This window comes from Nocardia sp. NPDC055050 (assembly GCF_053608345.1).
Genome location: NZ_JBSGVG010000004.1, coordinates 115412 through 173082, shown reverse-complemented (window position 1 = coordinate 173082; position 57671 = coordinate 115412). Strand labels below are relative to the sequence as shown.

Annotated in this window: 26 protein-coding genes; 6 read left to right on the top strand and 20 right to left on the bottom strand. The window is 69.6% G+C overall.

What is annotated here, in order from left to right; translation table 11 throughout:
* Positions 1–122 precede the first annotated feature (122 nt).
* Positions 123–2234 carry a hypothetical protein gene (locus ACWGCN_RS06665; RefSeq protein WP_452458817.1) on the top strand — a complete coding sequence of 704 codons (2112 nt, stop codon included), beginning with the start codon at positions 123–125 and terminating at the stop codon, positions 2232–2234.
* Between the two features lie 149 nt (positions 2235–2383).
* Here ACWGCN_RS06665 and rpsQ read toward each other — a convergent pair whose 3' ends face one another.
* The 11 genes from rpsQ to rpsJ are packed head-to-tail and all read right to left on the bottom strand — an operon-like array spanning position 2384 to position 7625.
* Positions 2384–2653: a 30S ribosomal protein S17 gene (rpsQ, locus tag ACWGCN_RS06660; RefSeq protein WP_056818470.1), complete on the bottom strand. Its 270-nt coding sequence runs from the start codon at positions 2651–2653 to the stop codon at positions 2384–2386.
* On the bottom strand, positions 2650–2889 hold the full coding sequence (rpmC, locus tag ACWGCN_RS06655; protein ID WP_056818473.1) for a 50S ribosomal protein L29: 240 nt from the start codon (positions 2887–2889) through the stop codon (positions 2650–2652). Before rpmC ends, rpsQ begins: the two co-directional genes overlap by 4 nt.
* Positions 2889–3305 (bottom strand): 50S ribosomal protein L16, encoded by a 417-nt coding sequence (rplP, locus tag ACWGCN_RS06650; RefSeq protein WP_266296839.1) that lies wholly within the window; start codon positions 3303–3305, stop codon positions 2889–2891. Before rplP ends, rpmC begins: the two co-directional genes overlap by 1 nt.
* A 3-nt stretch (positions 3306–3308) precedes the next feature.
* A complete protein-coding gene (rpsC, locus tag ACWGCN_RS06645) occupies positions 3309–4103 on the bottom strand; it encodes a 30S ribosomal protein S3 (protein ID WP_452458399.1) in 795 nt (264 codons plus the stop codon).
* A complete protein-coding gene (gene rplV, locus ACWGCN_RS06640) occupies positions 4104–4505 on the bottom strand; it encodes a 50S ribosomal protein L22 (protein ID WP_067448312.1) in 402 nt (133 codons plus the stop codon).
* Positions 4502–4783, bottom strand: a complete 282-nt coding sequence (gene rpsS, locus ACWGCN_RS06635) for a 30S ribosomal protein S19 (protein ID WP_056818481.1) — start codon at positions 4781–4783, stop codon at positions 4502–4504. The genes rplV and rpsS overlap by 4 nt, the downstream gene beginning before the upstream one ends.
* A gap of 14 nt (positions 4784–4797) precedes the next feature.
* Positions 4798–5634 (bottom strand): 50S ribosomal protein L2, encoded by an 837-nt coding sequence (gene rplB / locus ACWGCN_RS06630; RefSeq protein WP_056818484.1) that lies wholly within the window; start codon positions 5632–5634, stop codon positions 4798–4800.
* A 32-nt stretch (positions 5635–5666) separates the two neighbouring features.
* Positions 5667–5972 carry a 50S ribosomal protein L23 gene (rplW, locus tag ACWGCN_RS06625; protein ID WP_067448314.1) on the bottom strand — a complete coding sequence of 102 codons (306 nt, stop codon included), beginning with the start codon at positions 5970–5972 and terminating at the stop codon, positions 5667–5669.
* Positions 5969–6643, bottom strand: coding sequence for a 50S ribosomal protein L4 (rplD, locus tag ACWGCN_RS06620; protein WP_452458400.1), 675 nt, complete (start codon positions 6641–6643; stop codon positions 5969–5971). Before rplD ends, rplW begins: the two co-directional genes overlap by 4 nt.
* Entirely contained in the window at positions 6640–7305 is a 666-nt protein-coding gene (gene rplC, locus ACWGCN_RS06615) for a 50S ribosomal protein L3 (RefSeq protein ID WP_071926407.1), read from the bottom strand. Before rplC ends, rplD begins: the two co-directional genes overlap by 4 nt.
* Before the next feature lie 14 nt (positions 7306–7319).
* Positions 7320–7625 (bottom strand): 30S ribosomal protein S10, encoded by a 306-nt coding sequence (rpsJ, locus tag ACWGCN_RS06610; protein WP_040804197.1) that lies wholly within the window; start codon positions 7623–7625, stop codon positions 7320–7322.
* 559 nt (positions 7626–8184) lie between these two features.
* On the opposite strand from rpsJ, the gene ACWGCN_RS06605 reads away from it, so the two are divergent.
* From ACWGCN_RS06605 to ACWGCN_RS06590, 4 genes are all read left to right on the top strand, one after another.
* Positions 8185–8661 carry a hotdog fold domain-containing protein gene (locus tag ACWGCN_RS06605; RefSeq protein WP_378993695.1) on the top strand — a complete coding sequence of 159 codons (477 nt, stop codon included), beginning with the start codon at positions 8185–8187 and terminating at the stop codon, positions 8659–8661.
* Between the two features lie 65 nt (positions 8662–8726).
* The gene (locus tag ACWGCN_RS06600; protein ID WP_452458401.1) at positions 8727–9605 is read left to right on the top strand and encodes an ABC transporter ATP-binding protein; all 879 of its coding nucleotides are present in this window, start codon (positions 8727–8729) and stop codon (positions 9603–9605) included.
* Positions 9606–9657: 52 nt separating this feature from the next.
* Positions 9658–10842 carry an ABC transporter permease gene (locus tag ACWGCN_RS06595; protein ID WP_452458402.1) on the top strand — a complete coding sequence of 395 codons (1185 nt, stop codon included), beginning with the start codon at positions 9658–9660 and terminating at the stop codon, positions 10840–10842.
* Positions 10843–10921: 79 nt separating this feature from the next.
* Positions 10922–12106: a lycopene cyclase family protein gene (locus ACWGCN_RS06590; RefSeq protein ID WP_452458403.1), complete on the top strand. Its 1185-nt coding sequence runs from the start codon at positions 10922–10924 to the stop codon at positions 12104–12106.
* A 57-nt stretch (positions 12107–12163) separates the two neighbouring features.
* Here the strand turns inward: ACWGCN_RS06590 and ACWGCN_RS06585 are convergent, their stop codons facing one another.
* The 3 genes from ACWGCN_RS06585 to ACWGCN_RS06575 are packed head-to-tail and all read right to left on the bottom strand — an operon-like array spanning position 12164 to position 14816.
* Complete coding sequence (locus ACWGCN_RS06585) at positions 12164–13009, bottom strand: ABC transporter permease (protein ID WP_378993703.1); 846 nt, start codon at positions 13007–13009, stop codon at positions 12164–12166.
* Positions 13006–13815: an ABC transporter permease gene (locus tag ACWGCN_RS06580; protein ID WP_449969409.1), complete on the bottom strand. Its 810-nt coding sequence runs from the start codon at positions 13813–13815 to the stop codon at positions 13006–13008. Before ACWGCN_RS06580 ends, ACWGCN_RS06585 begins: the two co-directional genes overlap by 4 nt.
* The gene (locus ACWGCN_RS06575; protein WP_378993707.1) at positions 13815–14816 is read right to left on the bottom strand and encodes an ATP-binding cassette domain-containing protein; all 1002 of its coding nucleotides are present in this window, start codon (positions 14814–14816) and stop codon (positions 13815–13817) included. Before ACWGCN_RS06575 ends, ACWGCN_RS06580 begins: the two co-directional genes overlap by 1 nt.
* Positions 14817–15127: 311 nt before the next feature.
* Between ACWGCN_RS06575 and ACWGCN_RS06570 the strand changes: the two genes are divergently transcribed.
* Positions 15128–16639, top strand: a complete 1512-nt coding sequence (locus ACWGCN_RS06570; RefSeq protein ID WP_378993723.1) for an aldehyde dehydrogenase family protein — start codon at positions 15128–15130, stop codon at positions 16637–16639.
* A gap of 4 nt (positions 16640–16643) precedes the next feature.
* On the opposite strand, the gene ACWGCN_RS06565 is transcribed toward ACWGCN_RS06570, so the two are convergent.
* The 6 genes from ACWGCN_RS06565 to ACWGCN_RS06540 form a co-directional block, all read right to left on the bottom strand.
* Entirely contained in the window at positions 16644–17882 is a 1239-nt protein-coding gene (locus ACWGCN_RS06565) for a TetR/AcrR family transcriptional regulator (RefSeq protein ID WP_452458404.1), read from the bottom strand.
* A 146-nt stretch (positions 17883–18028) separates the two neighbouring features.
* Positions 18029–19051 carry an alpha/beta hydrolase gene (locus ACWGCN_RS06560; protein WP_378993725.1) on the bottom strand — a complete coding sequence of 341 codons (1023 nt, stop codon included), beginning with the start codon at positions 19049–19051 and terminating at the stop codon, positions 18029–18031.
* 246 nt (positions 19052–19297) lie between these two features.
* A complete protein-coding gene (locus tag ACWGCN_RS06555) occupies positions 19298–36244 on the bottom strand; it encodes an amino acid adenylation domain-containing protein (protein ID WP_452458405.1) in 16947 nt (5648 codons plus the stop codon).
* A 122-nt stretch (positions 36245–36366) separates the two neighbouring features.
* On the bottom strand, positions 36367–43890 hold the full coding sequence (locus ACWGCN_RS06550; protein WP_452458406.1) for an amino acid adenylation domain-containing protein: 7524 nt from the start codon (positions 43888–43890) through the stop codon (positions 36367–36369).
* A gap of 141 nt (positions 43891–44031) precedes the next feature.
* Positions 44032–49935, bottom strand: coding sequence for an amino acid adenylation domain-containing protein (locus ACWGCN_RS06545; protein ID WP_452528979.1), 5904 nt, complete (start codon positions 49933–49935; stop codon positions 44032–44034).
* Positions 49936–50004: 69 nt separating this feature from the next.
* Positions 50005–57297, bottom strand: coding sequence for an amino acid adenylation domain-containing protein (locus ACWGCN_RS06540; RefSeq protein ID WP_452458407.1), 7293 nt, complete (start codon positions 57295–57297; stop codon positions 50005–50007).
* Between the last annotated feature and the right edge of the window lie 374 nt (positions 57298–57671).

Here is a 57671-nt window from a genome sequence, read left to right as displayed (position 1 = left end):
GCCGCCGGGGATTCGGCGGAATCGACTCGTTGTCGTTGACCGGGGCACGGTCGGCGTTTACGCTCTCTGGCAATCACACATATGTTCGATAGTCCATATGTTCGAGTGGCGGAAGGCGCGACATGTCCGACGATCGGTTGAGCGAGAATGCCGCGATCGCGCCGAACACCGAGATCACGGCGCTCGCCCAGCAGGTCGCCACAGCCCGCGACAAGCTCCCCCTCCAACACGACACGGCCCTCTACGACGCGCTCTCCGACGACGAGATCCGCGCCGAACGGGAACTGGCCGAATGGATTCGCACGCAGCGGCGCACACAGCGTCGGCGCGCCGTGGGCGACGAGCTCGCCGCCGAACAACGCGACCGCCGCACCAGCGCCCTCATCCGCCGCACCGACGAAGCCGACGCGCGCTGGCATCGCAAGGCGCTGGCCGCACGACGACGGGTGTCGAGCGCCGACGCGCGCCTGGCCCAGCTGTACCGGCGGTCGGAATGGTCATCGCGCGCGCTGATCGGGGTCGTCGTTCTCGGCATGGTGTGGGCCGGGGTCAACGTGCAACGCAATCTCGTGCCGAGCGGCGACATGAGCGACCCGCTGTACTGGCTCAGCTACGGCATCGAGGCGATGATCTCGATCCCGATCATCGTCATCATGGTCACCGCGACCACCGCGGCCCGCTGGGGGCGTGAGTTGGAACGCGGCAAGGTAATCGTGTTCGAACTCGCCCTGCTCGGCACCACCATCGCCTTGAACGCGGGCCCCCACCTGGCCGCCGGATCCTTCGGTCGCGCAGCCGAATTCGCCATCGCCCCGGTGATGGTGGGTGTGGTGATCTGGTTGCACGCGTGGGTCTCCGCTCGGTACGCGATGTTGATCGAGAGTGCCTCCGTCGAATTGCCAGGGGACGCCGGGTATTCCGCATCCGAACGGATGGCTTCTCATGCGTTCCCGCAGCAGGCGGCCGACTCCCTCGCCGCCGACAGGCAGGCGCTCGGGCACACTCTGAGGATCGCAGTCGCGCCCGAACTCCGATCACCGCTGATCGACCCGGCTGTCGTCAGCTCGACCGCTCCGCATTCGGCGGCGAAACACGACCTCCGTGCAACCGCGACCCCCACCGACGTCGCGACTGCCGCGACATTCGGCGGGCACGAGGCCGCGACCGAGGCGACCGAGGCGACCGAGGCGACCGAGGATCTCGAGTTCGCCGCCGTGAAAACAGCGTCCGCCGCAGGCACCGACGAATTGATCTCCACCACAACCGGAACGGCTTTCGAGACCGCCGCGGCTTCCGAGCAGGCGAACCCCGCCGACAGCCTCGACCAGCCGATCGTCTCGGAGCCGGTGGTTCGCGATACCTCGGCGCCGCTGGTCGCAGCGGCCGAGGGCATCGCAGCGCCGTCGGCCGAACGCACCTACCCGCACGGCCTGCGCCGCCCGTCCGCCGACAAGCCGAGCGCCCCCGGCACCCTCGAACTCATCCACAAGGCGGCCGCCGACCATCGCCGTAACGGCACCGAGCACGTCGGCCGGACCACTGGGGTCGCCGCGACCTTGCGGCGAATACCGGTCACCGCCGCCGCGCACTCCCCTGCGGGCGAAGCAACCGGTACCGACCCGGTTCCCGAGGCGACGATGCACGCCGGCACCGTCGCCCGTGACCCTGATGGCGACACTCCACCGATCACCGATCCGGTAACGGTGCACAACGATCCCCAGCCCCCCGCCGCGGAGCCGGAGCAACTGACCCTCACCGCCGAACCCGGCGAGCAACTGGCCTTGCAGCCGGCGCCCGCACCACACACCGAGCCCACCCCAGAGCCGGCCGAATCCACCGCCCCAGTCCCCGAGCGGACAGACACCACCGCCTCGACCTCAGCGCCGACGGCAGCCGTCTCGCACCCGACAACAATCCCCGCTGCCGATCTCGACGAGCCCGCGGTACCGGACCCGGTCGACCTGGACGTCCCCGACGAAGACGACGACGATCTCCCGGCCCCCGACGACTTCGACTTCGACGAAGACACCGAGGTCCGCGCCCTGGCCCGCCGCATCGCCCACCGCAGCCCCCTGCGCCTGACCCTCGACCAGATCGAAGAGATCCTCGAACTCACCGACCAGTCCTGGTCGGCTCGCAGCATCGGCAGCGAAGTCGGCGTCCCCAGCAGCACGGTCACCAACATCGTCGAATTCGCCCACAAGATCCGCCAGCCCTACGCCTTCACCGGCTGACCCGGCCCACACCGCAAAAGGCCCGCCCCCTAACACCGGGTGCGGGCCTTTGTCATGTGACGGCATCGGGTCGTCGAACGACGATGGCCCGCTTCCCCAGAGGGAAACGGGCCATCGTACAAACGATCTCGATGGATCGAGGAGGGACCTTACTTGGCCTTCTCCAGGACCTCGACCAGACGCCAGCGCTTGGTGGCCGACAGCGGACGGGTCTCCATCAGCTGAACGTGGTCGCCGACGTGGGCGATCTCGTTCTCGTCATGCGCCTTCACCTTGGAGGTGGTGCGAATGATCTTGCCGTAGAGCTTGTGCCGGTGACGATCTTCCAGCTCGACGACGATCGTCTTGTTCATCTTGTCGGAGACAACGTAGCCGCTGCGTACCTTGCGGCTGTTGCGCTCTTCGGTGTTCTCGCTCATGCCGCATCTCCCTTGCCAGCGGGCGCCGTGGCCAGGCCGAGCTCGCGCTCACGCATGACCGTGTAAATGCGCGCGATCTCGTGGCGGACGACGCGCAGTCGACGGTTGTTGTCGAGCTGACCCGTCGCCATCTGGAAGCGCAGGTTGAACAGCTCTTCCTTCGACTCGCGCAGGCGTGCCACGAGCTCTTCTTCGTTGAGCTCACGGAGCTCTGCGGCCGGTGTTTCGGTAGCCATCAGAACTGCTCCTCCCTGGTCACGATCCTGCATTTCATCGGGAGCTTGTGCATCGCGCGGCGCAGGGCCTCACGAGCGGTCTCCTCGTTGGGGTAAGACATCTCGAACATGACCCGACCGGGCTTCACGTTCGCGACCCACCACTCCGGCGAACCCTTACCGGAACCCATGCGGGTTTCGGCCGGCTTCTTCGTGAGCGGGCGGTCGGGGTAGATGTTGATCCAGATCTTGCCGCCACGCTTGATGTGGCGGGTCATTGCGATACGCGCCGACTCGATCTGACGGTTGGTGACGTAGGCGGGCTCGAGAGCCTGGATGCCGTACTCACCGAAGGCCACCGCGGTGCCGCCCTTGGACATGCCCGAGCGACCGGGGTGGTGCTGCTTGCGGTGCTTGACGCGACGGGGCATCAGCATGCGTCAGCCCTCCTTGTTCTCTGCCGGAGCCTCCGCCACTGCAGTGGCGGCGCGACCGACCTCGGTGCTGGTCGCGGTGGTGCCAGTGGCGCCGGACCGACGAGGGCGGCTCGGACGCTCGCGACGCGGGCGCTCCGGAGCGGCGGCGGCGGCGTTCAGTTCACGACGACCACCGACGATGTCACCCTTGTAGATCCAGACCTTCACACCGATGCGACCGAAGGTGGTCTTGGCCTCGTAGAGGCCGTAGTCGATGTCCGCACGCAGCGTGTGCAGCGGAACACGACCTTCACGGTAGAACTCCGAGCGCGACATTTCGGCGCCACCGAGGCGGCCCGAGCACTGCACACGGATGCCCTTGACGTTCGGCGAACGCATGGCCGACTGAATGGCCTTACGCATCGCACGACGGAACGCCACACGGTTGGACAGCTGCTCGGCCACACCCTGAGCAACCAGCTGCGCATCCGACTCGGGGTTCTTGACCTCGAGGATGTTCAGCTGAACCTGCTTCTTGGTGAGCTTCTCCAGCTCGGCGCGGATGCGGTCGGCTTCCGCGCCACGACGACCGATCACGATGCCGGGACGCGCGGTGTGGATATCCACACGGACGCGATCACGGGTGCGCTCGATCTCGACCTTCGAGATGCCTGCCCGCTCCATGCCAGTGGCGAGGAGCTTGCGGATCTGAACGTCTTCCTTCACGTATTCCGCGTACTGCTTGTCCGCGTACCAACGCGACTTCCAGTCGGTGGTGATACCGAGGCGGAAGCCATGGGGGTTAATTTTCTGTCCCATTTACTTTGCCCCTCCCTTCCGGCGGCTACGAGTGGCAGCGCCGGTGGTGGGCACGCTCTCGACCTCGATGGTGATGTGGCTGGTGCGCTTACGAATCCGGAACGCACGGCCCTGGGCCCGCGGCTGGAAACGCTTCATGGTGGCGCCCTCGTCGACAAAAGCAGTCGAGATGACCAGGGTGGCCGGGTTGAGGCCGAGGTTGTTCTCGGCGTTCGCCGCGGCCGAAGCCACGACCTTGGCCACGGGCTCGCTGGCAGCCTGCGGTGCGAACCGCAGGATCGCCAGCGCGTCCTCGACGCTCTTGCCGCGGACCAGGTCCACGACTCGACGGGCCTTCATCGGGGTGACCCGAACGTGCTTGGCGGTTGCGCGTGCAGTCGGGTTCTGAATGGTTTCAGTCATCGCCGCTTGCTCTTCCGGTCGTCCTTGACGTGGCTCTTGAACGTCCTGGTCGGCGCGAACTCACCGAGCTTGTGGCCGACCATGTTGTCCGAGATGAACACCGGCACGTGCTTGCGACCGTCGTGGACGGCGAAAGTGTGCCCGATGAAATCGGGGATGATGGTCGAGCGACGCGACCAGGTCTTGATGACCTGCTTCGTGCCCTTTTCGTTCTGCACGTCCACCTTCGCGAGGAGGTGGTCGTCGACGAACGGGCCCTTCTTGAGGCTGCGTGGCATTTCTTACCTCCTCCTTAGCGCTTCTTGCCGGTCTTACGACGGCGAACGATGAGCTTGTCGCTCGGGCGGTTGGGCTTGCGGGTGCGGCCCTCAGGCTGACCCCACGGGGAGACCGGGTGGCGACCACCGGAGGTCTTACCCTCACCACCACCGTGCGGGTGGTCGACCGGGTTCATGACGACACCACGGACGGTAGGACGACGGCCCTTCCAGCGCATACGGCCGGCCTTGCCCCAGTTGATGTTCGACTGCTCGGCGTTGCCGACCTCGCCGACGGTGGCGCGGCAGCGCACGTCGACACGGCGGATTTCACCCGAAGGCATACGAAGGGTCGCGTACGGCCCTTCCTTGCCCAGCAGCTGAATGCTCATTCCGGCGGAACGAGCCATCTTGGCGCCGCCGCCCGGACGCAGCTCCACGTTGTGGATCGTGGTACCGGTCGGGATGTTGCGCAGCGGCAGGTTGTTACCCGGCTTGATGTCGGCCGTGGGGCCGGACTCGATCGGGCTGCCCTGCTTGATGCCCTTCGGCGCGATGATGTAGCGCTTCTCGCCGTCGGCAAAGTGCAGCAGTGCGATGTTGGCGGTGCGGTTGGGGTCGTACTCGATGTGAGCGACCTTGGCCGGGATGCCGTCCTTGTCCAGCCGACGGAAGTCGATCAGACGGTAGGCACGCTTGTGACCGCCACCGCGGTGACGCGTGGTGATGCGACCGTGCGCGTTACGACCACCGGACTTGGTGAGCGGGCGCAGCAGCGACTTCTCCGGCGTCGACCGGGTGATCTCGGCGAAGTCCGAGACGCTGGAGCCACGACGGCCCGGCGTTGTCGGCTTGTATTTACGGATTGCCATGAGTTCTTCTCGCTTTCTGGAGTCCCAGGCGCTTACGCGACCGGTCCTCCGAAGATCTCGATGGGCTTGCTATCGGCCGAGAGGGTCACGAGTGCGCGCTTGGTGTCCTTGCGCTTTCCGTAACCGAATTTGGTCCGCTTGCGCTTGCCCTGACGGTTGGCGGTATTGACGCTGGTGACCTTGACGCCGAAAACCTTCTCGACGGCGATCTTGATCTGCGTCTTGTTCGAATCCGGGTGCACCAGGAAGGTGTAGGTGCCTTCCTCGATCAGCCCATAGGACTTCTCCGAGATGACCGGTGCGAGCAGGATGTCGCGGGGGTCGGCGATGGTGCTCACTTGCTCTCCTCCTGGGCCGCCTCGGCGGGACCGTGAACGAAAGCGTTCAGGGCCTCGACGCTGAACACCACGTCGTCGCTGTTGAGCACGTCGTAGGTGTTGAGCTGATCCGGGGCGATCGGCAGCACGTTCTGCAGGTTCGCCACGCTCTTCCACGCGGCGACGTCCTCGCGGCCGACGACGACCAGGAACTTCTTGCGGCCCGAGAGCTCGGCCAGGAAGTCCTTGGCAATCTTGGTCGACGGGTTCTGACCCGCGACCAGTTCGGTGATCACGTGGATGCGCTCGTTGCGGGCCCGGTCGGAGAGGGCACCGCGCAGGGCGGCGGCCTTCATCTTCTTGGGGGTCCGCTGGCTGTAGTCACGCGGCTGCGGGCCGTGGACGGTGCCACCGCCGGCGAACTGCGGCGCACGGGTCGAGCCCTGACGGGCGCGGCCGGTGCCCTTCTGGCGGTACGGCTTCTTGCCACCACCGGAGACCTCGCCACGAGTCTTCGTGGAGTGGGTGCCCTGGCGAGCGGCGGCCAGCTGAGCGATGACGACCTGGTGCATCAGCGCGACGTTGGCGGTCACGTCGAAGATCTCCGAGGGGAGTTCGACGGTGCCTTCGGTCTTGCCGCCTGCGGCCTTAACGGTCAGCGTCAGGTTGGCCTTCTTGTCGAGGCTGGTCATGCGTGCGCACCACCCTTCACGGCGCTCTTGACGATCACGACGTTGCCCTTGCGGCCAGGGATAGCACCCTTGACCAGGAGCAGGCCGTTCTCGGCGTCGACCTTGTGAACCGAGAGGTTCTGCGTGGTGACGCGGTCGTTACCCATACGACCCGACATGCGCATGCCCTTGAACACGCGGCCGGGAGTGGCACAGCCACCGATGGAACCCGGGCGACGGTGCACAGCCTGCGCACCGTGCGAGGCGCCCTGGCCCTTGAAGCCGTGACGCTTCATGGTGCCGGCGAAGCCCTTGCCCTTGCTGATTCCGGTCACGTCGACGTAGGTGCCCTCTTCGAAGACATCAGCCGAGAGTTCCTGGCCGATCTCGAAGGTGGAGGCATCCGCGACGCGGATCTCGGTGACGTGGCGGCGCGGGGTGACACCGGCCTTGGCGAACTGGCCGGAAGTCGGCTTGTTCACCTTGCGCGGGTCGATGGCGCCGAAAGCGATCTGCACGGCCGAATAGCCGTCGCGCTCCACGGTACGAATCTGGGTGACCACGTTCGGGCCCGCCTTGATGACGGTGACCGGGACGACGCGGTTCTTCTCGTCGAAGACCTGGGTCATGCCGAGCTTGGTGCCCAGGATGCCGGCTGCGGGCCGGTTCTTGTTGTCAGTCATGTCTCGAGTCCCCGTCACTGAATGTTGACGTCGACGCTGGCCGGGAGGTCGATGCGCATGAGCGCGTCCACCGTCTTCGGCGTCGGGTCGAGGATGTCGATGAGGCGTTTGTGCGTGCGCATCTCGAAGTGTTCGCGCGAGTCCTTGTACTTGTGCGGCGAACGGATGACGCAGTAGATGTTCTTCTCGGTCGGCAACGGCACAGGCCCGACCACACGGGCGCCGGTGCGGGTCACCGTTTCCACGATCTTGCGCGCTGACGCGTCGATCGCCTCGTGGTCATAGGCCTTGAGCCTGATGCGGATCTTTTGTCCCGCCACGCTAAGTGTCCTTTTCTCCGCTTTCCTTCGTGGTCACAGGAGCTGAACTCCCGCACCACCCTCAATTTGCACAGCCCGAACACAAGAAAGACGCCTCAGCGTGGTTTCCCACTGAAAGACCCGCAACCAGGGCGCACCAAAAGGCACTACCTAGTCCTCGCCGCTGTTCATCTGTCATGGTTCTCCGGCCCACGCGGTCGGGCGTGTCGCCCTAACGCTTATTCTCCGACCCCGGTCATCTGCTCACCATCGGTCGGAAGTGCGTGGTACCGAACGTATCCACACCGGTGAACCGGCGAGATACAAACTACTGCTCCCCCTGCCCGGACCATCCGCTCCGAGGAGTCGGTCGATCCTGCGCAAGGCAACCCGAACAGTATGCACCATGCCGACGACGTCCTTCAAATCGGGGGTCATGAGGTATCGATCACGCCCACAGGGGGCTTCCACCTCGACCGCACCGCCGGCTGGGCTGTACCGATGAATGGTAGCTGGCTTGTCGCCCCGCCTGACCACCGGAGGGTTACCACAGAACTTACTTTTGAGTAAGATAGTGCTCATGACACAGGAAACCGCGACCTACCGCGGCTGGAAGAAGCTGCCCGACAATCGCATCGGGCACGCGCTGTTCTCGCTCGGCATGGTCGCCCGGGTCCCCTACTTCGGCACCGTGCTCCCCCAGGTGATCCGCCTCGAGCCCGGCGTCTGCGAGGTGACCTCCCCGAAGTGGTTCGGCATCCACAACCACCTCGGCACCTTCCACGCGATCGCGGCCTGCAATCTCGCCGAGGTGGCGATGGGCATGCTCAGCGAGGCCACCGTCCCCACCACCCACCGCTGGATCCCCAAGTCGATGAACGTCCAGTACCTGGCCAAGGCGGAATCCGGGCTGCGTGCCGTGGCGAAGCTCGACGAGATCCCCGACTTCGCCGCGATCACCAAGGGCCAGGAACTGACGGTCCCCGTCTCGATCTACGACAAGGACGGCATCGAGGTCGTGCACGCCGACATCACCACCTGGGTGTCGCCACGCTGATCACGGCCACGTGAACCGCGGCACCGGTACGGTTGTGGGCCAGGCAACAAAGGACGGGGAGTTCGATGTTGGAAGTCGCCCATGTGACGCGGCGGTTCGGGGAGAACGTGGCGGTCGACGACGTGTCGTTCGCCGTCCTGCCCGGTGCGCTGACCGGGTTCGTCGGGGGTAACGGGGCGGGCAAGACCACCACCATGCGAATGATCATGGGCGTCTTGGCCGTTCAGTCCGGCGAGATGCGGTGGGACGGACGGACGGTGACCGAGCTGGACCGGCGCTCGTTCGGCTATATGCCCGAGGAGCGGGGGCTCTATCCCAAGCAGCCGGTGCTCGACCAGCTCGTGTACCTGGCGCGCTTGCGTGGACTGCCCGCCGACAAGGCCAAGGCGCGTACCGAAAGCCTGCTGGAGCGGTTCGATCTGGGCACGCGCGGCAAGGACAAGCTCGAATCGTTGTCGCTGGGCAATCAGCAACGCGTCCAGATCGCGGCGGCGGTGATCGCGCAGCCGTCGGCGCTGATCCTGGACGAACCGTTCTCCGGGCTCGACCCCATGGCCGTGGATTCGATGGTGGAGTTGCTGCGCGAGTACGCCGATCAGGGCGTGCCGGTGCTGTTCTCGTCGCATCAACTGGATCTGGTGGAGCGGCTGTGCGATCAGCTGGTCGTGCTCGCCGCGGGCCGGGTGGTCGGGCAGGGCTCGGTCGAGGAGCTGCGGTCCACCGGTGGCTCGCGGTATCGGCTGGTGCTCGAAGACGATGCGGGGTGGTTGTGGGGGTATCCGGGGGTTCGGGTGGTCGAGAGTACCGGGCGGGGTGTGTTGTTCGAGGTCGACGGCGGCGGCACCGACGGGGTGCTGAAGGAGGCGCTGTCGCGGGGTTCGGTGCGCGAGTTCACCGAGGTGCGGCCGACGGTCGCCGAGATCTACCGGGAGGTGACGGCATGAGAGTTCAGCGCCTGGCGGCGGTAGCTCAGGTGACCACGGAGGGCGCCCGATCATGCCGAGCAGACGCGTGAACGGCGTGTGGCGGATCGTCGCCGCGCGGGAGATCGCGGTGAAACTGCGTGACCGCAACTTCGTCATCTCGACGGTGGTGACGCTCGTGGTGATCGTCGCGTCGCTGATTCTCACCGGGTTCCTCAGCAGCAGACCCGACAAGATCGATGTGGCGATCGCCGGTTCGGACACCTCTGTCGTGCTCGAAACGGCGAACACCCTGGCCTCCGGCGCCGGTACCGACACCAGCTTCACCGCACGGCCCGTCGCCGACCGGGCCGCGGTCGAGCAGCTGGTGCGCGAGGACGCGGTCGACGTGGGCCTGGTCCCCGCCGAACCCAGCGGGTGGCAGCTGATCGGCAAGACCGCCGAGGACGACGCCGCGGCCACCTACATCACCGCCGCCGCCCAGCAGCTCGCGTTGCAGCGCAATGCCGCCGCCGCGGGCGTTTCGCTCGACGAATTGGGGCGCGGTGCCACCGTGACCTACGGCTTGCTCGAGCAGGGCGCGATCGATCCCGGGCTCGCCAAGAGCATCTCGTTCGTCTTCGCGTTCCTCTTCTACATGGCGTCGGTGTTGTTCGGCATGTCCATCGCGCAGAGCGTGGTCGAGGAGAAGCAGAACCGGATCGTGGAGATCCTGGCGAGTGCGATTCCGTTGCGGCAGTTGCTGATCGGCAAGGTCGTGGGCAACGCGGCGCTGGCCTTCGCGCAGTTGGCCGTGTTCGTCGGTGCCGGGCTGATCGGGTTGGCCGTCACCGGCAAGGGTGCTCAGCTGGGCCAGATCGCCGGGGCCGCGGGCTGGTTCATCGTCTTCTTCCTCGTCGGCTTCCTCGCCTTGGCGAGCCTGTGGGCTGTCGCGGGCGCGCTCGCCACTCGCAGCGAAGACCTCCAGTCCACCTCGACTCCGCTCGGGTTGCTCATCATGATCGTGCTGTTCGCGGGCATCTTCCTCACCGGCACCGCCCGTGTCATCGGCTCCTATGTCCCGATCATGTCCATCGTCGCCATGCCCGCCCGCCTGGCCGACGGCACCGCCGCCTGGTGGGAACCCTTCATCGCCCTCGCCCTGATGGCGATCGCCACCTACGGAATCGTCGTCATCGCCGAGAAGATCTACCGCCGCTCGCTGATGCAGACCCAAGCGCGCCTGACCATGCGCCAGGCCCTGGCCTTGGAGGACTAGGAATCGCGGCGTCGAGGCGGTGTGACGACCGGGTCACTGATGCTTGCGTGGCGATGGGTGGGGCCGATTGAATGCGGACGTGAGTGTTGTGCGGGAATTCGATATCTGTGTGGTCGGGCTGGGGCCGGCCGGGCGGGGGCTGGCGCATCGGGCCGCGGTGGCCGGGTTGCGGGTGGCCGCGGTGGATCCGCGGCCGGAGCGGCTGTTTCCGCCGACCTTCTCCTGCTGGATCGACGAACTGCCGCAGTGGCTGCCCGCGAGTGCGATCGCGCAGCGCATCGCGGCGCCGACAGTGTGGACCACAGGCAAGCATCGGATCGAGCGGCCGTATTGCGTGCTCTCCAAGGCTGGGCTGCACGCCGCGTTGGCCCTGGACGACGCGACCGTCTTCGCGGATCGGGCGCGGCGGGTGGACGCGCACGAGGTGGAACTCGCGGACGGGACGGTGATCTCGGCGGGGGCGGTGTTCGATACGCGGGGGCTGCCGACGTTGGGCCGGCGCAGGGCCGCCTCGGCGCACGGGATCTTCGTGGACGCGCAGACCGCGGCACCGATGGTCGCCGAAGGTGAAGGGCTGCTGCTGGACTGGCGGCCGGAGAACGGGGCGGGCCCGGACGAGCCGCCGTCGTTCCTCTACGCGGTACCGCTCGGGGACGGGACGGTGATCTTCGAGGAGACGAGCCTCGGGCTACGTGGCGGGATGCCGCAGCACGAGTTACGCAAGCGCACGCTGAACAGACTCGCGGCACACGGTATCCAGCTCACCGGCGACGAACCGCACGAAGCCGCCCACTATCCCCTGGATCAGCGGCCCTCGAAGAAAGGCACGGCGATCGCGGTGCCGTTCGGCTCGCGCGGCGGGATGATGCACCCGTGCACCGGCTACAGCGTGGCCGACTCCCTCGCGCTGGCCGACACCGCCGTCGCCGCGGTGCAGCGAGGCGAGGACCCGATCGGAGCCCTCTGGCCGTGGCAGGCCAGGGCAGTCTACTGGATGCGCATGCGTGGTCTGTGGGGTCTCGGCCGGCTCACCACCGATCAGTCGATCGCCATGTTCGACGCCTTCTTCACCGAATCCGAACGAGGTCAGCGGGCCCTGCTCTCGGCCCACGACGACTACACCGCCCTCGGCGCCGTGCTGTTCAACACCGTGGCCCACACCTGGCCGTTCCGCTGGCGCTACGACCTCGTCGGCTGGACCAACCGCGACCGCTGGCTCGACTACCCCTTCGCTCCCGCCGGCGCGGACTACCCCAGCCGATAACGCACTGATCGCCGCCACGACGTTCGCGGCGGCGATCAGGAGCGAGGCGGTCCGGGCTCAGGACGACTCGGCGGCCTTCTTGTAGCCGACGATCGCCGGGTAGGCGAAGACCGCGACCATGCCGACCGTCCAGGCGACGGTCTTCAGCAGCGGTTCAGCGACCGGCCCACCGTAGGACAGGCCCTTCATCGCATCGATGGCACAGCTCATCGGTTGATTGGCGACCACATCCTGCAACCAGGTCGGGTAGGCGAAGACGGGGACGAAGCCGGTGTTGAAGAACATCAGCAGCGTGTTGAGGATGCCGATGAGGCTGATCAGCATCACGCCCTCGGTGATCGTGGCCAGCGCGGTCACCATCACCGCGAACCCGATGCCGAACAGCACCGGAACCAGGACCAGCGCGATATTGGCGAACGGGTCCTCCATGAACAGGAACCCGAGCGGCACCGCGACGAGCAGCACGATCAGCGTGGTGAGCAGGATGCGCAGCATCTCGGCCAGCAGTCGGCCGGTCAGCAGCGAGGCCTTGTTGAGCGGCATCGTGTAGAACCGGCTGAGCAGCCCCGAAGCCTTCTCGCGCTTGAACCCGAGGGCACTCACCACCGCGCCGGTCATGGCCGCGACCAGGGTGAGCAGCGCGGCCTGGCCGTAGATGCTGGGGGCACCGGTGGCCGCGGTGATCGAGTCACCGAGCACGATCCGGAACATCAGCAGGGTCACCGCCGGGTAGGCGATGGTCTGGATGGTCGTCGACGGGTCGCGCAACCACACCATCAGCAGACGCTTGGTCTGGATCAGGCTGTGGGTGAACCACACCGACACCGAACCTTCCGGCTTGGTGTGCACCACCGGAAGGTCGGCCGCGGCCTCCTCGACCGAGGTCTTCTCGATTGTTGTCATGATCGCCTCACACTCGCCCACACAGCCAGTGGGAGGAAGAAAACTGCCAGTCCGCCGAGCCATACCAGCGACACCCACGTGCCCGCCCAGCTCAGATGACCCGCGGCCATATCGCTGAGGGTCTGGGCGAACTGCGAGATCGGCTGGTTGCGCGCGAACGGCCGCACCCACGACGGGAAGCTGGCCTCGGGCACGAACCCGGTCGACATCATGCCGAAGATCAGAATCGGCAGCGTGAGGGCCTGGCTGAGCGCCTCCGGGTTCTTGGTGAGGCTGCCGAGCGCGTCGGCGCCGAGCGTGAGCACCACGCCGACGGTCAGCGCGAATCCGCAGAACGCGAGCGCCTGCAACCAGCCGCCGGTGAACCGGAACCCGATCACATAGCCGTACCCGACCGTCGCGATCAGGGAGACGACCGACCGCACCAGACCCGCGCAGATGCGCGACATCAGCGGCACCAGCGAACCGATCGGCATGGTCTGCAACCGAGTGCTCAACCCGGTGAGCGCTTCGAACGCCGCGAGCTGCGCGTTCGACATCATCGTCATGGCCATCGTCTGCAGCACGACGATCGGCATCACGTACTGCGCGTAGTCGATGCCCTGGACCTTCATCACGTACCGCAACGGCAGGTAGAAGGCCACGGTCACCACGAGCGGAGTGAGCACCGCGACGATCAGCTCGCCCTTGGTGGCCATGGTGTGCACGATGCGCCCGGTCAGCGCGCGCCACTGCGCGAAACTGCTCGGGCGCACAGCGGGAAGCTCGGCGAACAAGCTGTTCGCCGCGGGGGTGGACACGCTCACTAGTGGCCGCCCGAGTGGCCGGTGATCGACAGGAACACGTCGTCGAGCGAGGGCCTGCGCAGCGCGATGTCGGCCAGGTCGATGCCCGCGGCGTCGAGCCTGCGCAGGGCCTCGGCGAGGGTGGCGGCGCCGTCGGGGGCCGGGATGGACACCTTGTCGGCACCGTCGGTCTCGGCGGCGACGGCGGCCGGGACCAGGTCACCGAGGGCCTTGACGGTCTGCGGGACGCGGCTCGGGTCGAGCGGCACGATCTCGCAGAAGCTGCCGCCGGTCTTGGCTTTGAGCTCGTCGGCGGTGCCCTCCGCGATGACGGTGCCCTTGTCGATGACGATGATGTTGTCGCTGAGCACGTCGGCCTCTTCGAGGTACTGCGTGGTCAGCAGCACCGTGATGCCCTGGTTCTTGAGCGCGGTCACCAGATCCCACACGCCCTGGCGGCTGCGCGGGTCGAGGCCGGTGGTCGGCTCGTCGAGGAACACCACCTCGGGCCGCACCACCAGCCCGCAGGCGATGTCGACGCGACGGCGCATGCCGCCGGAGTAGTTGCGCACGGCCCGCTTGCCCGCGCTCACCAAGTCGAATTCCTCGAGCAGCACTTCGGCGCGCTTGCGGGCGGCCGACTTGGTCAGGCCCATCAGGCGACCGAACAGCTCGAGGTTCTCCCGGCCGGTCAGATTCTCGTCGAGCGCGGCGTACTGGCCGGTCATCATGATCGAGCGGCGCACGCCCGCGGCATCGGTGAGCACGTCGTGCCCCGCGACGACGGCGGTGCCGGAGTCGGGACGGAGCAGGGTCGACAGGACCTTGACCATGGTGGTCTTGCCCGCGCCGTTGGGGCCGAGAATACCCAGCACACTGGCCTTGTCGGCCTGGAAACTGATGCCCTGCAAAGCGTGCACATCGCCGAACGACTTGCGCACGTCGGACACCAGCACCGCGGGTTCACTGTCGCTCGACGCGACGCCACCTGCGGGCGAATCCACTGAGATCGAACTCGGCATCAACTCTCCACCATCGGCCGGTGCGCACGGCCCTGGAAGAGACGAGCGCACGCGGAATAAATTCTTCCCGGTAAGTGATCCATACCGTTCGGCGCGATGTTACCGGTCCGGCGGTTTTCCGGGCCCGGTCTGCGTTGATGCGCCCGGTTTGCCGGGCGCTGCCTGCGACGCGCTGTGGTGTTGCTCACCTGGGCAGTGCAAGGGCAGTGCGCGAACCTTGTCGGCCGGGCCGCGCGCCCATACGCTGACAGCGGGGAAACACTCGTCTCACCGGCCCGCGCGCGGGCGTGTTCGATCTTGGGGAGGTGACCATGGTCGAGTCGGCTCCTACCGCCGCCGCGCCCGCCGGTCGATCCGATGTGCTCACGGCTTTCGATCCGCGCACCGGTGAACAGCTCGCGCAGTATCCCGTGCAGGGCACGGCCGAGGTCACCCGCGCTGTGCGCACCGCGCGCGCCACCCAGAACTGGTGGGGGGAACTCGCGTTCAGCGAGCGCAAGCACCTGCTCCTCGACTGGCGTCGCGAGATCGCCAGGAACGCAGGCGAGTTGGTGGAGCTGCTGCGCAGCGAGACCGGCAAACCGGAGGCCGACGCCACTCTCGAAGTGATGCTGGCGGTGGAGAATCTGGACTGGGCCGCCCGCAACGCCGAGCGCACGCTGGGCCGAAAGCGCCTGTCCACCGGCTGGTTCACCCGCAATCAGCACGCCTCCGTCGGCTACCTCCCGCTGGGCGTGATCGGCGTACTCGGCGCGTGGAACAACCCGGTCTTCACGCCGATGGGTTCGATCGCCTATGCCATGGCCGCTGGCAACACGGTGGTGTTCAATCCGCACGAACTCAGTACCGGTGTCGGCACCTGGCTGGCCGACAGCTGGGCCGCGGTATCGCCCGAACAGCCCGTGCTGCAAGCGGTTACCGGAAATTCGCGGACCGCTACCGCCCTGTGCAAGGCCGAGGTGGACAAGATCGCCTACGCCGGGCCCGAAGCGCGCGGACGCGAGGTGATCGCGCTGTGCGCCCAGACGCTGACGCCGGTGGTGGTGGAGAACAGCGGCAAGGGCAGCATGATCGTGCACGTCGACGCGGTGCTCGACGCGGCCGCGGAGGCGGCGGTGTTCGGGGCGATGGCCAATGCCGGGCAGAACTCCTCGGGCATCCAGCGCTGTTATGTCGCCGATTCGGTGTTCGACGACTTCCTGGCCAGGGTGGCCGAGCGGGCGGCGAAACTGCGTCCCGGTGCCGACAACCGCGCCTCCTACGGGCCGATGATCAATGCCACCCAGGTCGACGTGGTGCGCAGACAGGTCCGTGACGCGCTCGCCCACGGCGGGCACGCGGTGCTCGGGGGGCTCGATTCGTTCCGCGACCCGTACGTGGAGCCGATCGTGCTGGCCGAGGTGCCGGAGGAGAGCATCGCGATCACCGGCGAAGGGCTCGGCCCGGTTCTCGTGGTGAACCGGGTCGCCGACCTGGCCGATGCGGTCACCCGGGTGAACGCGGCGGGCAACGGCATCGCCGTCACTATCTTCACTCTCGACATCCCCAGTGCGGAGCTCATCGCCGAACAGCTGAAAGTGGGTGTGGTGACGGTGAATTCGTCGACCGCGTTCACCGGCATCCCGGCCCTGCCGTTCGGCGGTGTCGGCGAATACGGCCAGGGACACAGCCACGGTCAGCACGGGCTGTACGAATACAGCCGCACGATGTCGATCGCGCGCAGGCGCTACCGGGCCCCGATCCGGCTGTCGACCTTCGACCGCCGACCAGGGCACTTGCAGACGGCGAAAGCCCTGTTCCGTTTACGCCACGGCCGCGGCTGAGCGGCTAGTTCCCGTCCACCGAGCCGCTGCCGAGCAGCACCGCGCCGGTCAGCGCGGCGAGGCGGGCGAGCTGTTCGGGGCGCGAGTCGAAGCGCAACAGCCGGCCGACATCGATGATCTGGCCGACCGCGGCGTGCACCCGGAAGCGGGCTTCGATCGGGTCGCCGTCGAGCAGGTTGGCCCATTCCAGGATGTTCTGCCGCTGGATGGCGCGCAGGCGGTGCTGTTCGGCCTGCGGGAGGTTGCTGAACTCCGCGTAGTAGACGGGCGCGATCTCGGGCGTCGCGAAGGTGAGGCGCGCGTGCTGGTCGGCGATGCGGCGGGCGGCGTCGGCCCGGTTCTCGCTCTCGGCCAGCGCCTCGCCGATCGCGACCGCGAGCCGGTCGGCGGTGCGATGAAAGGCGGCCGCGAGCAGGTCGGCCTTGCTGTCGAAGTGGCGGTACACGCTGGAGGCGTTGATGCCGACGGCGGCGCCGATCTCCTCGATGCCGGATTCGTGATACCCGTTGCGGCCGAAGATCCGGATCGCCTCGGTGAGCAGCTGTTCACGTTTCGAGGTGACCGGCAGACCACGGGGCTGCTTGTCGGGCTCGGCCGCGGCGGGGGTCGGCGGCAGCTCGGCGCGCACGATCGCCCAGGCCATCTCGCGCTGCACCGCGAGCATGCGGCCGTGTGAGAGGGTGGTGCGGTGTGCGGCGATGCTGGCCAGCGAACTCAGCGCGCCGACGGCGAGCAGGATGCGGTCGTCGGCGCTCGCCTCCGGCCGGACGTCGGCGATCCGCGCGGCGACGTTCGCCTCGAGTTCGCGATAGAACGCGCGGATGCGCACCCGGTCATCGGGCTCGAGGTAGCGGCGTTCCCAACGGTAGAGCCCGGCCTCGCGCCGGATGTCGATATTGCGTTCGGCGACGGCGGTGAGCACCGCGTCGAGCCTGGCTTCCGGGCTCAGCGACGGGTCGTCGGCCGCCGCGGCGACATCGCGCAAACCCCGAGCGCCCTCCTCGGCGGCGGCGACGAGCAGCGCGTACTTGTTGGCGAAGTGGCGGTACAGCGCGGGTCCGGAGATGCCGACCTCGGCGGCGATCTCGTCCACGCCGACCGGGTAGTAGCCGCGCGCGCTGAACGCACGGGCGGCGGCCCGCATGATCTGCATCTTGCGGTCCTTCGGCCTGCGGCGCACGACACGGGCAGGTGCGGCCGTCGGCTCGCGGGCCTGTTCGGCCTCACTGCGATCGGCGACCATGCACTCACTTTCCGTTGCGCGAACCGGGTTGGTCCAAGTCAACCTAAGTTAACCACAATTCGCAAACGTCGAGGGCAGGTCGAGGAAATGGGACCGCCCCGGCAGCGACGTGCTCGCTATCGGGGCGGTTCGGGATAAACCAGCGCTTACAGGCCGAGCCCGCGGGCCAGGGTCGGCCACGACAGCTTCAGCTCGTCCTTCCAGTAGCCCCACGAGTGGGTGCCGCTGGGGCGGAAGTTGAAGGTCGCCGGGATACCCAGCTCGTTGAGCCGGTTGGCCAGATTGTGCGTGCAGTAGTTGGTGCCCGCCTCGATGACGCCACCGATGACGATCTGGTTGGCCAGGCCGTAGGCGCCGGGCAGCGCGTACGGACCGTCGAGGGTGTCGTACGGGCCGGGCAGGCCGTTGCCGGTGGAGATGTAGAGATCGAGGCCGCGCAAACCTTCGGCATTCACGTACGGGTCGTTCGCGACCCAGTCCTGCGAGCCCTGCGGACCCCACATGTTCATGGTGTCGCCGCCACCCCAGGTCTCGACCGTGACCTTCACGAACTCCGAACCGACCGGGTCGGAGGTCTGCGCGCAACCGCTGTACGCCGCGGCCGCCTTGTACAGGCCGGGCTTGGCGATCGGCAGCGCGAGCACGGTGGTGCCGGAGGTGGACAGACCCGCGATGGCGTTCACACCGTTGGTACCGAGCGCACCGTCGACCAGCGGGGGCAGTTCCTCGGTGAAGAAGGTCTTCCACTTGTTGCGGCCGAGGACCGGGTCGTCGTGGATCCAGTCGGTGTAGTAGCTCCAGGCGCCACCGATCGGCTGGATGACGTTGACGTTCTTGTCGCCGAGGAATTCGAGCGCGTCGGTCTTGGCCACCCACGACGCCGAATCCTCGCCGCCGCCCGCACCGTTGAGCAGGTACAGGGTGGGGCGCGGGACCGAGGCGTCGGCGGGGCGCTGCACGTCGACGATGATGTTCTGGTCCATGGCCGCGGAGTACACGTGCAGTCGCAGACTGCGCGAGTCCTTCACTTCGGCCTTGACGATCTTGGAGCCGTCCTCGGAGACCGGGTTGGCGAGCAGGCTCTTGGAATCGATGATCGGGTCAGCTGACGCCGGGCTCGTACCGATGCCGGACATCAGTCCCGCCGCCACTGCCGTTGCCGCGATCATCGCCGCGGCCCGGGAGCCACGACGCCGGGTGTGCCGACGCATCAATTTCGCACCTTCGCTTCGTCTCGAATTCCGATTCGGTCCGTGCTCCGACAGGGCACGAAGTTGCAACCAGCCAGACCCTACGGGTTATCCGGTGGTTACAACAGGGGTAATCGTTACAACAGCGCGGTCACATCATGCCTCACCGGCACCGCTGATGTCATTGCGCCCCAGCGTTCATGTCGCCGCGCACCAGCGTTGGTGTCACCGTGCCCCGGCCGCGCGGTCACCGGCGTCGAGCAGCTCCGCCAATCGCGGACCGATCTCCGCCAGCGCCTGCGGCGAGGTCATCTGATCATGCACCACCGCGACCGGCCGATCACGCACCGCGCCGTCGACATACGGGGCCCAATTGGCCGCCGCCGCCTCATGTCCGAGCGCGCTGAAGTATTCCAGCCTGCCGCGGAACACCGCGGGCCGGTGTTCGGCGATCAGCTCGGCCGAGCGCACCGCGCTGCGATAGATCCGGCGCACCCGTTCGGGGGTGAGTACGGCCATGTTGGCCGGGATGATCGCGTGCAGCGCGGCCAGTGCGTCCTCGCTGAGCTCGCGTACCCCCGCGGCGGGCAGCGCCGCGCTGATGTCGACGCCGAGTTCGGCGAGCGCGTCGCGGACCGCCGTGTGGAAATCGGGGACATCGATATCGGGATGCGAATCCAGCATCGCCAGCAGCGACACCTGCTCCCCCGCCGCCTGGAGTTCGGTGGCGACGGCGTGGGCGAGCACACCGCCCAGCGACCAGCCCATCAGCCGGTACGGGCCGTGCGGCTGCTGGGTCCTGATCTCGGCGGCGTAGCGGCGCGCCATCTCGGCGAGCGTGCCCGGCAGGTAGCCCGCCTCGCTCAGCGCGGGCGACTGGAGGCCGAAGATCGGCCGCCGCGCCGGAATGTACTGTGCCAGCCCGGCGTAGCACCAGGACAGCCCGTACATCGGGTGGATGCAGAACAGCGCTCCGCCGGCTTCCGTGCCGTGCGGCACCCGGTTGCGGATGGCCAGCAGGACGCCGAGGGCGTCGTCGGATTCGAGGTCGGAGGTGAGGTCGCGATCGCCGCCGGCGGACTGGGTGGCGTCGATCCGCTCGGCCAGCGCGGCGACAGTGGCGTCGGTGAAGAACCATTGCACCCGCACCTCGGCGCCGACCCTGGTACGCAGGCGGCTGATCGCCTTGGTGGCGATCAGGGAGTTGCCGCCGAGTTCGAAGAAGTCGTCGTCGAGGCCGACCTTGCCCGCGCCGAGCACCTCCGCGTACACCTCGGCGACGGCACGCTGCAACGGCGTGGTCGGCGGGCGGTAGGCGCGGGTGGTGAAGGCGGGGACGGGCAGGGCCTTGCGGTCGAGCTTGCCGCTGGCGTTGAGCGGCAGCGAGCTCAGGATCACCACGGTCGCCGGAACCATGTACGACGGGAGCGCTGCCCTGGCATGGGTGAGCAACGCGACTTGATCGAAACCAGTGGTAGTGGCGCCGCTTTCGATCGAATAGCCCTCCGGTCGGGCCGACGCGGGGGCTTCCTCGACCGGCGGTTCGACCGGCACCACGTAGCCGACCAGCCGGTCTCCCGTCGGGCCGTGGACGAGCGCGACGGCAGCATGCCGGACACTGTGATGATCGCGCAGGACCGCCTCGACCTCACCGAGCTCGATGCGCTGACCGCGCAGCTTCACCTGGAAGTCACTGCGGCCCAGGTACTCCAGGCTCTCGTCGGTAGTCCAGCGCACGACGTCGCCGGTGCGGTAGAGCCTCCCGCCGCCGGGATGGGCGACGAAGCGTTCGGCCGTGAGGGTGGGCGCGCCGAGGTAGCCGCGGGCCAGCTGCACCCCTTCCAGGTACAGCTCCCCCGCGGTACCGGGCGGGACGGGTCGCAGTTGCCGGTCGAGCACGTGGACGCGCGTGTTGGCGACCGGTATGCCGATCGAGATACCCACGGCGGGACCGGCTTCTACCTGCGCCGCGGTCACCACGGTGGCTTCGGCGGGGCCGTACCAGTTGACCAGTGCCGCCGCGGGCAGCACCTGGCCGAACCGGCGCGCGGTCGAGGACGTCAGCGCCTCGCCCGCCGCGAACACCCGCCGCAGCGAGGGGAATTCGCCCGTGTCACGGTCGGCGAGGAAGGCGTCCAGCATCGACGGCACGAAATGCGCGGTGGTGACGGCGCGTTCGGTGATCACCTCGGCCAGGTAGGCCGGGTCACGGTGACCGTCGGGAGCGGCGATCACCACCGTGGCGCCGGTCTGCAACGGCCACAGCAACTCCCAGGTGGAGATGTCGAAGGTGACCGGGGTCTTGTGCAGGACCACGTCGCCGGGGCCGTGCGGGTAGGTGCGCTGCGCCCAGCGGAACTGGTTGACCAGCTGCCGGTGCGTCAGCATGACGCCCTTGGGCGTGCCGGTGGACCCGGAGGTGTGGATGACGTAGGCGAGATTGTCGGCCTTCGGCAGCTCCAGCTCCGCCGCTTCGCCACCGACAGCGGCTAGCTCGAGGACGGGAATGCCGGAGTCGGTGGTGAAACCGGCGGTGGCGAGCACACAGATCGGCGCGGCCGAAGCCAGCACCCGGTCGGTCCGTTCGGCCGGGTGGTCCGGGTCGACCGGTACGTACGCCGCACCGGTCCGCAGCACCGCGTAGATCGCGGTCACCAGGTCGATGCCGCGCCGCATCGCGACTGCGACGAGCGTCTCCGGCCGGGCGCCCCGCGCACGGAGGGAACCGGCGAGCTCGCGCACGCGTTCGTCGAATTCCGCGTAGGTGTAGGTGGTTTCACCGTCGACCAGTGCGGTGGCCTGGGGCGTGCGCCGGACCTGCGCGTCGAACAGCGACAGCAGCGTCGCCTCGTCGAGCAGTTCGGGCGCGTCGGTGGCGTTGACCGCCGCCAGGGTCGCGCGTTCCTCCGCGAGCAGCACATCGATCTCGGCGATCCTGGCCTGCGGACTCGCGACGAACCTCGCCAGCAGCATCGAAAAGCGTTGCGCCAGCGCGGTGGCGGTGTCCTCGCCGAACACATCGCGCAGGTACTTCACCGACACCCGGAGCTGCCCGTCGGCGACCACCTGCACGGTGAGCGGGTAGTGGGTGCCGTTGGCGGCGTCCATCCCGGTGACGGCGGCCGATCCGGACGCGGCCTGTGCCAGTCCTTCGCGGTCGACCGGGAACGACTCGAAGACGACGAGCGAGTCGAACAGCGCGTCGATGCCCGCGATCTCCTGGATCTCACCGAGCCCCAGATAGTGGTGATCGAGCAGCGCGGCTTGATCGTCCTGCAGTGTGCGCAGCAGCTCGGCGACGGTATCGCCGGGACGCAACCGCACGCGAACGGGAATCGCGTTGAGGAACAGCCCGACCATTCGTTCCACGCCGTCGAGCTCGGCCGGCCTGCCCGAGACGGTGGCGCCGAACACCACGTCGTCGCGATCCACCAGCCGTGCGATGAGCAGGCCCCAGGCCGCCTGGACCACGGTGTTCACCGTGACGCCAAGGCTCGCGGCGAGCTCGCTCAGCGCGGCGGTGTCCGCCGGGGCGAGCACGAACCCGGTTTCGCCGGTGCCGGTGGCGATCTCGCGGCCCTGATCGACGGGCGCGAGCGGAGTGGGCTCGGCCAGGCCGGTGAGCGCGGCGCGCCATGCGGTCCTGGCGGCTTCGAGATCCTGGCCGACGAGCCAGGCCAGGTAATCGCGGTAGGGCGCGACCTTGGGCAGGCGCCTGCTCCGACCGCCGACCACGTACGCGGTGAGCAGTTCCTGTAGCAGCAGCGGGGTCGACCAGCCGTCGATCAGGATGTGGTGGCTGGTGACGAGCAGGTGCGCGGTCTCGGCGGTGCGCACCAGCGTGAACCGCAGCAGCGGCGCGGCGGCCATGTTGAAGTGCGCGGCCAGATCGGCGGCGCGAATGCGCTGGTAGGCGGCGGCGTCCGCGCCCTGACCGGCGGGCACGGAGGCGGCAGCGGAGCGTGACCACGCAGGGCCCTCGGGAGGGGCGCCATCGAGCACTGTGTCGATGACCTGCCACGGCACGTCGATGTCGTCGAGCACCACTTGCAGGGGGGTGCCCGCGGCGTCGGTGGCGAACGCGACGCGCAGGTTGTCGTGCCGGTCGAGCACGGCCTGTGCCGCCTCGTGCAGTTTCTCGTCGTCCACGGACAGATCGAGGTCGAGCACGAACTGGGTGATGTAGGGGTCGACCGAGTTCTCCGCGAGCAGCGCGTGGAACAGCATGCCCGATTGCAGCGGCGTCACCGGCCACACGTCGCTGAGCAGCGGGTAGCGGCGGACCAGACGCGTCAGCTCGGTTTGGCCGAGTCGCACCAGCGGGAAGTCCGACGGCGTGAATCCGCCCGCGCCGGGCTGCAATCCGTGTTCGGCGAGTCCGCCGAGCGCGCGGATCCAGTGTTCGGCGAAGGTCTTGACCGCGTCCGCGGTGAGTACGGCGGTGGCGTAGTCGAATCGGGCGACCAAGCCGTCATCGGTCGCGTCGACCGTGAGCACCAGGGCGAGGTCGTCGGCGGCCACATCGGTGTGCACGCGCGCGGGGCGCAGGTCGCGCAGACGGACGGCGAATCGGCCGCGATCCAGCGTGCGGACGCTGTCGGCGGTCTCGGTGTCGAGGTAGCGGAGCAGGCCGAAGCCGGCGCCGTGGGCGGGAACCGCGCGGCGCAGTTCCTTGATCTGGGCCAGGGCCGTTCCCGCGGCGGGACCGCCGACGAGCGCGTCGGCGACGTCGATGCCGTCCAGGCGCAGCGCGAGCGGGTAGTCGGTGGTGAACCCGCCGACGACGTTCTCCGCATCGGGTCGGCCGAGCAGGCGCTGGTCGGCGCGCAGCCGCACCACCGTGCCGATCGCCCGTGCCGCGGCGGTGTCGGCAGCCGTGTGCAGGGCCAGCGCGGCGGCGGTGAGCAATACCTCGTCGACAGTGGCGCGGTAGGCATCGGCGACGGTGCGCACCGCGGTGGTGCCCTCGCCGGTGATGCTCAGCGAGACCCGGTTGCGCAGGTGCAGATCGGCGGATTCGCCTGCCCTGGATCGGATCGCGCGATGCCAGTAGGCGCGTTCGGCCCGTGCGGCGGCGGTGGACGGGTATGCGGCGAGGTGGCGTACCAGGTCGCCGAGTCCGGCATCGGGTGCGGCGGGTGCGGCGTGGCGGCCCCGGCTCCAGGCCGTGGTCAGCTGGTCGACCACCGCGCGCCACGAATTCTCGTCCAGGACGAGGGCATTGGCGACGACGACCAGGGTGGCCGAGCTACCGGCGTCGCCGGTGAGGACGAAGTGGATGTTGCGGCCCTCGTCCGGGTCTAGCGCTGCCGAGGCCGCGGCCACGATGTCGTCGACGGGCAGCGAGGACTCACCGTCTTCGTTGTCGAGCCTGCGGAAGGCGTCGCCGATGCGTTCGTCGGGCGGCGGGATGCGCAGCACCGGCGTGTCGCCGGTGCGGTCGAGCAGCGCCCACAGCATCGGATGCTGGTTCATCACCGCGGCTGCGGCGGCCGCGACGGCCTCGTCCGGGCAGTCTGCCGGTACTTCGAGCAGTACCGCGCGGGGTTCGACCGCGGCCTCGCCCGCTTCGGCGAGCTGGGCGGCGGTGGCGGTGAGCGGGAGCGTGGCCGACGGCGCACTCGGTGCGACGGCGATTTCGGCGCGTCCGGCGAGCGCGGCGACGGTGCGCGCGTCGAACAGGTCGCGCGGTCGCAGGACCACTCCGGCGGCCGAGGCCCGCGACACGACCTGGATGGCGGTGATGCTGTCGCCGCCGAGAGCGAAGAAGTCGTCGTCGAGACCGACCCGGTCGTGGCCGAGGACATCGGCGACGACCCGGGCGATGGTCTTCTCGGCGGCGGTACGGGGCGGGCGGTATTCGCCGCGAGCGGCGAGCGGGTCCGGCAGCGCGCGCCGATCCAGCTTGCCCACGGGAGTCAGCGGAATCTCGTCGAGGACGATGATCGCGGCGGGCACCATGTAGTCGGGCAGCACCTGCGCGGCGAGCGCGGTGAGTTCGGCGGTGTCGAGCGCTCGGCCCTCGTCGGCCAGGACATAGGACACCAGCATCGTCGAGCCGGCGCCGTTGTCGCGGCCGAGTGTGGCGACCCAGGAGACTCCGGGTGCGGCGGCCAGCACGGCGTCGATCTCGCCGAGCTCGATGCGCAGTCCACGGATCTTGACCTGGAAGTCGTTGCGGCCCTGGAACTCCAGGACATCGCCACGTCGGCGAACGAGGTCGCCGGTGCGGTAGAGGCGGGCGCCCTCGGGACCGAACGGGTCGGCGATGAAGCGCGCTGCGGTGAGAGCGGGGCGCTGGTGGTAGCCGCGGGCGAGTTGGATGCCGCCGAGGTAGAGCTCGCCGGTGACACCGCCGGGGACCGGACGAAGGCGTTCGTCGAGGATCAGGGCGCGGATGCCGCGGATCGGGCCGCCCATGTGGACGGCATCGCCCGGCCGCAGCGGGTCGCTGATGGCGGTCATGACGGTGGTCTCGGTGGGACCGTACCCGTTGTGGAAGTGCCGCTGGGGCAGCGTGTTCCAGCGCGCGGCGAGGTCGGCGGGTACGTGTTCGCCACCGACGATCAGGACGCGCAGACCGGGAACGCCGTCGGGGTCGAGGGTGGCCAGCACCGAGGGGGTCAGGAAGGTGTGGGTGACGCCCTCCGTACGGATCAGCTCGGCGAGCTCGGTGCCGCCGACGGATCCGGCGGGAGCGACCACCAGGGTGCCCGCGCCACCGATGGCGAGCAGCAGTTCCAGCACCGACGCGTCGAACGACGGGGAGGCGAAAGCCAGTGCGCGCGTCGCGGAGTCGAGGCGGTAGCGCTGTTTCTGCTCGGCGCAGAAGTTGGCGAGCCCGGCATGGGTGACAACGACGCCCTTGGGCAGTCCGGTCGAACCGGAGGTGTAGATCATGTACGCGGCATTGGCGGTGCTCGGCGGGGTGAGCAGTTCGATCTCGCGCAGGCCCACGGTGGCACAGCCGGCGATCTCGGCGGTGAACGCCCGATCGTCGAGCGCTACCCAGCCGCCTGCGCCGGACAGCGTGGGCAATCCGGCGAGTTCGGCGGCGAGGGTGATACCGAAGACGGCGCCCGAGTCGGTGACCATGTGGCTGATCCGCTCGGCCGGATAGCCGGGGTCGATCGGCACGATCACCGCGCCGGTGCGCGCGATCGCCCAGACCGCGAGCACCGATTCGACCGAGCGCCGAATCGCCACGGCGACAGCGACTTCCGGGCCTGCACCACGGGCGATCAGGCCACGGGCCAGCTGGTTGGCGGCGGCATCGAGCTCGGTGTAGGTGAAGCCGCGCCCGTCACCGCGCAGGGCGATGCCGGTCGGATCGGCGCGCACCGCCTCGTCCATCAGCTGGGCGAGGGTGCGCTCCGGCTCGGCCGCCGGGCCCGCGAAGGTGATGTTCGCGAGGAATTCGGCGGGGTCGAGCAGGTCGATATCGCCCACGGCGAGATCGGGGTCGGCGGCTACGGCGGCGAGCAGCCGGACGAAGCGCGCACCGAAACTCCGCACCGTCTCGGCATCGAACAGGTCTGTCGCGTAGGCGAATTCGGCGTGCATGCCGCCGTTGTCCTGCTGCTCACGCATGGTGAGCAACAGGTCGAACTTGGCCTCGGCAGTGCGGGCGTCGAGCGCGCCCACCGTGATTCCCGGCAGTTCGAAGGCGACCGGGGTGAGGTTCTCGAACGACAGCGCCACCTGGAACAGCGGGTGTCGGCCCGCCGACCGCGCGGGTTGGAGCGCATCGACCACCCGCTCGAACGGGACGTCGGCGTGGGCGAAGGCGCGCAGATCGGTGTCGCGGGTATGGGTGAGCAGCGCGGTGAACGGATCGCTCTCGGTGATCCGGCTGCGCAGCACCAGGGTGTTGACGAACATGCCGACCAGATCGTCGAGCTCACGGGCGCCACGGCCGGCGATCGGAGTCCCGATGGCGACGTCGTCGGTGCCGCTGAGCCGGGCGAGCAGCACCGCGAGCGCGGCCTGGACGACCATGAACACCGTGACACCCTGCGCGCGGGCCAGGCCGGCGAGCTCGGCGTGCAGTGCGGCGTCGATCTCGAAGGTGCTGGTGGCACCCGCGAAGGACTGCACCGCAGGGCGCGGACGGTCGGCGGGGAGGGCGATCTCCTCGGGCAGGCCGGCGAGCTCGTCGTGCCAGTAGGCCAGCTGGGCGGCGGCCGTGGAGGCGGGGTCGGCTTCGTCGCCGAGTGAGTCGCGTTGCCACACCGCGTAATCGGCGTATTGCAGCGGCAGCGGCGACCACGCGGGCGGCGAGCCTGCCGTGCGCGCGGTGTAGGCGAGGACGAGGTCGCGGGTGAGCGGCCCCATGGAGAATCCGTCGGCGCTGATGTGGTGGGCGACGAACACCAGGACGTGATCGTCGGCGCCCAGGCGCAGCAGCCGCACGCGGACCGGCGGCTCGACGGTGACGTCGAACCCGGTGGCGACGATCCGGCGCACCTCGTCGGTGAGGTGGTCGGGGGCGACCTCGACCGGGGTCAGGTCGACGCGCACCGCGTCGGGCGCGAGCACATCCTGGATCGCCGCATCCCCGCGCGCCGGGTAGCGGGTGCGCAGCACCTCGTGCCGGGCGAACAGGTCGGCGACACCGAGCCCGAGGGCTGTCAGGTCGAGGGCGCCGGTGAGGCGGATCGCGGCCGGGATGTTGTAGACGGTCGCGTCGGGGTCGAGCCGGTTGAGCAGCCACATCCGCTGCTGTGCCAGTGACAACGGCACCCGCTGCGGGCGCGGTCCGGCGAGCAGCCGTGGTGCGGTGGCCTCGTCCGATCGGTGCACGCGCAGGGCGAGATCGGCCACCGTCGGCGCTTCGAACAGCAGTCGGACGCCGACCGCGCGATCGAGCGCCGTCCCGATCCGGGCCGCCGCCCTTGTGGCGAGCAGCGAGTTGCCGCCGAGGGCGAAGAAGTCGTCGTCGGCGCCGACGGAGGCGACTCCGAGGATCTCGCCGTAGACCTCCGCGACCACCTGTTCGGTAGGGGTCGCCGGGGCGCGGAAGGTGGTGGCCTCGAAGACCGGCGCGGGCAACGCCTTTCGATCCAGCTTGCCGTTGACGGTGTAGGGCAGTTCCCCGAGGACAACGAAGGCGTCGGGCACCAGATAGGTCGGCAGCTTGTCCCCCAGCGCGGACTTCAGCTGTGCGACATCGAGATCCGCGCCGACCACATAGGCGACCAGTCGATCACCGAAATGGGCGTCGGTCCGGGCGAGCACCGCGGCCTGGCTCACCGCGGGCAGCCCGAGCAGCACGGCTTCCACCTCACCGGGCTCCACCCGGAACCCGCGGATCTTCACCTGGAAGTCGCTGCGGCCCAGGTAGATCAGCTCGCCGCCCGCTGTGGCGCGACCGGCTGGGAGCAGGCTGTCCGGTACCTCGGTCAGTGGTGTGCGCGCGACCAGGTCACCGGTGCGGTACATGCGAGCGCCGGGCTCGAAGGGATCGGCGACGAAACGATCAGCGGTCTGGGCCGCTTTGCGCAGGTAACCGCGAGCCAGCTGGACGCCGCCGAGATACAGCTCGCCTCTGATGCCGGGGGCCACGGGCCGCAACCGCTCGTCGAGAACGTAGACGCGACTGTTCCATGCGGGCGCGCCGATCGGCACGGTCAGCACGTCGGCGGTGCCGACACGGTGATCGGTGATCGACACAGCGGCCTCGGTGGGTCCGTACAGGTTGTCGATCCTGGTGCCGGGCAACGTCTTCAGCAGACGCTGGGCCAGCGCGGCGGGCAGGGATTCGCCGATCGCGAGGATGCGGGTCAACGGCACGACCCGGCTCGGCCCGCCGTTCTCGTCGTGCGCGGACGACTCCCAGTACCCGGACAGCGCGTCGAGCAGCGACGGCACCGCTGTCAGGGTGGTGACGCCCGCGTCGGTGATCAGGGCGTCCAGGTAGGCGGGGTCGCGGTGCCCGTCGGGGGCGGCGATCACCAGGCGGCCACCGCAGACGGCGGCGGACCAGAATTCCCAGACGGACAGGTCGAACGTGGCGGGGGTCTTCAGCAGGAACACATCGGCGGCATCCGTGCCGAATTCACCGCGTAGCCACTGCAACTGATTGATCACCGCAGCGTGCGGCACCGCCACGCCCTTGGGGCGACCGGTGGAGCCGGAGGTGAAGATGACGTAGGCGGTGTTGTCCGGGCGCAGCGGCGCGCGGCGGTCGGCGTCGGTGATCGGGCTGGGATCAGCGGAGGCGATCACCGGGTGGTCGACGCGCACCACCGGCGCGGCGTCGGTACGGAAACCGTTGGTGAGCACGCAGATCGGGGCGGCGGTGTGCAGGATGTAGTCGGTGCGATCGGCGGGCTGATCGGGGTCGATCGGCACGTAGGCGCCGCCCGACCTGGTCACCGCGTACATGGCGACGACGAGATCGATCGACCGTGGCAGGGCGAGCGCGACCATCGACTCCGGGCCGACGCCGATCGAGATCAGATGCCGCGCGAGCCTGTTCACCCGTGATTCGAACTCGGCGTAGGTGAGCTCGAGGCGACCCTCGGGCAGGTCGGCCACGAGTGCGACAGCTTCGGGCCTGGCGACCGACGGCAGGTCGGCGAGCGTGCCACCGGGTACAGCGAGATCAGCGGCACCACTGACGATTTCGGTCGCGCGTTCCTCGGCGGACCGCAGGTCGACATCACCGACCACCACGGCGGGCTCGCGCACCACCGCGTCGAGCAGCAACGTCAGCCGGTCGGCGAAGGCCGCCACCGTCGCGGCGTCGAAGAGATCGGTGGCGTAGGTGAAGAAGCCCTCGATGCCGGTGGGCGCCCCGTCGGCGTCGTAACCGTCGCCGACGATCAGATGCAGATCGAATTGCGACACAGCGAGTTCCGCCGACACCGGCGCGATCCGCAGGCCGGGCAGTTCCAGTGCGGCACGGTCGATGTTCTGGAAGGACAGACCGACCTGGAACAGCGGGTGACGTGCCGTGGAGCGCGGCGGATCGAGCACCTCGACCAGTCGCTCGAACGGAACATCAGCCGCGGCGAAGGCGGCCAGGTCGCTCGTGCGCTGGGCGGCGAGCAGCTCGGCGAACGTGGCGCCACCGTCGTAGCGGGTGCGCAGAACGACCGTGTTGACGAACATGCCGATCAGATCGTCGAGTTCGCGCTCTCCGCGTCCGGCGACGGGAGTGCCCACCGCCACGTCCGCGGCACCGGACAGCCGGGCCAGCAGGACGGCGAAAGCGGTGTGCAACACCATGAACACCGTGGCGCCGCGGTCGCGCGCGAGCGCCGCGAGCGCGGCGTGCGTCTCGGCGTCGATGCGCACCGGCACCCGTCCACCCGCGAGGGAAGCGACGGCGGGACGCGGGTAGTCGGCGGGCAGTTCGAGCAGATCCGGCAGGTCGGCGAGTTCGGAGCGCCAGAACGAGAGCTGTCGGGCAGCCGCCGAATCCGTCTCGTCCTCGGCACCCAGCCGATCCAGCTGCCACAGCGCGTAGTCGGCGTACTGCACCGGCAGCGCGGCCCACTCCGGGGCATGTCCGGCGGTCCGCGCGAGGTAGGCGGTGGTCACATCGCGCACCAGCGGCGCCATCGAGGAGGCGTCGGCGGCGATGTGGTGCACCACCACGGCGAGCACGTACTCCGTGGGCGCGTCGGGTCCACTCCCCGTGACATCGAACAGCCGGACCCGCAACGGAACCTCGACGGTCACGTCGAACGCGGTCGACGCGAGCGCGGTCACCGCGGCGATCAGCGAGGTCGCGGCATCACGGGATCCGGCCTCGCCGGCCGTCGGCTGCCCGGCGCTGATCCGGTGCACAGTGAAGTCGAGGTGGACCTGGTCGGCGGGGAGAACCTGCTGAATCGGGCCGTCGGCGGTGTCGGGGTAGACCGTGCGCAGGACCTCGTGGCGGGCCAGTACGTCGCGCAGCGCGGTGGTGAGCGCCGCGACGTCGAGGGCGCCGGTCAGCCGTAGTGCGAAGGGCAGGTTGTAGGCGGCGGCTCCGTCGTCGGCGCCCTGGTCGAAGCGGTTGAGGAACCACATCCGGCGCTGGGCGGGCGACAGCGGCAGCTCGTCGGGGCGGGGCAGGGTGCCGAGGCCACTGGTCGGCTGCGCCGCCGCGCCGGGGTCGAGCACCGCCGCGAGCCCGGCGACGGTCGGGGTTTCGAAGAGGGTGCGCACGGCGATGCGGCCACCGGTGGCGGCGCCGAGGCGGGCGACCAGGCGGGTGGCGATCAGCGAGTTGCCACCGAGTGCGAAGAAGTCGTCGTCGGCGCCGATGTCGGTGCGGCCGAGCACTTCCCCGAACAGATCGGCGACGAGCCGCTCCTGGGTGGTGCTCGGCGCGCGGAACGCCCGGGCGGTGAAGCTCGGCGCGGGCAGCGCCTTGCGGTCGAGCTTGCCGCTGGGATTGAGCGGCAGTTCGCCGAGCACGGTGATCGACGCCGGAACCATGTAGACCGGCAAGGTCTTCGAGACAGCGGCTTGGAGCCGGTCGGGCTCGGCGGCGTGGCCGGGCGCGGGCACCACGTAGGCGACCAACTGGTCACCGAGCTCGGTCGCCGCGACCAATGCCACTGCCTGGCTGACGGATTCGTGCGCCAGCAGCGCGGTCTCGATCTCGCCGAGCTCGATCCGCTGTCCGCGGAACTTCACCTGGAAGTCGATGCGCCCCAGGTAGTCCAGCCGGTGCGGGGCATTCGCGGTGGGCCGACGCCACACCACCAGGTCACCGGTGCGGTACATCCGAGCGCCCGCCGCGGCGAGGCCGGAGGCCGGGGCGAAGGGATCGGCGACGAATCGATCGGCGGTGAGACCGGGTCGCGCGACATAACCGCGCGCGAGCTGATCGCCCGCGAGATAGAGCTCGCCCGCGATACCGGGTGGCACCGGTCGCAGCCGATCGTCGAGGACGTACACGCGGGAGTTCCACTGCGGCAAACCGATCGGCACCGAGCGCTCACCAGGGCGGGCCGGCCAGTACGTCACCGAAACAGCGGCTTCGGTCGGCCCGTACAGATTGTGCAACCTGGCCGAACTGACCGCGGCCATGGCGTCGACGGTCTCGGCGGGCAGCGCCTCACCGATGACGAAGATCTCGCGCAGCGACTCCAGGTCGGCATTGCCTTCGGACGCGGAGTCCGTGCCGACAGCTGCCGCCTGGGTGGCGAACATCGTGAGCATCGACGGGACGAAGTCGGTGACGGTGACCTTGTGCTTGCCGATCAAGTCGATCAGATAGGCAGGATCGCGGTGGCCGTCCGGGGTGGCCAGCACCAGTTTCGCGCCGACCCGCAGCGGCATGAAGTAGCCCCACAGCGACACGTCGAAGGTGGTCGCGGTTTTCTGCAGGTACACATCGCCCAGCGCGAGTGGGTATTTCGCCAGCATCCAGACGAGCTGGTTGTGGATGGCGGCGTGCGAGATCGCGACGCCCTTGGGCTTGCCCGTGGACCCCGAGGTGAAGATGACGTAGGCCGGGTGGTCGGGGTGCAGCGGTGCGCGCAACTCCGGCGCGAGGACGGGATCACCCGGTACGCCGGCGACATCGAGCTCGTCGAGCAACAGCAGCGAGGTCCCGGGCGGGACTTCGATGGCGTCGGCACGGGTGCTCAGCACGCAGGCCGGGCGGGCGGTGTCGAGGATGTAGGCGATGCGATCGGCCGGATGGTCGGGATCCAGCGGCACGTAGGCGCCACCCGCGGTGAGCACCGCGTACATCCCGATCACCAGGTCGGGCGATCGCCGGACAGCAAGGCCGACAAGGCTTTCGGGACCGACGCCCTGGTCGATCAGCAGCCGGGCGAGGGCATTCACGCGCTCGTCGAACTGCCGGTAGGTCAGCTCGGTGTCCTCGTAGACCAGCGCGGTGGCATCCGGATGCGTCTGCACCGCACGGCGATACGCGTCGAGCATCGGCTCCGGCGGCACGGGGTGGCGGGTTTCGTTCCAGCTCACCAGACTCTGCTCCCGCTCGACCTCGGTGAGCAGGTCGATCTCGGCGACCGCGAGACCGGCGTCGGTGGCGACCGCGTCGAGCAGGCGGGTGAACCGGGCCGCCAGGATCTCGATGGTGGCCGCATCGAACAGATCGGTGGCGTAGTTGAACGACGCGGCCATCGGCTCGGCCGGGTCCGCACCCGGCACGATCGTGAGCTGTAGGTCGAAACGCGCTACCGCACCGCCGAATTCGACGGGAGTGGCGTCGAGGCCGGGCAGGCGCAGGTTCGGCAGGTCCAGATTCTGGAAGAACAGGGCAACCTGGAACAGCGGGTGATGGGCCTGCGAGCGAACCGGATCGAGCAGTTCTACCAGGCGCTCGAACGGCAGGTCGGCGTGGGCGAAAGCGGCGAGGTCGGCCCGCTTGGTCGCTTGCAGCAGCTCGGCGAAGCTCGCGCGCGGGTCGAGATGCGTGCGCAGGACGAGCGTGTTGACGAACATGCCGATCAGGTCGTCGAGTTCCCTGGCGCCGCGACCGGCCACCGGGGTACCGATGGCGATGTCGTCGGTGTGCGCGACCCGGCCCAGCAGCACCGCGAAAGCCGCGTGGAAGACCATGAATTCGGAGGTACCACTGCGCTGGGCGAGCGCGGCGAGTGCCGTGTGCACCGCCGCCGGAATCTGGAACCCGAATTCGGCGCCGCGACCGGTGAAGACGGGCGGGCGTGGGCGATCGGTCGGCAGGTCGAGTCGGTCGGGCAGTCCCGCGAGCGCCGTACGCCAGTGCGCGATCTGGGCGGCGGCCACCGAATCCGGGTCGTCTTCGGCGCCGAGGAGCTCGCGATGCCACAGCGTGTAGTCGACGTACTGCACCGGCAGCGGCTGCCATCGGGGTCGCGATCGGTTGCGGCGGGCGAGGTAGGCGCCGAGCAGGTCACGCAGCAGCGGTGCGACCGAGGCGCCGTCGGCGGTGATGTGGTGCAAGGCCACGGCGAGCACGTGATCGTGCGGCCCGAGCTCGGCCAGCGCCACCCGGAACGGCACACCGGCGGCGACATCGAACCCGGTGGCGGCGAATTCGCCCAGCCACAGCGGCAATTCGTCCTCGGTGAGCGAGTCGACCAGCACATCGGGGACGGATTCCGCCATCGGCAACACCACCTGGTGGCCGACGCCGTCCACCACCGCACCGTCGGCACCTCGCTCGTACCCCTCGGCGGTGTGGACCGGGTACAGAGTGCGCAGGGATTCGTGCCGGGCGACCAGGTCCGACAGCGCCGCGTGCAGGGCGCGCGCGTCGAACGGTCCGGACAGGCGCAGCGCGAACGGGATCGTCTCCGCGGTCGAACCCGGATCGAACTGGTTGAGGAACCACATCCGCTGTTGGGCGGGCGAGAGCGGAATCAGCTCGGGGCGTTCGCGAGGTGCCAGGGGCGCGTGACCGCCCGCGCCCTTCAGCGGTTCGAGCAGTGCGGCAAGACCGGCGACAGTGGGACTTTCGAAGACGTGACCGGCGGGCACCCGAGCCGACAGCTCCGCTCCGAGGCGCGCGGCCGCCCGCGTGGCGAGCAGCGAATTGCCGCCGAGGGCGAAGAAATCGTCATCGGCGCCCACCGGGTTCTCCGGTGCCAGCAACTCGGTGAAGACATGCGCCACCAGCTCTTCCATCGCACCCGAGGGCGCCCGGAACTCCTCGGCACGCAGGGTGGGCGCGGGCAGGGCGGCCCGATCGAGTTTGCCGACCGGCGTCAGGGGAATGGCGTCGAGCACGGTCAGCGCGGTCGGCACCATGTGCGCGGGCAGCCCGGCCTTGGCGTGCTCGAACAGCTGGTCGGTCTCGATGCGCGCGCCGGGCGCGGCGTGGACGTACGCGGCGAGAATCGTGGTGCCGTTGTCGAGTTCATGACCCACGGTCACCGCGAAGTCGACGGTGTCGTGCCCGGTGAGCACGGTGTCGATCTCACCCAGTTCGATCCGGAACCCACGCACCTTCACCTGGAAGTCGTTGCGTCCCACGAACTCGATCGCACCGTCCACCCGGCGGCGCACCAGGTCGCCGGTGCGGTACATCCGCCCCTCGGCCCCGGCGAAGGGATCGGCGACGAAGCGCGACGCCGTGAGACCCGGCTGACGGTGATAGCCACGCGCCAGCCCGTGACCGGCGATGTACAGCTCGCCGATCATCCCGTCGGGCACCCGGACCAGGCGCTCGTCGAGCACGTACTCGGTCACCCCACGCAGCGGCGCCCCGATGTTCATCGTGTCGCCGACCACCAGCGGCGCGCTGATATTGGTCACGATGGTGGTCTCGGTCGGCCCGTAACAGTCGTGGAACCGGCGGGTATCCGTGGCCCAGCGCCGGATCAGGTCCGGCGGGCACGCCTCGCCACCGGTGGTGACCACGGCCAGCGCATCGAGCCCGGCCGGATCCAGCGATGCCAGCGCGGCGGTGGTGATGAACATGTGCGTGACGGCTTCGCGACGCAGCACGTCGGCCAGCTCGGCGCCGCCGAGAATGCCCGCGGGCGCGAGCACCATGGCGGCTCCGGCGCCCACCGCCATCAACAGTTCGAGCACGGCCGCGTCGAACGAGGGCGAGGCGAAGTGCAGCGTGCGCGAGGTCGGCTCGATCGCGTAGTGCGCGCGCTGTTCGGCGCAGTACCCGGCCAGCCCGGCGTGCGTCACCACCACGCCCTTGGGCAGCCCCGTGGAACCGGAGGTGTACACGATGTAGGCGGGGTGCTGTAGCCGCAGCGGACGGACCCGGTCGGCGAAGGTCACCGGATCACCGGGCTGGTCGTCGGTCGCGCGCCGGACGGCCTCGTCATCGAGGCACAACCACCTCAGCGCACCGGGCAGACGGTCCATCGCCGTGCCGACCGCGACCCCGAGCACCGCACCGGAATCGCCCAGCATGTGACTCACGCGAGCAGGTGGATAGTTCGGGTCGACGGGCAGGAACGCCGCGCCCGTCTTGGTCACCGCCCACATCGCCAGCACCGATTCCGGCGAACGGGGAATGCCGACGGCCACCACGTCCTCGGGGCCGACGCCGTAGGCGATCAGCAGCCGGGCCAGCCGGTTGGACCGTTCGTCGAGCTCGGCGTAGGTCCAGCGCACCGGCGCGGACACGCCGTCGTCCCACGACAGCGCGAGCCCACCGGGGTTGGATTCCACCGCCACGGACAGCAGTTGCGGCAGCGACTTCCCGCGCTGCCGGGCGCGGGCGCCGGACGCCCGGTTCGCCCGGGTCACGACAGTTCCGTCCGATCAACGGAGTCGACTAGCCGTTGCCCGGTCATGCACACCTCGTACCGATACAGACGCGCACTGCCACTCATCCGCACCGCGTGCGGACCAGCCAGTGTTCGTTCCACCTATCCATCCATCCCGACCACCGCGCGCCGCTCGTGCGGCTGCCCGGTGTTGCCGATCATCTCACTGAGCGCGACAATCCTCGCACCTGTCCCGTCGCCGGGTTCGGCAACGGCCACCGCGGCCTCGGTGAACACATGGCTCACCTCGTCCGCACCCCCCTGGTCTGCCCCCATCACCAGCGTCGCGCCCGCGATCGCGGCCGCGACGATCTCGAGCACGCCCGCCACCGAATCAGGTCGGCCCGCCGCTCGCGTGCGTGATTCGAAGTTGAGCCCGGCGCGCTCGGCCACCTGCTCGGCCGCGGTCGCCAGCTCGTCGTAGCTCAGCGTGCGACCGCCGCCGGCGAAGGCCACGTCGTCGCCGCGCAGGGCACGGGTGCGGTGCGCGTAGCCGATCGGACGAGGTGATTCCGCGGCCAGTTCGGCCCGCAGCGCGGGGTCGGCCAGGTCGTACCAGTCCAGCCCGTCGGGGGCGTCGAGGATGTCGATGGTCAGGCCGAGTTTCACCTCGAGGTTGCTGCCCGGCGGGCGGGCGTCCATCGTCATCAGCGGCACCACCGCCGCGCCCGCCTTGAGCACCGCCCAGGTCGCGATCGCCGCGTCCACCCCTCGGTCGAGCCGCACCGCGACTCCCGTACCCGGACCGGCGCCGCGGGCGATCAGCGAACGCGCCAATTGTGATGAGCGGGCATCGAACTCGGCGTAGGCGATCGCCGTTTCACCCAGCTCGAGCGCAGGTGCGTCCGGGTCTTCCTCCACGGCCGAGGCCAGTTCCTGCGCCAGCGCGGCACCGTTGGCCGACGGCACGGGGGCATAGGCCGCGGCCGTCAGCTCACGTTCGCGCTCGCTGGCGTCACGCAGATCGATATCGCCGACACGCACTGCGGGATCGGCGGCGACCGCGGTGACGATCTCGGTGAGACCGCGTGCGAAGGCGGCGACGGTGTGTTCGTCGAAAAGGTCGGTGGCGTAGGTGAAGACGATGCCGATCTCATCGGGTTCGCCGGTCGCCGACAGGCGCGGTTCGATGTTGACCTGCAGGTCGAACTTGGCGGGCCGGGCCGCGAGGTCCATCGCCTCGATGGTGAGGCCCGGCAGGCGGAGCACGGGGGTCTCGTTGTTGTGGAAGGAGAGCACCACCTGGAACAGCGGGTTGTGCGACACGGTGCCGGTCGGGGCCACCTCCTCGACCACGCGCTCGAACGGCAGGTCGGCGTTGGCGAAGGCGGCCAGGCCGACTTCGCGTGCGGTGCTGACCAATTCGTCGAAACCGCGGCTGGGGTCGACCTCGGTGCGCAGGGTGAGGGTGTTGACGAACATGCCGACCAGGTCGTCGAGCTCGGGTTCACCCCGGCCGGCGATCGGGGTGCCGATCGCGATATCGGTGCTGCCGGAGATCCTGGCGAGCAGCACGGCCAGTGCCGCGTGCACGACCATGAACAGCGACGCGTTGTGCCTGCGGGCGATCTCGGCGAGGCGGACATGAACGTCGGCGGTCAGAGTGGTGCTCACATCGGCGCCGCGCAGCGAGGCGTGCGAGGGGCGCGGATGGTCGTGCGGCAGCTCGACCGTGCCCGCCTGCCCCGACAGGGTGTGCCGCCAGAACTCCAACTGCCTCGCGGCGGTGGAATTCTCGTCGGATTCCGAGCCGAGCACCTCGCGCTGCCACAGCGCGTAGTCGGCGTACTGCACGGGCAGTGGCGACCAGGCGGGTGAGCGTCCTTCGACGCGGGCCCGATAGGCGATCACGAGATCACGGGCCAGCGGCGCGAGCGAAGCACCGTCGGCGATGATGTGCTGCACCACTACGGCGAGCACGTACTCTTCCTCCGCGAGCGGGTCCTCGGCGGGCGAGGTGAACAACCCGGCGCGCAGGGGAACTCGCTCGGCGACATCGAAACCGCCCGCGAGCAAACGCATCACCCGGTCACGTGGATCGTCGCATTCCTCCAGCGCGAGGCCGGTCGGCAGCACCGCGCTGACGGGCAGGATCTCCTGATACGGAACAGCGTCGGCGTCATCGGCCGGGAAACGGGTGCGCAGCGCCTCGTGCCGTTCGAGCACATCGGCGACGGCATAGCGCAGCGCAGAGGTGTCGAGCGCGCCGCGCAACCGCAGGACCAGCGGGATGTTGTACGCCGGTGAGTCGGGGTCGATGCGGTTGAGCAACCACATCCGCTGTTGCGCGGGCGAGAGCGGAACGACGCCACGGTCCTGCGCCGGAATCAGCGGTGGTCGTGGCGCGGCCACCGAACCTGGGCGCACGCGGGCCGCGAGCGAGCCGACGGTGGGCGCCTCGAACAGGTCACGTACCACCAGGTCGGTACTCAGTGCCTGGTCGATGCGGGCGATGGCCCTGGTGGCCAGCAGCGAGTTGCCACCGCGGTCGAAGAAGTTGTCGTCCAGACCGATCTCGGGCACGCCGAGCAGGGTCGCGAATACCTCGGCGACGCTGAGTTCGATGGGGGTGGTCGGCGCGCGGAAGGTGGTGGCGGCGGTGAACTCCGGCGCGGGCAGTGCCGCCCGGTCGAGTTTGCCGTTGGTGGTCATCGGTAGTTCCGCGACCACCACGACAGCGTCGGGAACCATGTATCCGGTGAGGAATTCGGCTACGGCCGCCCGCACCTCCACCGGGTCCAGACCCGCGACCACGCGAAGATCGGCGGGCGTGGAGTCGTCGTCGAACCCCGCGCCGCTGTCGCCACGTCCGAAGCGCGCGCCTACCGGCGGCTTCGGAAGTACGGTCGTGGGCGCGTCGTTCGGATCGACTACATCTGTCGCCGGGACGACGTAGGCGATCAGCCGGTCTCCGGCGTGCTCGTCGGCGCGCACGATGACCGCGGACTGCCCGACGCCGGGCACCCGCAGCAGGGCTGCCTCGATCTCGCCCGGTTCGATCCGGAAACCACGCAGCTGCACCTGCTGGTCGCCGCGGCCGCCGTATTCGAGGGTGGGGGTGCCACGGAACCCGATCCAGCGACCGAGGTCGCCGGAGCGGTAGCGCCGGGCGCCCGGTTCACCGAACGGGTCGGCGACGAAGCGGGTGGCGGTGAGACCCGGCTTGCCGAGGTAGCCGCGCGAGAGCTGGTTGCCCGCGATGTAGAGCTCACCCGCCACACCGAACGGCACCGGACGCAGACGGTCGTCGAGGACGACCACCGACAGTCCGGGCAGCGCACGGCCGATGAGGCTGCCGGGCAGGTCGACGGCAGATCCGCCGATATGGTCGGCGTCCACCGGCGCCCGGTCGGCGACGATGTCCGCCGTCCGCGCGGTCAGGACCTGGTGCGAGACATGGACGGTGGTCTCGGTGATGCCGTACATGTTGACGAGTTCCGGTGCGCCCGGCCCGTTTCCGTAGCGGTCGTACCAGCGGCTGAGCTTGCGGGGGTCGAGAGCCTCACCACCGAAGACCACGTACCGCACCGGCAGCGCGATGGCGCCCGCGGCCTGCGCGGCCCGGTCGGCTTCGTCGAGCTGGGCGAAGGCGGTAGGCGTCTGGCTCAGCACCGTCACGTGTTCACGGGCCAGCAGTTCGCGGAATTCGATCGGCGACCGGGAGGTCAGGTGGTCGACGACGACCACCGACGAACCGCCTGCCAGCGCGCACCACAGTTCCCAGACGGAGAAGTCGAAGGCGAAGGAGTGGAACACCGTCCACACGTCGTCCTCGTCGAAGGCGAACAACAGCTGGGTGTTGGCGAACAGCTCGAGCACATTGCGGTGGGTGACACCGACGCCCTTGGGCAGGCCGGTGGAACCCGAGGTGTAGATGACGTACGCGAGATGATCCGGGCGCAGCGGAGCACGGCGTTCATCGGGATGCAGCGGAGCGTCGCTGTAGACGGGCGGCTCGTCGAGCAACACCACGGGCAGATCCGCGAGCGGCGTCAGCAGTCCGTGCTCGGCCGAGGTGGTCAGCACAACAGCGGGTTTCGCGTCGTCGACGATGTAGGCCAGCCGCTGCGCCGGGTATCCGGAGTCGATCGGCAGGTAGCCCGCACCCGACAGCAGCACCGCGAGCAGCGCGACCGGCAGCTCCTCGGTGCGCGCAACGGCCACAGCCACCAGGGTTTCCGGGCCCGCGCCCTGCACGACGAGCGCGCGGGCCAGCGCCGATGCCCGACCGAGGAGGCCGGCGAAGGTGAGGGACCGCTCCCCCGCCCTGATCGCGATCGCCTCGGGACGCTGTTGCGCCTGGGCGGTGATCAGGTCGGTGAGCGTGACCTCGGGAACCGCGATGCCGGGCGAATAGCCCTCGCGCAGGACGAGTTCACGCTCGCCGGGGGCGAGCACGTCGATATCGCCGACCGGCTTGGCCGGGTCGGCCACCACCGCGGCGAGCACCCGCGTCCAGCGGTCGGCGAAGTCGGCGACCGTGGCGCGGTCGAAGAGGTCGGTGGCATAGACGAAGGTGGCCGCCAGGCCCTGCGGCGCGCCGTCGACGCCGATGTGTTCGGCGAGCTCCACCTGCAGATCGAACTTCGCCAGTGGCACCGTGAAGTCGGCGGCGGAGACGGCGAGGCCGGGCAACGCCAGGTCGGTGCGGGCCAGGTTCTGGAAGGTCAGCATCACCTGGAACAGCGGGTGCCGCGCGGTCGAACGCACCGGCTCCAGCAGGTCGACGAGCCGCTCGAACGGCACATCGGCATGTCCGAAGGCGGCCAGATCGCGTGCTCTGACCTCGGCGAGAAGCCCGCCGAAGTTCGTCGCCGGATTCACCTCGGTGCGCAGGACCAGGGTGTTGACGAACATGCCGATCAGCTCGTCGAGCGCCTGCTCGCCACGACCGGCCACCGGGGTGCCGATCGCGATGTCGCGGGTGCCGGAGAGCCGGGCCAGCAGCATGGCCAGCGCGGTGTGCACCACCATGAACAGCGTGGCGTTGTGCTCGCGGGCCAGCGCGGACAGACCGGCGTGCACCGAGGCGGGGACCTGGACACTCAACGACCCGCCCGCCCGGCTCGACACGGCGGGACGCGGCCGGTCGGTGGGCAGTTCGAGCTGTTCGGGCAAGCCGGACAGCGTCTTTCGCCAGAAGGCCACTTGCGCGGCGAGCAGCGAATCCGGGTCGTGCTCGGCGCCGAGCAGTTCACGCTGCCACAGCGTGTAGTCGACGTACTGCACCGGCAGCGGCGGCCATTGCGGCGCGCCGCCACCGCGCCGTTCGGCGTAGGCGGTGAGCAGATCCCTGGTCAGCGGCGCGAACGAGAAGCCGTCGGCGGCGATGTGGTGCACCACGCAGACGACGACGTGCTCGTTGTCCGAGATCGCGAGCACCCGCACCCGCACCGGCGGCCCGGCGGTGACGTCGAAGCCGGTCAGCGCGGCAGCGCCGATCGCCTCGGTCAGGTCTTCCTCCGCCACCTCGACGATCTCGAACTCGGGCACCGCGGCAGGGTCGCCCGCCGCCAGCACCAGCTGGTGACCTTCGCCGTCGAGGACCGCGCCGTGGCCCTCCGCGCCGATACCGTCGGATACCGGGTAGACCGTGCGCAGAACTTCGTGGCGCGCGATCAGGTCGGCGATCGCGGCGCGCAGGGCGGGCAGGTCGAGGCGGCCGGAAAGGCGGACCGCGACCGGGATGTTGTCCACGGCCGACGTGGGGTCGAAGCGGTTGAGGAACCACATCCGCTGCTGGGCGTAGGACAGCGGGACCAGCTCGGGGCGCGGACGCGGCGTCAGCGGGAGCGCGTGTGCCGAAACACGGTGCTGCTCGGCTCGATTGGCGAGGGCGGCGACGGTCGGCGCCTCGAACACCGCCTGCACCGGCACCCGCACGTCCAGCGCGGCGCCGATGCGAGCCACCGCCTGCGCGGCGAGCAGCGAGTCGCCGCCCAGTTCGAAGAAGTCGTCGTCGGCGCCGACCCGGCCCGCGCCGTCACGCAGCAACAGGGCGGCGAACACGTCGGCCACCACCTGTTCGGCCGGGGTGGCGGGCGCGCGGAAACCGCGGGCGGTGAACACCGGCGTCGGCAGCGCGGCGCGGTCGAGCTTGCCGACCGAGGTCAGCGGCAGCTCTTCGAGGACCATGATGACCGACGGGATCATGTACGCGGGCAACGATTCCGCGAGGAATTCCGCCAGCGCGCCGGTGTCGATCGTGCGGCCGGGGCGCGGCAGCACGTAGGCGACCAGCGCGGTCGCGCCCGAGGGCATCGTCTTACCCAGCGTCACGGCGTAGTCGAGGTCGGGGTGCGCGGTGAGCGCGTTGTCGATCTCGCCGAGCTCGATCCGGAAGCCGCGTACCTTCACCTGGAAGTCGGTGCGGCCCAGGTATTCCAGCGTGCCGTCGTGTTCGAACCGGCGCACCAGATCACCGGTGCGGTACAGCCTGCCCGGCCCGAACGGCGAGGCGACGAAACGTTGCGCGGTGAGCCCCGGCCTGCCCAGATACCCCTGCGCGAGCGCGGGGCCGGAGAGGTACAGCTCGCCGACCACTCCGGCGGGCACCGGCCGCAGGCGCGCGTCGAGCACGTACAAGCCCATGCCGGGCACCGCGTGGCCGATGGTGATCGGCGCGTGGGCCCGCAGCGCCGAGGTGCTGGTGGCGAGGATGGTCGCCTCGGTGGGGCCGTACCCGTTGTAGAACGCGCGCTCACCGGTTGCCCAGCGACCGACCAGTTCCGGGCCGAACCGGTCGCCCGCGACGATCACGGTCGACAGGTCCGGCAGCCCGGCCGGGTCGACGGACTCGAGCGCGCCAGGGGTGATCAGCAGGTGGGTGATGCGTTCGCGGCGCAGCAGGTCCGACAGTTCGAAACCGCCGAACACGCGCGGCGGCGAAACCACCAGGGTCGCACCGGTAGCGAAGGCGAGCAGCAACTCGAGCACCGACACGTCGAAGTTCGGCGAGCAAACATGCAGCACCCGCGAATCGGGTTGCACGTCATAATGTTCGCGCTCGGCGGCGACCAATGTGGCAAGCCCGGTGTGGGTCACCACGACGCCCTTCGGCTTACCGGTGGAGCCGGAGGTGTAGATGACGTAGGCCGGGTGCGCTTCGTCGATCGGGCGGACCCGATCGGCGTAGCTCACCGCGTGCCCCGGCCGCACGGCGATGCGCTCGGCGACCACCGGGTCATCGAGTTCGATCCAGTACGCCGTGGTACCGAGGCAGGCGCGATGGGCCGCGGTGGTCAGGCCGATGGTCGCGCCGGAGTCGGCGACGATATGGGCGATCCGGTCGGCCGGGTAGGCCGGGTCGACCGGCACGTACGCGGCACCGGTCTTGGCGATGGCCCACACCGCGAGCACGGATTCGATCGAGCGGGCGATGGCGATCGCGACGACATCGCCCGCGCCCATCCCCCGGTCGATGAGTTCACGTGCCAGGCGCGAGGACCGCTCGTCGAGCTCCCGATATGTGAGGTGTTGTTCCGCGCCGGGCATCCCGGTGGGGTTGTAGCGCAGCGCGATCGAATCGGCCGCGGATTCGACGGCGGCCGTGAGCAGCTGACCGAACAACGGTGCGCCGGTAGTACGTCGGCGACCGGCACGGCCCGTGCGGCGGGGGGTTTCCACAGACCTATACACCTCTCGCGTCCGGCGGCCGAGTCGGACACAGCATAGCCACACCTACATAGCCGCTGCCGACCGTCGCCGAGGTGTGCGCCACGACACACCAACTCTATCGCAACAGAATCGTAATGCCCATGTAGTCCGTTACGGACGTGTATCGCCGGATCCGTCCGCACCCGCGACGACCTGCGCAATTGCCGGTCCGGACGTGGCTACCGCCACAGCGGAGAGCATCTCCTGGTGGGTGGCCTCGACCGGGTGGTCAGCAATGATCCCGCTGACGAACGGGCGCCATCGCGAGGCCCCGTCCCCCAGCTTTTGGGGGGTCCGCAGGGCGGTGAAATAGGTCAGATCACCGTCGAATCGTGCGGGTTCGAGCTCGGTGAGAAGCGCCACCGAGCGCAGTGCTCCGCGGTACATGCCCACGAACTGCGCGCGCGAGATCGGCGTGTCCGCAGCGAGTGTTGTGTGCAGTGATTCCAGTGCCTCGTCGCCGAGTTCGGTGAGTTGGCTGGGCAGTTGCCGCTCGGGTATGCCGAGTTCGGTGAGCACGTGCCGCAATTCGGTGGCGAAATCGGCGAGTGCGGCGCCGGGGAGGCTGTCGAGCATCGTCAACGACGCCACCGTCTCGCCCTCGGCTTGCAGGCGGGTCGCCACGGCCTGCGCCAGCACGCCGCCGAGGGACCAGCCGAGCAGCTGATAGGGGCCATGGGGCTGAACGCCGCGGATCTCGGCCAGGTAGCGGTCGACCAGCTCCTCGGCCGAGGCGGGCCGGAATTCCGGATCGCTCAGGGCCGGTGACTGGATGCCGACCACGGGCTGATCCTCGGGCAGGTGCGGCACCAGGCTCGCGTAGGCCCACGCCAGACCCGAGACCGGGTGCACACAGATCAGCGGCGGACGGGTGCCGCGGCGGGCGATCGGCAGCACGACCGCGAGTGCGGCTTCGAGGTCGGCCGCGCCTGCGGGGCCGTCGCTGATTCTGGTAGCGAGACCGGCGACGGTCGGGTCGGCGAAGAACGCGGCGACGGTGAGCTCCACGCCGGTGTGTTCACGCAGGTGGTGCACGACGCGGGTGGCCAGCAGCGAGTTGCCGCCGAGCGCGAAGAAATCGTCGTCGAGGCCGGGGTTGCGCGCGCCGAGGACCTCGGTGAAGACGGCGGCTACGGCGATCTCGTGCTCGGTCCCGGGCGCGCGATAGCGGCGGGGTTCGAGCACCGGCGCCGGAAGGGCGGCCCGGTCGAGCTTGCCGTTCGCGTTCAGCGGGAGGCGGTCGAGCACGACGAAGGCCGAGGGGACCATGTAGGACGGGAGCACCTGCGCCACCGCGGCTTTGGCCTGCGCGGTGGTGAGCGCCCCGCCGGGTGCGGGGACGACATAGGCAACCAGCCGGTCACCGAGTTGCGGGTCGGTCGTGGCGACGACCGCCGCCTGGGCGATCTGCGGTGCGGCGAGCAGGGCCGCTTCGATCTCGCCGAGTTCGATGCGGAATCCGCGGATCTTGACCTGGAAGTCGGTGCGACCGCGATAGTCGAGTTCGCCGTCAGCGGTCCAGGCGACGAGATCACCGGTGCGGTACATGCGGGCGCCGAGCGCGGAGAACGGATCGGCGACGAAGCGGTCCGCGGTGAGGTCGGGTCGGCCGAAATACCCGCGGGCGAGCTGCGCGCCCGCCAGATACAACTCTCCCGCGACACCTACCGGGACCGGACGCAGACGGGCGTCGAGGACGTAGACCCGGCTGTTCCATTCGGGCCGGCCGATCGGGACCGTGGTGCGATCGGCGGTGGTGACGCGGTGGTCGGTGATGGAGACCGCGGCCTCGGTCGGGCCGTACAGGTTGTGCAGCGCCGCCGGGTTCGTCGCCAGGAAACGCTGGGCGGTGGCGGCGGGGAGCGCCTCGCCGATGGCGAGTACGCGCCGCAGCGAATTCGGCAGGACACCGGCGGATTCGGTGAGCAGCGCATCGAGCATCGACGGCACCACGTGCAGGGTGGTCACCGAGTGCGCGGCGAGCACGCGGAGCAGGTAGGCGGGGTCGCGATGGCCTTCTGGAGCGGTGATCACCAGGCGGCCACCGCAGATCGCGGCCGACCAGAATTCCCAGACCGACAGGTCGAAGGTGGCGGCGGTCTTCAACAGGACCGAGTCATCGGGGCCCAGGCCGAATGCTGCTGTCTTCCACCGCAACTGGTTGACGATGGCGGCGTGCGAGACGGCGACGCCCTTCGGCTTGCCGGTCGAGCCGGAGGTGAAGATGACGTAGGCGGTGTTCCCTGAGCGCAACACACCGATGCGCTCGCTCGCCGCGATCGGGGCGGCTGACACCGCCGACAGCTCCAGGGTGTCGACGGCGATCACCGGTGCGCTCCGTGTCGCGTCGACGCCGGCGGTGAAACCGTCACGCGTGGTGGTCAATACGCAGGTCGGGGCAGCGGTCGCGAGCACATGCGATACCCGATCGGCGGGCTGGCCGGGATCGACGGGAACGTAGGCGGCGCCCGCCTGCGTCACCGCGTACATGGCGACGACCAGCTCGGTCGAGCGTCGCATCGCCAAGGCGACCCGGTCCTCGACACCGACGCCCTGCGCGATGAGGTGTCGCGCCAGCTGATTCACGCGGGCCGCGAAGTCACGATAGGTGAGCGCGGCGCCGTCGGCGTCGACGAGCGCCACACCGTCCGGGTTCGCGGCGGCGGTGTCGGCGAACAGGGCAGGCAGCGTCGTGGCCGGGGTGGCATGGCCGGTGGCGTTCCAGTCGTGCAGGATTCGCGCACGCTCGGCATCGGAGAGCAGGTCGATCTCGTCGACGGGACGGCCCGGCGATGCGGCGATCGCGGTGAGTACTAGCGCGAAGCGCTCCGCGTAGGACTGTGCGGTCGACTCGTCGAAAAGGTCCGTGGCATAGGTGAACACGCCGCTGATCCCCTGCGCCACGCCGTCACTGTCGTAGCCGTCGGCGACGATGGCGTGCAGATCGAACTGGGACACCGCGAGATCCACGTCGACGCCCTCGACCGCGGTCTCACCGAGTTCGAGGCCGGAGCGGCTGAGGTTCTGGAAGGACAGGCCGACCTGGAACAGCGGGTGGCGGGCAGTGGAGCGGGCGGGGTTGATCGCCTCGACCAGTCGCTCGAACGGCAGGTCCGCGTTCGCGAAGACCTGGAGGTCGGTATCGCGCTGGCGGGCGAGCAGTTCGGTGAACGACTCACCGGTTCGCAGCGTGGTGCGAAAGACCAAGGTGTTGACGAACATGCCGATCAGGTCGTCGAGCGCGGCCTCGCCACGACCCGCGACGGGCGTACCGACCGCCAGATCGTCGGTGCCCGCGAGCCTGGCCAGCGTCACCGCGAGGGCAGTGTGCACGACCATGAACAGCGTCGCGCCCTGATTGCGCGCCACCGCCAGGAGGGCGCGGTGGGTGTCGGCGTCGACCTCGATCGGGACGCGACCGCCGGCGAGGGACTGCACGGCGGGACGCGGCCGGTCGGCGGGCAGGTCGAGCTGGTCGGGCAGCCCGGCCAGCGCGCCACGCCAGTAGGCGAGCTGGGCCGAGGCCAGCGATCGCGGGTCGTCCTCGCTGCCGAGCAAGGCCCGCTGCCACAGCGCGTAGTCGGCGTACTGCACGGCCAACGGCGCCCACTCCGGCGCGTCACCCGCCGAGCGGGCCGCGTAGGCGAGCATGAGATCCCTGGTGAGCGGGGCGAGTGAGGACCCGTCACCGGCGATGTGGTGCACGACCACCGCGAGCACCGCTTCGTCGCCACCGAGCTCGAACAACGCGACCCGCAACGGCACCTGGCCGCGCACATCGAATCCCGACGAACCGAACTCGCGCATGGCGGCGGTGAGCTGCTCGGGTGCGATCGAGCCCACCTCGAGCCGCGGCGTCGCCTCGGTCCCGGCCAGGATCTGCTGGATCGGCCCGTCGTCGGTCTCGGGGTAGATCGTGCGCAGGGTTTCGTGCCGGGCGACGAGGTCGGCCACGGCGGCGCGCAGGGCTTCGACATCGATGGCACCGTGCAGCCGCACCGCCATCGGGATGTTGTAGGCGACCGATCCCGGGTCGAACTGATTGAGGAACCACATCCGCTGCTGGGCCAGCGACAGCGGAATCCGTGCGGGCCGCTCCCCGGCGGTCAGCGCGGGACGTGCACCCGCACCGGCGGATTCGGCGAGTCGCCGGGCCAGCGTTTCCACCGTCGACGCCTCGAACAGCAGCCGGACCGGAAACTCGGTGTCCAGCGCGGCGCCGAGGCGGGCGGCGACCTGGGTGGCCATCAGCGAGTTGCCGCCGAGGGCGAAGAAGTCGTCGTCGAGGCCGAGCTGCGTGTCGCCGAGGTCGAGCACCTGAACGAAGGTGCCTGCCACGATCTCCTCGACCGCCGTTGTGGGGGACCGGAATTCGGCGTGTTCGAGGATCGGTGCGGGCAGCGCCCTTCGGTCGAGCTTGCCGACCGGGGTGAGCGGAATGATGTCGAGTGCCATCAGCACGGTCGGCACCATGTGCGCGGGCAGGCTGCGCTCGGCGAAGGCGGTGAGCGCGGCGTGGTCGACGGTCGCGCCCGGGGCCGCGTGCACGTAGGACACCAGAATGGTGGCGCCGCTGTCGAGTTCGTGGCCGATGGTGGCGGCGAAGTCGAGGCTCTCGTGGGCCGAGAGCACCGCGTCGATCTCGCCGAGTTCGATGCGGAAACCACGGATCTTGACCTGGAAGTCGTTGCGGCCCACATAATCCAACGCGCCATCGGCGGTCCAGCGGACCAGATCACCGGTGCGGTAGAGGCGAGAACCGGCCGGGTCGAACGGATTCGCGACATAGCGAGAGGCGGTGAGGGCGGGCCGGGCGTGGTAGCCGCGGGTCAGCTGGGCGCCGGTGATGTAGAGCTCGCCGGTGACGCCGGGCGGAACGGGGCCGAGCCGGTCGTCGAGGACGTATTCGGCGACCCCGTTGATCGGGCCGCCGATGGTCATCGGGTCGCCCGGTTTCAGCGGCACACTGATGTTGGTGACAATGGTCGTCTCGGTGGGCCCGTACACGTTGTGGAATTCGCGCAGGGTGCCATCGGCGAGGGGAATCGCCCAGCGCCGCAGCAGATCCGGCGCAACCGCCTCGCCGCCGACCGCCACCACCCGGAAGTCGTCGAGCCCGTCCGGGTCGATCGAGGCCAGCGCGGCCGGAGTGATGAACGCGTGGCTCACCCGTTCCCGCCGCAACAGCGCGGCCAGATCGTCGCCGCCGTACACACTCGGGTCCACGATCACCATCGTGGCGCCCGCGCCGATCGCCAGCAGCAGCTCCAGCAGCGACGCGTCGAAGGACGGCGACGCGAAATGTAGCGTGCGCGAAGTGGATTCGACACCGTAGTGCCGACGCTGCTCCTCGCTGAACCCCGCGAGCCCGGCCTGCGTCACCGCGACGCCCTTGGGCAGGCCGGTGGAGCCGGAGGTGTAGATGAGGTAGGCGAGATCCTCGGCCCGCACCGGACGAAGCCGGTCGGCGGAGGTGATCGCCTCGCCGGAGAGGCTGTCGAAAGGGTCCGCCTGGTCGGTGCCGTAGCGCCGGCCACCCGCAGGCCGAGCGCCGTTGTCGCGCGTGTCGCCGGTCGGCTCGGCGTCGAGTCGGAGCCATTGCACCTGGGCCGGAAGTCCGTCGGCGACGGCCGCGACGGTCAGTCCGAAGACCGCGCCGGAGTCGGTGACCATGTGCGCCACCCGATCCGGGGGGTAGTTCGGGTCGACGGGGACGAAGCCCGCACCGGTCTTGGTGACGGCCCAGACGGCGAGGACCGATTCGATGGAGCGCGGGATTCCGATGGCTACCAGGTCGCCCGCGCCGATGCCACGACCGATCAGGAAGCGGGCGATGCGGTTCGACCGCTCGTCGAGTTCGGCGTAGGTGAGGCTGCCGAGGGTGCGGGCGGCGTCGGCGAGGACGACCGCGAGACCGTCGGGGTTGGTCTCGACCGCGGTGGCCAGCAGCTGTGCCAACGCGGTGACGCGCGGGCGACGCGTACGAACCGGTCGGGTTCTTGCCGGTCGTGTCATAGCTGTTCCACCTCACCCATCACCGAAACTTGTTGTCCCGCAGCGGGGCCCCCGCACTGCGGGCGCCGCTCACGCCACCGGGGCGCGCAGATCTCCGAGTACCAGCACTGCCTCGGCCGCTCCCGGATTGCCCGGTGCGGCATCATCGGCGATCAGCGCCTGCAGATCACCGAGCTCGGCGGTATCGAGCGCCTCGATCCCCACCCGGTCACCGAACAGGTGGGTCACCCACTCCTCGGCCAGTGACGCCGACAATCCGTTGGCTACCCCGATGTCCGCGACACCGGGCACCAGCACCATCGACGCGCCCGCAACGCCCGCGGCCACCGGCTCGACCAGCGCCGTGAAGCTGTCGACGGAGCCGTGGCCGAAGGTGCGGGCTTCGAAGGTCAGGTCGGTGTCGGCGCGCACCTGCGCACCCGCCGTGGCGAGTTCGTCGTAACTGCGGGTGCCGTCGGCGCCGACGAAGGCCGGGTCACCGCCGCGCAGAGCTCGGGTGCGGTCGGCGTAGGTGACCGGGCGAGCGGACTGTGTGGACAGTTCGGTCTTGATCGCCGGGTCGTCGAGCGAGATCCAGTCGACGCCGCGAGGTTCGCCGACGGTGATACTCAGTTTCGCGGCAGGTTCGGCGGGCGACTCGGTGCCGGTCACCGGGACCACGGCCGCGCCTGCCTTGAGGATCGCCCAGACCGCGACGGCCCAGTCGACGCCACGCGGAAGATCGACGGCCACACCGTCTCCCGGCCCGAAGCCGCGCCCGATCAGCAGCCGGGCCAGGCGGGCGGAGCGGGCGTCGAGCTGCTCGTAGGTCAGCGCGTCGTCGCCCCAGACGAGCGCGGGGCCCTCGGGGTCGTCCTCGGCGGCGGCGGTGAAAGCCTGCGCCAGAGTGGTGCCGCCCGACGGGGTGCTCGGCGCGGGCGCCTTGGCCGCGCCGGCGAGCAGCCGGGTGCGTTCGGACTCGTCGAGGATGTCGATGTCGCCGATCCGGATCTGCGGGTCGGCGGCGACGGCGGTCAGGATGCGGGCGAAGCGGGCGCCGATGCTGCGCACGGTGGCCTCGTCGAACAGGTCGGTGGCGTAGTTGAACAGCGTCACCAGCTCGTCGGGATCACCGGCGGCGGTGAAGCGCGGTTCGACGTCCACCTGCAGGTCGAACTTGGCGGCGATCGCGGTGTCCAGCGCGTTCACGGTGAGGCCGGGCAGTTCGAGCGCGGCCGCCTCGTTGTTGCTGAAGGTGAGCGCCACCTGGAACAGCGGGCTCTGCGCACTGCCCCGTCCGGGCGCGACGACCTCGGCGACCCGCTCGAACGGCAGGTCGGCATTGGCGAACGCGCCGAGGTCGGTCTCCCGCGCCACGTCCACGGCCTCGTCGAAGGAACCGGCCGGATCGAGGGTGGTGCGCAGGGTCAGGGTGTTGACGAACATGCCGACCAGCTCGTCGAGCGCCCGCTCACCGCGCCCGGCGACAGCGGTGCCGATGGCGATGTCGGATGTGCCCGACAAGCGGCCGAGCAGCACGGCCAGCGCCGCGTGCACGACCATGAACAGCGACGACTTGTGCTCGCGTGCCAAGTGATTGAGGGCGGCGTGCACCTCGGCAGGCAACCGCAGCTCGGACGTGGCGCCGCGCAGGGTCGGTACCGAGGGCCGCGGGCGGTCCTGCGGCAGTTCCAGCAGCGGTGGCACGTCGGCCAGCTGGTTGCGCCAGTAGTCGAGCTGGGCGGCGGCCAGGGATTCGGGCTGCTCGTCGTCGCCGACGACCGCCCGCTGCCACAGCGCGAAGTCCGCGTACTGCACTTCCAGCGGCGTCCACGCCGGGCTCTGTTGCGCGGCACGAGCCACGTAAGCGGTCATCAGATCGCGGGCGAGCGGGGCCAAGGACGCGCCGTCGGCCGAAATATGGTGCACCACGACAACGAGCAGCCACTCGGCCGAAGTCCCGTCGGTGAGCAATCGCGCACGCAGCGCAACCTCACGCGTCACATCGAAACCGGCACCGGCCAATTCGCCCGCACGAGTGAGGACATCGGTGGTCGTCTCGACCTGGAGCCCCTCGGGCAGTACATCGGCCACGGAGAGAATCTCCTGGAAAGCCCTGCCGTCGGACACCGGGAAGTAGGTGCGCAGCGACTCGTGTCTGCCGAGCACGTCGGTGACCGCGGCGCCGAGGGCGGCGATGTCGAGCTCACCGGTGAGGCGGATCGCGAAGGGGATGTTGTAGGAGCCCGAGGCGGGGTCGACCTGGTTGACCACCCACATGCGCTGCTGAGCCAGCGACAGCGGAATGCGCTGTGGCCGTTCGGCGGCGACCAGCGGCGGTCGGGCAGCGGCACCGCTCGCCGCACCGACGCGCGCGGCCAAGGCCGACACGGTGGGCGTCTCGAACAGGTCGCGGATGGCGAGGTGGGCGTCGAGCGCCTCGTTGATGCGGGCGATCGCCCGGGTGGCGAGCAACGAGTTGCCGCCGAGCGCGAAGTAGTCGTCGTCGGCGCCGACGCGGGCCATGCCGAGCAGTTCCGCGAAGACCCCGGCGACGATCTCCTCGGCGGGGCTGGCAGGAGCGCGGAATTCGCCCGCGGTGAACGCGGGGGCGGGCAGCGCCTTCCGGTCGAGCTTGCCGCTCGGATTCAGCGGGAAGCCGTCCAGCACCGTGACGACGGTCGGAACCATGTAGGTGGGCAGCGAGTCCGCCACGGCCGTGCGCAGCGCCGCGGGGTCGGGCTCCTCGCCGGGCCGCGCCACCACATACGCCACCAGGTGCTGGCCGGACGCGGTGTCGAGTACCAGGGCCACGGCCTGGCTGATCGCCTCCTGGGCGAGCAGGGCGGTCTCGATCTCACCGAGCTCGATGCGCTGACCGCGGAACTTCACCTGGAAGTCGGTGCGGCCCAGGTATTCCAGCGCGGGCTCGGCCGAGGATCCACCCCAGCGGACGAGGTCGCCGGAGCGGTACATCCGCGCGCCGGGCTCGAAGGGGTTGGCCACGAACCGATCCGCGGTCAGACCGGGACGGGCGACATAACCGCGCGCGAGCTGGTCACCGGCGAGGTACAGCTCGCCGACCACTCCGGCAGGCACCGCGCGCAGGCGTGAATCCAGCACGTAGACACGGGTATTCCACTCCGGCACGCCCATCGGTACCGATCCGCGATCGGAATCGCTTGCGGGCCATCGCGTCACGGTGACAGCAGCCTCGGTGGGCCCGTACAGGTTGTGCACCCCGGCCGTGGACACGCGGGCCACGTCGGCCACGGTCTCGGTGGGCAGCGCCTCACCGGCGGCGAACACCGCCCGCAGGCTCGGAATCGAACCGGCGGTGGTGTGCGCGGCGAAGACCGACAGCATCGACGGCACGAAGTCGGTGAGCGTCACGCCCTGTGCCGCGATCGTTTCGGCGAGGTACAGCGGGTCGCGATGTCCGTCGTGGGTCGACACGACCAGCTTCGCGCCGGTCCGCAGCGGCAGGAAGTAACCCCACAGCGACACGTCGAACGTGGCGGGCGTCTTCTGCAGATACACATCCGACGGGCCGATCCCGTACTCGGCGCCCATGTAGACCATCTGGTTGACGATCGCCGCGTGCGACACCGCCACACCCTTGGGACGCCCGGTGGAACCGGAGGTGAAGATGACATAGGCCGGGTTCTCGGGCCGGACCGGCCGAGCCGGCTCGACAGGCGCGGCCGAGAACTCTTCGAGCGCAACGGAATCCACCAGGATCACCGGCACACCCGCGGGTACCTCGATCGCGTCCGCGGTGGTGCTCAGCACAGCGGCGGGCGCTGCGGTATCGATAATGTGGGCGATGCGATCGGCCGGATGGTCCGGGTCGATCGGCACATACGCACCACCTGCGGTCACGATCGCGTACATCCCGACCACCAGATCGAGCGAGCGCCGAACCGCGAGGCCGACCAGGGATTCGGGACCGACGCCGTGGGTCACCAGCAGCCGGGCGAGCCGGTTGACCCGCTCGTCGAACTCCCGATAGGTCAGCTCGGCGCCCTCGTACGCGACAGCGACAGCATCGGGGTGCTCGGCCACCGCACGTCGATAGCCGTCGAGCAACAGTTCCGGCGCGAGGTCGCGGCGAGTGTCGTTCCACTGCACCAGGATCCGGTCCAGCTCGGCGGGCTCCAGAAGCTCGATCGCACCGAGCGGCGCGGCGGGCGCGGCGACGATCGCGGCCAGCAACCGCTGGAATCGATCGGCGAACCCGGCGACGGTCTCGGCGTCGAACAGATCGGTGGCGTAGGTGAGCCCGACCGCGATGCCGTGCGGCGCACCGTGGCGATCGGTGTCCTCCACCATCTCGAACTGCAGGTCGAACTTGGCGAACGGAATGGTCATCTCGACGCCCGCGACGGTCAGACCGGGCAGTTCCAGTGCCGTGCGCGCCATGTTCTGGAAGGCGAGCATCACCTGGAACAGCGGGTGCCGCGCGGTCGAACGGGCCGGGTCGAGCAGCTCGACCAATCGCTCGAACGGCACATCGGCGTGACCGAAGGCCGCGACGTCGACCGCGCGGGTCGAGGCGAGCAGCTCTTCGAAGCTGCCCGCCGGGTCGACCTCGGTGCGCAGCACCAGGGTGTTGACGAACATGCCGATCAGGTCGTCGAGGGCGGCGTCACCACGACCCGCGACGGGGGTGCCGATGGCGATGTCGGTGCTGCCCGACAGCCGGGCCAGCAGCGCCGACAGCGCGGCGTGCACCACCATGAACAACGTCGAATTATGGGCGCGCGCGATCTGATCCAACCCGGCGTGCACCTCGGCCGGGATGCGGAAGTCCAGGCTCGCACCACGGTAGGAGGCGGTGGCGGGCCGCGGCCGGTCGGTGGGCAGCTCGAGCTGGTCGGGCACACCGGCGAGCTGGGTGCGCCAGAAGTCGATCTGCTGGGTCAGGATCGACTCCGGGTCGTCCTCGGTGCCGAGCACGGCCCGCTGCCAGAGCGTGAAATCGGCGTACTGGACGGCCAATTCGGGCCAGCCCGGCGCGTTACCCGCGCTGCGCTGGACGTAGGCGGTCATCAGGTCGCGGGTGAGCGGGCCCATCGACACACCGTCACCGGCGATGTGGTGCATCACGCAGACCAGCACGTGCTCGGTCGCGCTCAGTCGCAGCAGCCGCAGGCGCAGCGGCGGAGCGACGGTGACATCGAAGCCCGCGCTGACGGTCTCGGTGACCAGGGCGGCGATCGCGTCCTCGTCTGCCTCGTCGGCCGCCAGAGCGGGCACGGCGCGCGGGTCCGACAGCGGCAGCACCAGCTGTGTGCCGACCCCGTCGACCGGCGGATACATCGTGCGCAGCACCTCGTGGCGGGCCACCAGGTCGGTAACCGCGACACGCAACGCGTCGACATCGAGCGCGCCCGACAGGCGCACCGCGATCGGCATGTTGTTCACCGCGCTGGCCGGATCGAACTGGTTGAGGAACCACATCCGCTGCTGGGCGAACGACAGCGGGATCGAGTCGGGGCGCTGCTGCGCGACCAGCTCGTGGCCGGAACCGGTGCCGATATGACGTTCGACGCGTTCGGCCAGCCCCGAGACCGTGCTGACCTCGAACAGCACCTGCACCGGAATCCGGGTGTCGAGCGCGGCGCCGAGGCGCGTGGCGGCCTGCGCGGCCAGCAGCGAGTTGCCGCCGAGCTCGAAGAAGTCGTCGTCGGCACCGACCCGGATCTCGTCCGGCGCACCGGCGGTCAGCAGATCGGCGAAGATGTCGGCCACCACCTGCTGCACCGGAGTCACCGGCGCGCGGAACTCGCGCACCGCGAAAACAGGCTCGGGCAACGCTTTTCGGTCCAGCTTGCCCACCGGCGTCAGCGGGATCCGGTCCAGCACCATGATCGCGGCCGGAATCATGTAGCCGGGCAACGATTCCGCGAGGAACGCGTCGAGCGTGGTCACCTCGAGCGTCGCGCCGGAGCGGGGCATCACATACGACACCAGCGCTGTCACACCGGAAGGCAGAGTCTTGCCGAGAGTCGCCGCGAAGTCGATGTCGGGGTGCGCGGTGAGCGCGTTGTCGATCTCACCGAGCTCGATCCGGAAGCCGCGGATCTTCACCTGGAAGTCCGAGCGCCCCATGTACTCGATGACGCCGTCACCGGATTCGCTGCGCCGCACCAGGTCTCCGGTGCGGTACAGGCGCGCGTTCGCGTCACCGGACTCGGCGCCGAACGGGCTGGCGACGAAACGTTCCGCGGTCAGCGCGGGGCGGTTCAGGTAACCCTGTGCCAGCGCGGGACCCGACAGATACAGCTCGCCGATCACGCCCGCGGGCACCGGCCGCAGCCGCGAATCCAGCACGAACGCACCGACACCGGCGATCGCGGCACCGATCGTCACCGGCGCGGCCGGATCCATCGGCGCGGTGCTGGTGGCCAGGATGGTGGCCTCGGTGGGGCCGTAGCCGTTGTAGAACTCACGCTCGCCCACGGCCCAGCGACCGACCAGTTCCGGACCGAACTTGTCACCGGCGACGACCACCACGCGCAGGTCGTCCAGGTCCGCCGGATCCACCGATTCCAGCGCGCCCGGGGTGATGAGCATGTGCGAAACCTGTTCGCGGCGCAGCAGATCCGCGAGCTCGAAACCACCGAACACACCGGGCGGCGCGATCACCAGGGTGGCGCCCGCGGAGAAGGTGAGCAGCAGTTCGAGCACCGACACGTCGAAGTTCGGCGAACACACGTGCAGCACGCGCGAGTCGGCGGCGACGCGGTAGTGCGCGCGCTCGGCGGCGACCAGACCGGCCAGACCGGTGTGGGTCACCACGACGCCCTTGGGCTTGCCGGTGGAACCCGAGGTGTAGATCACGTAGGCCGGGTGCCGCTCGTCGAGGGTGCGGATCCGGTCGGTGTAGGAGATCGGGTGCGCGGGCTGGGCCGCGATCGTGGTGGCCGTCTCGGCGTCGTCGAGCTCGAGCCAGGTCAGCGCCGTACCGAGCACGTCGCGATGCGCGGCGGTGGTGAGCCCGAGCACCGCGCCGGAGTCGGACACGATGTGCGCGATGCGGTCGGCCGGGTAGTTCGGGTCGACCGGGACGTAGGCGGCGCCGGTCTTGGCGATGGCCCACACCGCGAGCACGGAGTCGATCGACCGGGCGATGCCGATGGCGACGACGTCGCCGGGGCCGATCCCGCGAGCGATGAGCGCGCGGGCCAGCTGCGAGGACTGCTGATCGAACTCGGAATAGCTGAGCTGACGCTGGTCGGCCGGGTCACCGGAAGGGTTGAACCGGACCGCGACCCGATCGGCGGCCGATTCGACCGCTCCCGTCAGCAACTGCCCGAATGTCGGACTGCTCGACCGGCGACGGCGATTACCGCGGGCAGAACGACGGGCAGTTTCCATTCGAGTTCATTCACCTCTCATCGCGTCTGCACGTGCGGCTGCCCCGCATCGCGCAGATCGAGTCATCATATAGACCGGTCGCATAATGTCCGAGTCAGCGTGCCCCCGGTGCTCGGGGCCCAGAGGACTATCGGCACGGCCCCGGAACGTGTTGCCCCCACCAACGGCAAAGTGACGGGGTTCATAAGAACCACCGTCACTCGCTAACGCTGTCAGAGCACACCGCGTACCCCGACCCTTAGGGAGGGGCGCCGCGTAGCGGCGGGTGGGGGCCGGCCCCCCGCGCAGCCGGCCGGGGGCGGGGGCGGCCCGCGCCCCCCACCCGGGCCGCGCGGCCGGCCCCCCCCGGGGCCGCCCCACCCCCCCCCCCCCCC

What these genes read in the sequence shown, in the direction of transcription:
- ACWGCN_RS06665 (WP_452458817.1), top strand. Translation starts at nt 123, where the DNA reads ATGTCCGACGATCGGTTGAGCGAGAATGCCGCGATCGCGCCGAACACC.
- rpsQ (WP_056818470.1), bottom strand. Translation starts at nt 2,653, where the DNA reads ATGAGCGAGAACACCGAAGAGCGCAACAGCCGCAAGGTACGCAGCGGC.
- rpmC (WP_056818473.1), bottom strand. Translation starts at nt 2,889, where the DNA reads ATGGCTACCGAAACACCGGCCGCAGAGCTCCGTGAGCTCAACGAAGAA.
- rplP (WP_266296839.1), bottom strand. Translation starts at nt 3,305, where the DNA reads ATGCTGATGCCCCGTCGCGTCAAGCACCGCAAGCAGCACCACCCCGGT.
- rpsC (WP_452458399.1), bottom strand. Translation starts at nt 4,103, where the DNA reads ATGGGACAGAAAATTAACCCCCATGGCTTCCGCCTCGGTATCACCACC.
- rplV (WP_067448312.1), bottom strand. Translation starts at nt 4,505, where the DNA reads ATGACTGAAACCATTCAGAACCCGACTGCACGCGCAACCGCCAAGCAC.
- rpsS (WP_056818481.1), bottom strand. Translation starts at nt 4,783, where the DNA reads ATGCCACGCAGCCTCAAGAAGGGCCCGTTCGTCGACGACCACCTCCTC.
- rplB (WP_056818484.1), bottom strand. Translation starts at nt 5,634, where the DNA reads ATGGCAATCCGTAAATACAAGCCGACAACGCCGGGCCGTCGTGGCTCC.
- rplD (WP_452458400.1), bottom strand. Translation starts at nt 6,643, where the DNA reads ATGACCAGCCTCGACAAGAAGGCCAACCTGACGCTGACCGTTAAGGCC.
- rplC (WP_071926407.1), bottom strand. Translation starts at nt 7,305, where the DNA reads ATGACTGACAACAAGAACCGGCCCGCAGCCGGCATCCTGGGCACCAAG.
- ACWGCN_RS06605 (WP_378993695.1), top strand. Translation starts at nt 8,185, where the DNA reads ATGACACAGGAAACCGCGACCTACCGCGGCTGGAAGAAGCTGCCCGAC.
- ACWGCN_RS06600 (WP_452458401.1), top strand. Translation starts at nt 8,727, where the DNA reads ATGTTGGAAGTCGCCCATGTGACGCGGCGGTTCGGGGAGAACGTGGCG.
- ACWGCN_RS06595 (WP_452458402.1), top strand. Translation starts at nt 9,658, where the DNA reads ATGCCGAGCAGACGCGTGAACGGCGTGTGGCGGATCGTCGCCGCGCGG.
- ACWGCN_RS06585 (WP_378993703.1), bottom strand. Translation starts at nt 13,009, where the DNA reads ATGACAACAATCGAGAAGACCTCGGTCGAGGAGGCCGCGGCCGACCTT.
- ACWGCN_RS06575 (WP_378993707.1), bottom strand. Translation starts at nt 14,816, where the DNA reads ATGCCGAGTTCGATCTCAGTGGATTCGCCCGCAGGTGGCGTCGCGTCG.
- ACWGCN_RS06570 (WP_378993723.1), top strand. Translation starts at nt 15,128, where the DNA reads ATGGTCGAGTCGGCTCCTACCGCCGCCGCGCCCGCCGGTCGATCCGAT.
- ACWGCN_RS06565 (WP_452458404.1), bottom strand. Translation starts at nt 17,882, where the DNA reads ATGGTCGCCGATCGCAGTGAGGCCGAACAGGCCCGCGAGCCGACGGCC.
- ACWGCN_RS06560 (WP_378993725.1), bottom strand. Translation starts at nt 19,051, where the DNA reads ATGATCGCGGCAACGGCAGTGGCGGCGGGACTGATGTCCGGCATCGGT.
- ACWGCN_RS06545 (WP_452528979.1), bottom strand. Translation starts at nt 49,935, where the DNA reads ATGACACGACCGGCAAGAACCCGACCGGTTCGTACGCGTCGCCCGCGC.
- ACWGCN_RS06540 (WP_452458407.1), bottom strand. Translation starts at nt 57,297, where the DNA reads ATGGAAACTGCCCGTCGTTCTGCCCGCGGTAATCGCCGTCGCCGGTCG.